At 66.7% G+C, this 57671-nt stretch carries 47 protein-coding genes; 17 read left to right on the forward strand and 30 right to left on the reverse strand.

Going from position 1 to position 57671, the window contains the following annotated elements; translation table 11 throughout:
- Positions 1-185: 185 nt before the first annotated feature.
- From BDI24065_RS10870 to BDI24065_RS10880, 3 genes are all read right to left on the reverse strand, one after another.
- On the reverse strand, positions 186-2303 hold the full coding sequence (locus BDI24065_RS10870; protein WP_175031237.1) for a hypothetical protein: 2118 nt from the start codon (positions 2301-2303) through the stop codon (positions 186-188).
- 160 nt (positions 2304-2463) lie between these two features.
- Positions 2464-3633 (reverse strand): class C beta-lactamase, encoded by a 1170-nt coding sequence (ampC, locus tag BDI24065_RS10875; protein ID WP_175031238.1) that lies wholly within the window; start codon positions 3631-3633, stop codon positions 2464-2466.
- A gap of 210 nt (positions 3634-3843) precedes the next feature.
- Positions 3844-4104: a hypothetical protein gene (locus tag BDI24065_RS10880; protein WP_175031239.1), complete on the reverse strand. Its 261-nt coding sequence runs from the start codon at positions 4102-4104 to the stop codon at positions 3844-3846.
- 141 nt (positions 4105-4245) lie between these two features.
- Between BDI24065_RS10880 and BDI24065_RS10885 the strand changes: the two genes are divergently transcribed.
- The 3 genes from BDI24065_RS10885 to BDI24065_RS10895 are packed head-to-tail and all read left to right on the forward strand — an operon-like array spanning position 4246 to position 8317.
- Positions 4246-5538, forward strand: coding sequence for a hypothetical protein (locus BDI24065_RS10885; RefSeq protein WP_175031240.1), 1293 nt, complete (start codon positions 4246-4248; stop codon positions 5536-5538).
- The gene (locus tag BDI24065_RS10890; protein WP_175031241.1) at positions 5532-6314 is read left to right on the forward strand and encodes a DUF1266 domain-containing protein; all 783 of its coding nucleotides are present in this window, start codon (positions 5532-5534) and stop codon (positions 6312-6314) included. Before BDI24065_RS10885 ends, BDI24065_RS10890 begins: the two co-directional genes overlap by 7 nt.
- Positions 6315-6328: 14 nt before the next feature.
- On the forward strand, positions 6329-8317 hold the full coding sequence (locus BDI24065_RS10895) for a DUF4034 domain-containing protein (protein WP_254609724.1): 1989 nt from the start codon (positions 6329-6331) through the stop codon (positions 8315-8317).
- Between the two features lie 90 nt (positions 8318-8407).
- Here the strand turns inward: BDI24065_RS10895 and BDI24065_RS10900 are convergent, their stop codons facing one another.
- The gene (locus tag BDI24065_RS10900) at positions 8408-9220 is read right to left on the reverse strand and encodes an alpha/beta fold hydrolase (RefSeq protein ID WP_175031243.1); all 813 of its coding nucleotides are present in this window, start codon (positions 9218-9220) and stop codon (positions 8408-8410) included.
- 70 nt (positions 9221-9290) lie between these two features.
- Complete coding sequence (locus BDI24065_RS10905; RefSeq protein WP_175031244.1) at positions 9291-9776, reverse strand: hypothetical protein; 486 nt, start codon at positions 9774-9776, stop codon at positions 9291-9293.
- Positions 9777-10177: 401 nt separating this feature from the next.
- On the opposite strand from BDI24065_RS10905, the gene BDI24065_RS41360 reads away from it, so the two are divergent.
- Positions 10178-10312 carry a hypothetical protein gene (locus BDI24065_RS41360; RefSeq protein ID WP_302479454.1) on the forward strand — a complete coding sequence of 45 codons (135 nt, stop codon included), beginning with the start codon at positions 10178-10180 and terminating at the stop codon, positions 10310-10312.
- 111 nt (positions 10313-10423) lie between these two features.
- A complete protein-coding gene (locus BDI24065_RS10910) occupies positions 10424-11200 on the forward strand; it encodes a class I SAM-dependent methyltransferase (protein WP_175031245.1) in 777 nt (258 codons plus the stop codon).
- A 99-nt stretch (positions 11201-11299) separates the two neighbouring features.
- Here the strand turns inward: BDI24065_RS10910 and BDI24065_RS10915 are convergent, their stop codons facing one another.
- From BDI24065_RS10915 to BDI24065_RS10945, 7 genes are all read right to left on the reverse strand, one after another.
- On the reverse strand, positions 11300-14188 hold the full coding sequence (locus BDI24065_RS10915) for a glycoside hydrolase family 2 protein (protein WP_175031246.1): 2889 nt from the start codon (positions 14186-14188) through the stop codon (positions 11300-11302).
- 73 nt (positions 14189-14261) lie between these two features.
- Positions 14262-16946, reverse strand: a complete 2685-nt coding sequence (locus tag BDI24065_RS10920; protein WP_254609725.1) for a GH92 family glycosyl hydrolase — start codon at positions 16944-16946, stop codon at positions 14262-14264.
- 448 nt (positions 16947-17394) lie between these two features.
- A complete protein-coding gene (locus tag BDI24065_RS10925; protein ID WP_175031247.1) occupies positions 17395-18582 on the reverse strand; it encodes a YncE family protein in 1188 nt (395 codons plus the stop codon).
- A 127-nt stretch (positions 18583-18709) separates the two neighbouring features.
- Positions 18710-20215, reverse strand: coding sequence for a M81 family metallopeptidase (locus tag BDI24065_RS10930; RefSeq protein WP_175031248.1), 1506 nt, complete (start codon positions 20213-20215; stop codon positions 18710-18712).
- 154 nt (positions 20216-20369) lie between these two features.
- Positions 20370-21794: an aldehyde dehydrogenase family protein gene (locus BDI24065_RS10935; protein WP_175031249.1), complete on the reverse strand. Its 1425-nt coding sequence runs from the start codon at positions 21792-21794 to the stop codon at positions 20370-20372.
- A gap of 30 nt (positions 21795-21824) precedes the next feature.
- Positions 21825-23222, reverse strand: coding sequence for an aspartate aminotransferase family protein (locus tag BDI24065_RS10940; protein WP_175031250.1), 1398 nt, complete (start codon positions 23220-23222; stop codon positions 21825-21827).
- A gap of 57 nt (positions 23223-23279) precedes the next feature.
- Entirely contained in the window at positions 23280-24671 is a 1392-nt protein-coding gene (locus BDI24065_RS10945; protein WP_175031251.1) for an APC family permease, read from the reverse strand.
- A 251-nt stretch (positions 24672-24922) separates the two neighbouring features.
- Here BDI24065_RS10945 and BDI24065_RS10950 point away from each other — a divergent pair, with 251 nt between their 5' ends.
- The 5 genes from BDI24065_RS10950 (at position 24923) to BDI24065_RS10970 (ending at position 30102) form a co-directional block, all read left to right on the forward strand.
- Entirely contained in the window at positions 24923-26017 is a 1095-nt protein-coding gene (locus BDI24065_RS10950) for an AraC family transcriptional regulator (protein WP_175031252.1), read from the forward strand.
- A 624-nt stretch (positions 26018-26641) separates the two neighbouring features.
- Complete coding sequence (locus tag BDI24065_RS10955) at positions 26642-27358, forward strand: ABC transporter permease (protein ID WP_175031253.1); 717 nt, start codon at positions 26642-26644, stop codon at positions 27356-27358.
- Entirely contained in the window at positions 27355-28266 is a 912-nt protein-coding gene (locus BDI24065_RS10960; RefSeq protein ID WP_175031254.1) for a glycine betaine ABC transporter substrate-binding protein, read from the forward strand. The genes BDI24065_RS10955 and BDI24065_RS10960 overlap by 4 nt, the downstream gene beginning before the upstream one ends.
- A gap of 10 nt (positions 28267-28276) precedes the next feature.
- Complete coding sequence (locus tag BDI24065_RS10965; protein ID WP_175031255.1) at positions 28277-28930, forward strand: ABC transporter permease; 654 nt, start codon at positions 28277-28279, stop codon at positions 28928-28930.
- Positions 28927-30102 (forward strand): ABC transporter ATP-binding protein, encoded by a 1176-nt coding sequence (locus BDI24065_RS10970; protein WP_175031256.1) that lies wholly within the window; start codon positions 28927-28929, stop codon positions 30100-30102. The genes BDI24065_RS10965 and BDI24065_RS10970 overlap by 4 nt, the downstream gene beginning before the upstream one ends.
- 161 nt (positions 30103-30263) lie before the next feature.
- Here the strand turns inward: BDI24065_RS10970 and BDI24065_RS10975 are convergent, their stop codons facing one another.
- Entirely contained in the window at positions 30264-30656 is a 393-nt protein-coding gene (locus BDI24065_RS10975) for a surface-adhesin E family protein (protein ID WP_175031257.1), read from the reverse strand.
- Between the two features lie 372 nt (positions 30657-31028).
- On the opposite strand from BDI24065_RS10975, the gene BDI24065_RS10980 reads away from it, so the two are divergent.
- A complete protein-coding gene (locus tag BDI24065_RS10980; protein ID WP_175031258.1) occupies positions 31029-33464 on the forward strand; it encodes a PEP-utilizing enzyme in 2436 nt (811 codons plus the stop codon).
- Positions 33465-33510: 46 nt separating this feature from the next.
- On the opposite strand, the gene BDI24065_RS10985 is transcribed toward BDI24065_RS10980, so the two are convergent.
- Entirely contained in the window at positions 33511-33891 is a 381-nt protein-coding gene (locus BDI24065_RS10985; RefSeq protein WP_175031259.1) for a sugar ABC transporter ATPase, read from the reverse strand.
- 267 nt (positions 33892-34158) lie between these two features.
- Here BDI24065_RS10985 and BDI24065_RS10990 point away from each other — a divergent pair, with 267 nt between their 5' ends.
- On the forward strand, positions 34159-35139 hold the full coding sequence (locus tag BDI24065_RS10990) for a bifunctional helix-turn-helix transcriptional regulator/GNAT family N-acetyltransferase (protein WP_175031260.1): 981 nt from the start codon (positions 34159-34161) through the stop codon (positions 35137-35139).
- Positions 35140-35626: 487 nt separating this feature from the next.
- On the opposite strand, the gene BDI24065_RS10995 is transcribed toward BDI24065_RS10990, so the two are convergent.
- The gene (locus tag BDI24065_RS10995) at positions 35627-36508 is read right to left on the reverse strand and encodes a hypothetical protein (protein ID WP_175031261.1); all 882 of its coding nucleotides are present in this window, start codon (positions 36506-36508) and stop codon (positions 35627-35629) included.
- A gap of 20 nt (positions 36509-36528) precedes the next feature.
- Between BDI24065_RS10995 and BDI24065_RS11000 the strand changes: the two genes are divergently transcribed.
- The 3 genes from BDI24065_RS11000 (at position 36529) to BDI24065_RS11005 (ending at position 38567) form a co-directional block, all read left to right on the forward strand.
- Positions 36529-37080, forward strand: coding sequence for a hypothetical protein (locus BDI24065_RS11000; RefSeq protein ID WP_175031262.1), 552 nt, complete (start codon positions 36529-36531; stop codon positions 37078-37080).
- Positions 36995-37216 carry a hypothetical protein gene (locus BDI24065_RS41025; RefSeq protein WP_254609726.1) on the forward strand — a complete coding sequence of 74 codons (222 nt, stop codon included), beginning with the start codon at positions 36995-36997 and terminating at the stop codon, positions 37214-37216. Before BDI24065_RS11000 ends, BDI24065_RS41025 begins: the two co-directional genes overlap by 86 nt.
- A 241-nt stretch (positions 37217-37457) precedes the next feature.
- Positions 37458-38567: a polyamine ABC transporter substrate-binding protein gene (locus BDI24065_RS11005; RefSeq protein WP_175031263.1), complete on the forward strand. Its 1110-nt coding sequence runs from the start codon at positions 37458-37460 to the stop codon at positions 38565-38567.
- A 105-nt stretch (positions 38568-38672) separates the two neighbouring features.
- On the opposite strand, the gene BDI24065_RS11010 is transcribed toward BDI24065_RS11005, so the two are convergent.
- The 6 genes from BDI24065_RS11010 to BDI24065_RS11035 all read right to left on the reverse strand — a co-directional run bounded on the left by BDI24065_RS11010 (position 38673) and on the right by BDI24065_RS11035 (position 44834).
- Complete coding sequence (locus BDI24065_RS11010; protein ID WP_175031264.1) at positions 38673-39224, reverse strand: DNA-binding protein; 552 nt, start codon at positions 39222-39224, stop codon at positions 38673-38675.
- Between the two features lie 44 nt (positions 39225-39268).
- Positions 39269-40516 (reverse strand): MFS transporter, encoded by a 1248-nt coding sequence (locus BDI24065_RS11015; protein ID WP_175031265.1) that lies wholly within the window; start codon positions 40514-40516, stop codon positions 39269-39271.
- 293 nt (positions 40517-40809) lie between these two features.
- Entirely contained in the window at positions 40810-41139 is a 330-nt protein-coding gene (locus BDI24065_RS11020; RefSeq protein WP_069750690.1) for an H-NS histone family protein, read from the reverse strand.
- A gap of 327 nt (positions 41140-41466) precedes the next feature.
- Positions 41467-42816: a reverse transcriptase family protein gene (locus tag BDI24065_RS11025; RefSeq protein WP_175031266.1), complete on the reverse strand. Its 1350-nt coding sequence runs from the start codon at positions 42814-42816 to the stop codon at positions 41467-41469.
- Between the two features lie 265 nt (positions 42817-43081).
- On the reverse strand, positions 43082-43654 hold the full coding sequence (locus tag BDI24065_RS11030; RefSeq protein WP_175031267.1) for a plasmid fertility inhibition factor family protein: 573 nt from the start codon (positions 43652-43654) through the stop codon (positions 43082-43084).
- Between the two features lie 172 nt (positions 43655-43826).
- Positions 43827-44834 (reverse strand): DMT family transporter, encoded by a 1008-nt coding sequence (locus BDI24065_RS11035; RefSeq protein WP_175031268.1) that lies wholly within the window; start codon positions 44832-44834, stop codon positions 43827-43829.
- A 567-nt stretch (positions 44835-45401) separates the two neighbouring features.
- On the opposite strand from BDI24065_RS11035, the gene BDI24065_RS11040 reads away from it, so the two are divergent.
- Positions 45402-45674, forward strand: a complete 273-nt coding sequence (locus tag BDI24065_RS11040) for a hypothetical protein (RefSeq protein ID WP_175010921.1) — start codon at positions 45402-45404, stop codon at positions 45672-45674.
- A 507-nt stretch (positions 45675-46181) separates the two neighbouring features.
- Here BDI24065_RS11040 and BDI24065_RS11045 read toward each other — a convergent pair.
- The 3 genes from BDI24065_RS11045 to BDI24065_RS11055 form a co-directional block, all read right to left on the reverse strand.
- Complete coding sequence (locus BDI24065_RS11045; RefSeq protein ID WP_175031269.1) at positions 46182-47744, reverse strand: class I adenylate-forming enzyme family protein; 1563 nt, start codon at positions 47742-47744, stop codon at positions 46182-46184.
- Between the two features lie 85 nt (positions 47745-47829).
- Positions 47830-48576, reverse strand: a complete 747-nt coding sequence (locus tag BDI24065_RS11050) for an SDR family NAD(P)-dependent oxidoreductase (RefSeq protein ID WP_175031270.1) — start codon at positions 48574-48576, stop codon at positions 47830-47832.
- Between the two features lie 41 nt (positions 48577-48617).
- Complete coding sequence (locus tag BDI24065_RS11055) at positions 48618-49406, reverse strand: enoyl-CoA hydratase/isomerase family protein (protein WP_175031271.1); 789 nt, start codon at positions 49404-49406, stop codon at positions 48618-48620.
- Positions 49407-49581: 175 nt separating this feature from the next.
- Here BDI24065_RS11055 and BDI24065_RS11060 point away from each other — a divergent pair, with 175 nt between their 5' ends.
- Positions 49582-50562, forward strand: a complete 981-nt coding sequence (locus BDI24065_RS11060; RefSeq protein WP_254609727.1) for an AraC family transcriptional regulator — start codon at positions 49582-49584, stop codon at positions 50560-50562.
- A 22-nt stretch (positions 50563-50584) separates the two neighbouring features.
- On the opposite strand, the gene BDI24065_RS11065 is transcribed toward BDI24065_RS11060, so the two are convergent.
- From BDI24065_RS11065 to BDI24065_RS11090, 6 genes are all read right to left on the reverse strand, one after another.
- Positions 50585-51823, reverse strand: a complete 1239-nt coding sequence (locus tag BDI24065_RS11065) for a thiolase family protein (RefSeq protein WP_175031273.1) — start codon at positions 51821-51823, stop codon at positions 50585-50587.
- A 162-nt stretch (positions 51824-51985) separates the two neighbouring features.
- Entirely contained in the window at positions 51986-52969 is a 984-nt protein-coding gene (locus tag BDI24065_RS11070) for an electron transfer flavoprotein subunit alpha/FixB family protein (RefSeq protein WP_175031274.1), read from the reverse strand.
- Between the two features lie 16 nt (positions 52970-52985).
- A complete protein-coding gene (locus tag BDI24065_RS11075; protein WP_175031275.1) occupies positions 52986-53735 on the reverse strand; it encodes an electron transfer flavoprotein subunit beta/FixA family protein in 750 nt (249 codons plus the stop codon).
- A 65-nt stretch (positions 53736-53800) separates the two neighbouring features.
- On the reverse strand, positions 53801-54901 hold the full coding sequence (locus BDI24065_RS11080) for a CaiB/BaiF CoA transferase family protein (protein ID WP_175031276.1): 1101 nt from the start codon (positions 54899-54901) through the stop codon (positions 53801-53803).
- 32 nt (positions 54902-54933) lie between these two features.
- The gene (locus tag BDI24065_RS11085) at positions 54934-56079 is read right to left on the reverse strand and encodes an acyl-CoA dehydrogenase family protein (protein WP_175031277.1); all 1146 of its coding nucleotides are present in this window, start codon (positions 56077-56079) and stop codon (positions 54934-54936) included.
- Positions 56080-56676: 597 nt separating this feature from the next.
- Positions 56677-57570 carry a LysR family transcriptional regulator gene (locus BDI24065_RS11090; RefSeq protein ID WP_175031278.1) on the reverse strand — a complete coding sequence of 298 codons (894 nt, stop codon included), beginning with the start codon at positions 57568-57570 and terminating at the stop codon, positions 56677-56679.
- Positions 57571-57671 lie beyond the last annotated feature (101 nt).

A 57671-nucleotide genomic window follows, 5' to 3' on the forward strand; every position in this document is an offset into this window, starting at 1 on the left:
ACGACGATCGGCACGGGCGCGCTCGCGCCGCCCGCACCAGCCGGCGCGGCATTCGCCTTCGCGGCGCTGGCGGCCGCGCCGCCCGAATCGTCGCCACCGCAACCGGCAACCAGCGCGCTCAGCACGCAGGCGGCGAGCGCGACGCGCACGCGGCGCAGGTTGGTCATGTTCATGTCCGCACTCCGTCAGTGAAGGATCGTCGACAGCGGCTTGCCCGAGCCCGCGACCGACTGCAGTTCGGTTTCGGTCACGACGCGGTTCCACATCGCGACGTCGGAGAAGCTTTCCACGTTCGGCTTGACCGTCGTGCACGCGTTGACCGTGTAGCCGCCGCTGTAGTGGCTCGCCGGGTAGCCGCACGCGAGCATGTGGTACTGGCCCGTGCCGTCCTCGTTCACGCCGAACGTCTTCGTGCCGAGGCCCGGCAGCGCGGCCACCGACACCGTGAGCGGCGTGCTCTGCTTCTGCTCGCCGAGCACCGGGTCGAACGTGTAGGCCGTCATCGTCTTGCCGACCGTGTCGATCACGAACGCCGCGTACACCCACTGGTTCGCGGTCACGCTCATCGTCTTCAGGTCGTTGCGGTTGGTGCCGTCGCCCGCGTTGTACTGGAGGTTGCAGGTGCCCGACGGCGCGCCCGACGCCTGCGGGAACAGCCCGATCGCGATGCCCGCGTTCTTGCCGCTCTGCCAGTTCTTGTTCGCGAACACCGGCGTGCCGAAACCGACCACGTCGGTACACGGCGTCTTCAGCCACATGCCGATCGTGAACTGCGCCTGCGTCGCGATATCCGCGTTCTGCACGAGCTTGTAGCCGTCGTAGCCGTTCGTGTCGACGGTCTGCGTCGTCACCTGCAGCGCCTGCCCGCCGAACGGATCGGCGGTCAGCGAGCCGCCGTTCGCGGCGGCCGAGAACGGGCCCATCGTGCTCGCGTTCAGCGCATCGACGGCCGGCAGCGCGCCGAACGGGTAGTACGACGCGAGGCCGTTCTTCAGCGTCGTCGCGAGCGGCGGCGGCGGGGGCGGCGGAGGCACGTACGCGATCCGCGCGATATTGCCGAGCGGCGCGCCGCCCGCCGTCACCACGTAGTCGAAGCTGTAGGTACCGGCCGCGGTCAGGCCGAGATTGCTGTCGGTATAGGTCGTCGTGCCGGCCGGCAGCGTCGCGATCTGCTGGCCCGCACGGTACACCGTGATCGCGCCGCTCGCGGGCGCCGCCCACGTCAGCACGACGCTGTGGCCATCGGTACTCGCCGCGCCGGCGAGCTGCGACACCGGTTGCGTGCCGATCAGTTCGCCGCCGTCCATTTCATACGCGGACGGCGCGGGCAGCGCGCCGAGCTGCGCGAGCACGGTCGGCGCGATATCGGCGATGCTGGCGCGCGTGTGCAGGTCGGCCAGCGATGCCGGCTGCGCGGCGCTGCCCAGCCGCCCGTTGTCGGCCTGGTTCATCGCGATGAAGGTCGTCGATTCGGACAGCAGCGGCAGGCCGTCGCTGCCGCCGGCCGCGTTCAGGCCGTGCCCGCCGGTCACGACAACCAGCCAGTTCTCCTTGTTGCGCTTCGCGGTTTCGGCGACGAGCGCGCCGACGGCCGCGTCGAGTTGCTGCAGCGTGTTCGCGTACGCCGACGCGCCGAGGCCGTAGTTCAGCGCCGCATCCTGCGCCGAGTGGTACTGCGCGACGACGAGCGAGTAGCCCTGCTGGATCATCGTGGCGCCTTGCTGCGTGACGCAGCTGTCGACTGCCGCGCAGTTCGCGAGCGTGTCGAGGCTGCCCGCGTTGCGCCCGGCGGTCAGCAGCGACGCGAGCGCCGGCGACCCGACGGCCGCGCCGAGCAGACCCGCGTTCGCGGTCTTCAGCGTGTCGAAGGTGGTGGGCGCCTGCAGCGCCTGGTTCGGTGCGTCGGACAGCACCTGGTGACGGTTGCCCCACGCGCCGGTGAGCAGCGTGGCCCAGCTCGGCGTGTCGAGATTCGGCTGCTGCGACAGCAGGCCGTTGACGCCGCCGCTGTACGCGGGCGCGACGTGCAGCTTCGCGAGGTTCGGCAGCGTGCCGCCCGCGATGCCGGCCTGCAGTGCCGCATAGGTGACGCCGTCGAGTTCGATCACGAGCGCGCGGTTCGTGACCTGCTGGCCCGGCGGGTTACCGCCGTTGCCCTTGCCGTTATCGGTGCCGCCGGACCCGCCGGCCGCGTTCGCCGCTGCGCCGGCCGCACCCGAGCCATCCATGTTGCCGCCGCACGCGCCGAGCGCGCCGACCAAGGTCAGCCCGCACAGCAGCCGCGCGAGAGTGGTCTTCCGCATGTTTCCCCCTGACTGGACTATCCGGACACGCCCGGAGATCTGCCCGGATTCTGCTCAGGGGATGCGATGCAGGTATTTCGTTTTGCAGAAGCGCGCCGATACAGGTATCAGCTTTTTTGGGGCGGGCCGGCCGTGTCGAATGACCGGCCCGCCGGAAACGTTACCGCCCGCCGTCGAGCGCCCCGAGGATCCCGTACGCGGCCTTCACGCGGTCTTCGTTCGGATAGCTGCGGTTCGCGAGCATCACGATCGCGATCCGCTTCGACGGGACGAACGCGACATAGGTACTGAAGCCGTTGGTCGAGCCCGTCTTGTTGATCCACGTATCGGCGCTCGGCGCGAGCGGCGGCTTGATCGCGGTGGCCGGCAAACCGTCGCGCAGCATCTTCATCGAGTTGCCGTCGAGCAGCGTCGGCAGCGCGACCGGATACGGATACTGTTCCCAGATCAGGTCCTGCGTCAGCGGCCCCGAGCGGAAATAGCCGGTGTGCGTGCGTTCGAGCGCACGCTGCAGCCGCGGCGCGGTTTCGATCAGCCCCATGTTCGCCTGCACGAAGCGCAGCAGGTCGGCCGCGGTGGTCCGCACGCCGTACGCCGGCTGCCACAGCATGCCGCCCGTCATCCGGATCGGCTTGCCGTCCTGCGTATAGCCCTGTGCGTAGTCGGCCGCGCGTGCTTCCGGCACGTTGATGTACGTGTGCGTCATGCCGAGCGCGGGAAAGAGCCGCTGCTCCATCAGCACCGCGAAATCCTTGTGCATCGCCTTCGCGGTGAGCCACCCGAGCATGCCGACCGACACGTTCGAATACGTCCGGTACGTACCCGGTGCATGCGCGGGCCGCCACGCGTCGAGATAGCGGATCAGGCCCGCGTCGTCGCGGATGCTGTCCGGCACCTGCACCGGCATGCCGCCGGACGTGTGCGTGCCGAGATCGCGCAGCGTCACGACACCGAACGGCTTGCCCTGCAGCGCGGGCAGGTACTTGCCCGCCGGGTCGGCCAGCGACAGTTCGCCGCCCTCCTGCGCGTCGGCCGCGAGCGTCGCGGTCAGCGTCTTGCTGACGGAGCCGATTTCGAACAGCGTATCGCCGGTGACGGGCTTGCCGGTTTGCGTCGACATCACGCCGTAGTCGAACACGTAGGGCTTGCCGTCGGCAACGATGCCGATCGCCATGCCGGGAATCGCGTGCTGCTTCATCAGCGGCGCAATGTAGCGGGTCACGGTGTCGCGGAGGTCGTCCTGCGTGGCGGCGGCCGCGCGGCCGGCCGTGGCGGTGACGCACGCGGCGACGAACAGGGTCGCGGCGAAGCGTGTCGCGTTGAATCGCATGGTTGCGGTTCCTTTGATTTCTGATGGTTGCGTGGACAACGGTTCCGGCCACGCCGCGCAAAGATCGCGGCGGCCGGCCTGTTGAAGCAGGACTATCCCCTGCCGGCCCGCCGCCAACAATCGACGATATGTTGCGCGAGCCGAAAGAAAAACTTATGAGATACGCGAAGCACTGCTTTGCCTCGACGCCACTCCCGCGCCGCTCGTCGTTTAGACGGAAAAACCTGTCGGTCTTAACAGCATGCAATCCGGCAGCCGAATCGCACCGCACCGAAAATCGGTGAAAAAGAGATAAGTCTTGTCAGATACCCATACGCGGGCACATCGCGCGATTGATTCACCCGCGCGGATCGCAGTAGACTCGCGGAAGCAAAAAATAAGACCCATCCTGAGAGAAACAATGAATCGCCATTCGCTGATCGCCCGCTCCCGCGTCATGGGCTGCTGCCCGGTCGCGTGATTTTCACGCATCGACCGCTCCGCAGCGGGAACACGCCACGCCGCCGCGCCCCGCTTGCGCGCCCGTTCGCCGCTTCCCCCGCCAGCCGAAAGAACCGCCAGGGTCCCGCGCGCACCACCCGCGCACGCCCTGCCTGACCGGAGAGTAACCCCGTGACCGAAACCGTGGCCGCGTCCGCCTATCGGCCGCGCGATGTCGTCAATGCGCCCGACATCAAGGCGGCCATCGCACGCCGCAGCACCGAGCGCGGCGATCCGGCCGACATCCGCGCGTGGCTCGGCAACCATTTCTTCCGCTGGGTCGTCGGCGCGTTCGAGCAGGCGCAGCCGCTCGATTCGCTCGCCGACTATCGCGCCCTCGCCGGCGCCGACCGGCCGGCGCCCGACTGGCTCGTGCGCCGGTTCCGGCCGCAACCGGCATCCGGCCCGGCGGCCGATCCGGCGCCGCTGCCGGCCGTCGAGCCGAAGCCGCTCTATTTCATCGATCCCGAGCACATGCTGCTGACCGAACGCGAGCGCGTGCTGGTCGAATTCCTGCGCTCGCGCGCCGGCACGCGGCTCGCGCAGAAACTGCAGCGCATCACGTGCACGATGGCGCTCGACATGTGGGAGCGCGAGCACCAGCGGATGCAGGCGCGCCGCGACAAGGGCTGGGTGCCGAGCAGCGGCCTCGCGCTGCGCGAGGTGCTGCGCACGTCGAACGGGATCGTGTTCGAATTCGCGGGTGACCACGCAGCGCTGCGCGAGGAACTCGCGTACGAGTCGTACTACATGCAGCATTGCCTCGGCCAGTTCGCCGATCGCCGCCGGCTGCGCGGCGGCTACGGCGAACAGTACGCGCAAGCCGCGCAGGAAGGACGACTGCGCCTGTTCACGCTGCGCGGCGCAGGCAACCAGCCGCACGTGACGATCAGCCTGCAGGTGACCGGCAACGGCCTGCGCATCGACCAGATCAAGGGCAAGCAGAACCGCCATCCGGTGCGCCGCTACGCGGACGACGTCCGCCAGTTCCTGCGCGCGCTCGCGCCGCGCGGCGAACGGCATCCCGATTGCGAGGGCATGGGGCTCGTGTTCGAGCCGGAGACGACCGGCGCGGCCGTCGGCGAATGGACGTTCGTCACCGACGTGCGTTCGCCCGACCATCTGCTGAGCGTGATGAGCGAGAACTTTCACCTGATCGAGCATTTCCCGCAACCGCCCGCCGTGCTGCAATGGCTGCTGCTGCGCAACGCGCCCTATGCGCTCGGCCAGCTCAGGCAGATCGACCCGGCCGTCGCGGCGGCCGCGCGGCATGGGTTGCCGGCCGATGCGCTGCCGGCCGCGCGCGACCCGGACGCGCCGCCGGCCGATACGGCGGCCTTCGCGATCGAAGGCATTCCGATCGATCCCGCGCTATGTGCCGCGCTCGTGTTTCCCGCGCCGGTGGACGGGAGCCCGTCATGCTGAAACTGCTGATCGGCCTCGCCGTGCTGTGGCTCGTGCGGTTCCTGTGGCGCTCGTTCCGTATCGCCCGGCGGATGGTGCACGAAGTCGACGCCGACCAGGCCGCGGGCGCCGACGCCGCGGTCACGGTCCGGCAGACCGCGGCCGTCAAGCTCGCCCATACGCTGGCCGACCAGGCGCCGCCGAACCGCCGCCGCTGGTCGCTCGCACTCGCCGACATCCTGCTGATCCGCAACGGGCTGCGCTGCGATTGCGACGACCTCGTGTACACGCTGCCCGACGCGCAGCGCGACAAGCTCGCCGCCCAGTTGCGGCGCGAACTCGACCTGCCGGCCGACCTGCCCGAGTGGCAGATCGTGCAGCGCGTGCCGGCCATCCTCGCCAGCTGGATACGCGGCGTCGGCCGCTCGCACGAAGGCTTCTACGAACAGCTCGCCGCTGAAGGGCGCGTGCGCGACGCGCTGGCGTTCGATTGCGCGCGCACCGCGTTCCTCGTGCGCTGCATCGCGCTGCTCGGCTGGGCATCCGAACAGCATGCGTGGGTCGTGCTGCTGCTCAATGCGCAGCGCGCGCAGGACAGCTTCGACAGCTGGGAAGACTTCGGGCTCGCGTATGCGCGGGCGCGCCAGCACTGGCTGCGCGGCAGCGGCCAGGACGGCCCCGCGTCGTCGCGCGCCACGCAGGAAGTGCGCGAGCACCTGCGCAATCCGTCCGGAAACTGGCTTTCGCTGCCGTGGAAGCGCTACCGCATCTTCGATCCCCAACCCGTTTCGTCATGACCGCCGACACCGACATGTCCTCCGTTCCCGCCGACCTGATTCCGCCCGCGAAATCCCGCTGGTTCATCTGCGACGTCGACGCGCTGCTGCGCGCAGGCGAATTTGCCGCGCTCGACGCGCAGCTCGACGCCGCGCTCGCGGCCAGCCTAACCGATCGCACCGCCGAAGCACTGTACGTCGACGCACTGCCGGCCGACGTGCAGCCCTGCCTCGACGCCGGCGCCGAAGGCCTCGCGCGCCTGCGCGCTTGGCAGGCCGCGAATCCGCGATCCGCACACGCCTGGCTGTGCGAAGCGCATTACTGGCACCACTGGGCGTACGAGTATCGCGGCAGCGGCTGGGCCGAGACGGTGACCGAAGCCGGCTGGATCTGCGCTCATGCGTGCGCGACGCTGACGATCGTCGCCGCGCTGCGCGCGCTGGTGCTCGCGCCGACGATGTGGAGCGCGCCGAAGGTGATCTTCACGAGCGTGTCGTCGTTCGGCGAGCCCGAGTGGCTCACGCAGCTCGTGCGCGAGCGCCGCTGGCCCGTCACCGAACTGCACCTGAACGCCGGCGCGGAAGACGAAGCCACGCGCGCCGAACTGCAGCGCATGCTCGCGCGCTCCGGATTGAATCCCGACGTGCCGGTCGCCTGCCCGGCGGAATTTCCCGACGCGCTGCCCGGCCCCGTCCAGGGCAAGAAGCTGCGCAAGGAAAAGTGGTACTGGATGGAGGCAACGCTGCACATCCATCCGACCCAGTACTTCTCGATGCGCACGTTCATCTGGTACATGCAGCCGCGCTGGGGCGGCTCGCACGACCACGTCCACGCATTCGTCGATTCCGACGCGTGCGCGCACCTCGATGCGGTCGAGAAGGACCGGCTGCGCCACGAGATCTGGCGCGACGAATACTACGGCAACACGCTGGATGCGGATGACGACGAAGACGATGCACGCCGCGCGATGGCCGCGACGCTCGCGCGCGCGAAAGCCGCGCTGCATCCGTATCACCGCTGGGAGACGCTGCACTGGCTCGCGCACAGCCATTTCATGCGCAGCGAATACGAGCAGGCCTATGCTCGGCTGCAGGAAGCCGAACGCAACGAGCCGATCAGCGACAACCATGCGTTGGCGATGGGCCTGCGCCTGATGCTCGACCTCGACCCGCAAGGCACCTGGCTGACCGGTGCGATCGAGCGTGCATCCGATGCGCGCGCGTGCACGTCGGCCCTGATTCTGCGCGGTTACGCCCACCGCACCGGCACGTTCGGTTTCGCAAAGGACGATGCGCGCGGCGCGGCGTGGCTCGAGGCCGCACGCGTGAACGAGCCCGGCTCGCTCGCATGGAACCAGCTCGCGTCCGCGATGCGCGACGAAGGCCGCCGCCCGGCCGATGCCGTCGCGCTGTGCGAGCTCGGCTACGCGGCCGGCGGCGATTCGTGCGACTACCTGCTCGGCTGCTTCTATGACGAGGGCATGCACGTCACCCGGGATCTGTACCGCGCCGCCCATTACTACCGCGAGTCGATGACCGACGACGGCAACATGGCTGCGTACAAGCTCGGGTATGCCTACTTCCACATCGCGGGGGCCAGCAAGGACGAAGCCGAACGGATGCGCATGCAGGTCGAGGCGGTCGAGGCCGCGCGCAAGGCGCACGAGATGGGCCATTCCCAGGGGCTCGAAACGATGCTGATGTTCATCGCCGACGTCGACGATCTCCCGTCGCGCCATCGGTACGTCGACGAACTGCGCCGTCATGCGGAAGCCGGCCACCCGTCGGCGATGGCTGCGCTGTCGTCGATCCTGGCCGACAGCCGCGACAAGTCGCTCTACAACTATCGCGAAAGCGTGCGCTGGATCATGGGCGCCCAGGCGATCGCGCCGGACGACGCATACGTGCGCAACATCACGCGCCTGCGCCACGAGGACGGCATGCTCGGCAAGCTGCTGTACAAGCTGCACCGCAAGCAGATCAAGGCCCACGAGGTTCCGGGCGCCGACAATGCGATGGTCTGAGCCCCGCACGGCGAACGCGCGTGCCCGTGGCCGTGCCGCGCGGGCCGCTCGCCTGTCAGTCCGAATGCCGGCCCGTGGTCGTGCCGTGTATCAGCGCGGCAGCCGGTCGAGAAACGCCAGCATCGCCGCGTTGAACCGCTCGGGCCGCTGCAGCGGCGCGAAATGGCTCACGCCGGGCAAGGTCGTCAGCGTCGCGCCCGGAATGGTGCGCGCCAGGTACGCCGCATGCTCGGGCCGGATGAATTCGTCGTGCTCGCCCAGCACGATCGTGACCGGCACGGCGATCGCCGCGAGATCCTGTGCGCGGTAATCCGGTTGCGTGCGCATCATGTCGCTGACCGCCGCGACAAACGCATCGAACTGGCCCGGCGTCGCGGACAGTGCCGCGTAGTCCTTGCGGTGCCGCGCGAAGCAGCGGTCGAGCAGCGGGCTCGGCTCGATCTCCTTCGTGCCGCTCGGGTCCATGTTGCACGCGAAGAAAAACACGCCGGCCGCCCGTTCCGGCGCGCGATCGGCCAGCACGAGCGCGATGCACGCGCCGTCGCTCCAGCCGACGAAGCGCGCACGGTCGACGCGCAGCGCGTCGAGGACCGCGAGCACGTCCGACGCCATGCGTTCGTAGGAATAGGGCTGATCGTCGCGCGTGCTGCGGCCGTGGCCGCGGCTGTCGATCACGATCGCGCGGTAGCCGGCCGCGAGCAGCGCCGGCACCTGGTTGCCCCAGTTGCCGCTGTGGCCGAGGCCGCCGTGCAGCAGCACGACCGGCGGGCCCTGGCCGAACGACGCGTGCCAGATGCGCGCGCCATCGTGTTCCAGCCACCCTTGCTCGTCGGCCGCCGGCAGCGGCGTGCCGCCTTGCGACTCGAAGCGGGCAAGGTCGTCGTCGTCGAGTTCCGCATTCATCGTTGAGCCGTCCTGTCGAGGGAGACGCGCTTGCGATTGTAATGCGGGCGGCCGATCCGGCCGCGACCGGTCAGGCCTGCGTCGACACCAGCCCGCCCGCCTGCGAGCCACCCGATTTCTCGATCGCCGCCGCGAGTTGCGAAATCGCGGTCGAAAGCGCCCCCGAGATCGCGCTGGCTTCCGCGCTCAGCGACTGCTGTTCGATCGCCGCCGCCGGGTCGTCCTTCGCGCGCTGGCCCGCACTGGCCATCTGCTGCTGCAGTGCCGCGAGTTGCTTCTGCAGCCGGTCGATCAGCGCCTTCAGTTGGCTGACCGCCGGGCTGTCCGACGACGCACCCGACGCGCCGAGCGTTTCGCCGGTGGCGCCGGTCGAATCCTTCGTGCCCTTGGTGCCGGTCGCGTCAGTCGTGCCGGTAGCGCCGGCGGTGCCGGTGGTGCCGGTGGTGCTCGTGGCATTCGTGGCGTCGCCGGTGGACGACGTCGCGGCGGGCTTGGTTGCGCTCGCGCTGCTGCCGGCCAGCGGGGATAGCGTCGTCGTGGAAAAGTCGATCTGCATGATGTCGGTCCGTGTATTGGGAGGCGTCATGACGGAGTAGGAAACGCCTTCCAGATTGTTTACGGCATTCGTCACACGAAACTTGAGTATCGGGGACGGACTGATTTAACCGAAGATCGCCGGGTTTTAGCAGCGAAAGGGCCAGATTGGCGGCACCGCGGCGCTGGTAAAATCGCGGCTTCGCCAGCGGGATTCGCGCGCCACCGCCCTCGGGCATGCGTGCGCAACGCCGCCGGTCTCGACTCCCGCCCTTCCGGGCGCGGCATGCAACGGGTGCCGGCGCCGCGGTTGCCGCTGCGCGGGTCGCCATTTCCGTCCGCATGGCGTGCCCCGCTCGCCGATTCGGGCGGCGCGCGCCATGCGGCGCGCACTCACTTCATCACGCATTCGAGGAACACACGATGGCCCGCATCGGCGCCTTCTGCATGACGACGTGGCTTGCCGCCGCGATTCTCTACTTCGGCCAGCACTCGGTCGCGATGATCGTATTGAGCGGTGTCGTCGTATTCGGCGGGTTCGACCTGCTGCGCCCGTAGGCGCGCGTGGCGACACCGCCGCGCACGGTCGCGACGGCCGATGCGACTGTGATAGCCTCTCCCGCACCATCCGTCACACGCACGCCTCGCCGGCGAACAGGAGAACGGGATTTGAATCACGACCTGAATCGCCACCCGGCGGCCATTGCCTGCAAAGTGTGTGCGGCCCACGCACCCATCTGCGGCCTGGTCGATTTCTCGCGCGGCGGCGCCGACTGCATGGCCGGGAAAAAAGTCGACCCGTATGCGGGGGTTCCGGTCTATTACCACGCTTGCGAGCAATGCGGCTTCACGTGGGCACCGATGTTCGACAGCTGGACCCACGACGATTTCGCGCGGCATGTCTATAACGACGACTATGCGCGCCACGACCCCGAGTATCTCGAGATCCGTCCGCAACAACAGGCCGACCTGATCTGCAGCAGCTTTCCGGACATGCGGGAAGACCGGGTGCTCGATTTCGGTTCGGGGCTGGGCTTGCTGGAACGGAAACTGTTGTCGCGCGGCTTCACGGACGTGACGTCGTACGATCCGTTCTCGCACCCTGTTCCACCGGAAGGCCAGTTCGATACGATCCTGTCGTTCGAAGTGTTCGAGCATCATCCGGCGCCGTTCGACCTCTTCGACCAGATCATGCGTTATCGGAAGCCCGACGGCGCGCTGCTGTTCCAGACGTCGCTGATCACCCAGGAGATCCTCGACCACGGCATCGATCAGTGGTGGTACTGCATGCCGCGCAACGGGCACATCTCGTTTTACACGCCCCGCTCCCTGACGCTGCTTGCCGAACGCCATGGGCTCGAATACGGCACGTTCAATCCGTCGCTGCACGTTGTCTTCGATCGCGCGGCGACACCGCGCTGGCTCGACACATTCCTCAAGCCGTAGCAGACTGCCGGCTATCCGGCAGGCAACGAACGCCGCGTGCATTCACACTGCGTTTCACCAGCTCGCCGCCGCTCGCGCGGCATCACGCGCACGCCGCCGTCAGCATGCGCCGAACGTCGGCACCGCCGGCGCGACCGCCAGCGCGCGCTCGTTGAACACGACCGGCACGCCGCCGAGCCCCAGCCGGCAGTTCGGGCGATCGAGCCGCCACCCGTCGACGCGCAGCGCGACGCGCGACACCGCCGCGCCGCCCGCATGCGGCAGGTCGATCGTGATCCGCCGTTTCGCGCCCGGCACCAGGTTCAGGTAGTTGTCGCTGTAGAACGCGGGCAAGATGCGCGCACCGGTAGACGGATCGAATACCTGCAGGTGCGTCATCAGCGCGACGGCGGCGCCGAGGTTGGCGACGTCGACCGTGATGCGCGTCGTCACGTCGTCGGCCTCGGCCGACGCTGCGCTGACGGACACGGCCGCGCCCGGCATCGTGTCGAGCGACGTGTACGACGCGTCACCGCCATCGCGCTGCCGCCAGTAGACGTTCTCGGCTAGCGGATTGCCGCCCGAATCGGTCAGCGCGAGCGCGACGATGCACACGTCCGACTTCGCGGCGGCCAGCGCCGACGCGAGGTTCGCCACCACGCGATACGACGCCTTCGCGACGCCGCCGACATCCGCGGTCGTCCGGCTGTTCAGCGTGCCGTCGAGGTTGTACACGCGCATCTCGACGCGGCCGGTGACGGCCGCCGCCGTGTGATTCGCGATCGTCACGTCGGCCGTGCTCGCATCGAGGATCGCATTGACGCGACGGCACCCGTGCTGCACCGCGAAGAACGACGCATGCGTGTCGAGATCGTGGCTGTACATCTGCCACACGAAGCTCGGCTGCGCGGGGTTCGTCATCCACATGATCACGCCGGTGGCCGGCGACGTGATCTTCCCCGCCACCGGGCCGATCATCACGGCCGCGTTCGCCTCGTAGATCGAGCGGATGCATTCGTAGTTCATCATCTGCGCCTTGCGTACGAAATCCGCGAGATTCCGGATCGCGCCGTAGCGCAGCGCCGTCATCGCGATGTAGCCGGCGCCGCCCTGCTTGCCGACCGCGGGGTAGTAGGCACCGTTGCCGTTCATGTCGCGGTCGGCCCAGAAGTCGTCGGGGCATTCGTACGAACCGGGCGGCAGCATCGATTCGACGCATTCGAGCGTCGGGATCGAATGCGAGCCGACTTCGTTGTGAAACGCGACCGACGTCGTGCCGTAGCCGCGGCCGAACGCGGCCTGCGGCGAGGCCCAGTTGTACGGGCCGCCGGACGAATAGCCGTTCACCGCGCCGGCGCCGGTATCGCCGGCCGAACTCGTCAGGCACAGGCGTTGCGGGTCCAGCTCGGCGACGAGCGCGTCGAGCCCCTTGACGAGTGCGGGCGGCGGCGAGCCTTCGTTGCCGCCGCACCAGAGCAGGATCGACGGACGATGACGGTTGCGTGCGATCACGTCGCGGATGTTGTCGAGATCGCGCGGCACGTTGGCCGGGCCCGACCCGTCTCCTTCGGTCGAGAAGAAGAAATCCTGCCAGACGAGGATCCCGTAGCGGTCGCATGCGTCGAAGAAATCGTCGCTCGTGCTCTGCCCGTTCCAGTTGCGGATCAGGTTGAGGTTCGCGTCGCGATGGAGCCGCACCTGGCTGAACAGCCGCGCGCGCGGAATGCGCTTCAGCGCTTCGTCGAGCCCCCAGTTGCCGCCCATCACGAGGATCGGCAGGCCGTTGACCGTGATGCTCAACTGCTTGCCCATGCCGATGTCGCGCGCGTATTCGATGCGACGCAGGCCGACGTTCAGCGTGCGCGCGTCCGACAGCAGGCGCCCCACCTTGACGCCGACCGTCACCGCATGGAGATGCGGCTCGCCATACCCGTTCGGCCACCACAGGCGCGGCTGCCTGATCGACAGCGCCGCGATATCCGACGACGTGAGCGACACCTTCGTCGTCGTGCTCGATGCCGGGATCCTGATGTCGTGGCTGAACGGCGTGCCGTTACCGATGGTGCCGACGACGGTCGCGACGAGATCGGCGCCCGAGCCGTTGTCCAGTTCGAGATCGAGCCGCAGCTCCGCGCGCGACAGATCGGCGGACAGCGTGTGTGCGACGTTGATCGACGCGATACGCACCGCGCCGGTCGTGAACCATGTCACGGGCTGCCAGATGCCGAGCTCACGATCGGGGATCGTCGGCAGCCAGTCCCAGCCCGCCGAGCAGAAGAACGTCGGCCCGTCCTTCAGCGTGACGCCGGTCGGGCCGCCGTTGCGCCCGCCGCGCGTGACACCGCTCTGGTAGCTCGGCAGCAGCGGGCCTTCGGAGAAATCCAGCTTGACCACGCGTACCGCGAGGTTGGCCGCGCCACCCGCCTGCGGCACCAGCCTCGAGATATCGAACGCGCCCTGCTTGAACGCGCCTTCCAGCCGGCCGACGAGCGCACCGTTCAGCCAGACCTCGGCGCAGTAATTGACGCCGCCGAAGCGCAGCCACAGCCGCTGCCCCGGCTGCCGTGCCGGCGCCGCGAAGGTCGTCCGGTACCAGTAGTCGGTGTCCTTCAGCGTATCGGGAATGGTGTCCGTGACGATGCGGCCGTAGAACGGATCGGGATACTTGCCGTTGACGATCATGCTGTTCAGCACGGTGCCGGGCACCGTCGCCGGCGCCATGCCCGTCACGCCGGCCGCGCCCGACAGTTGCGCCCCGCCGGCGCCGGGCAGGCTGCTCGCGGAGGCGAACGTCCAGTTCGTCGTGAGTTCCTGCGCGGCCAGCAGGCTGTGCTCCGGGTCGTTCGGCACGCCCGGCACGGTGGGCGAGACCGTCGCGGGGCCGTCGACGCCCGGCGTGCCGGCCGCACCCGACGCCGGATCGATATCGCCGTTGCAGCCCGCGAGCCAACCCGAGCCGGCGAGTGCTGCGCTGTAGGACAGGAATTTCCGGCGCGATTTCGATTGCATGGTGTCGTTCTCCCGGATGGCGTCGTCTCGACAGGCGCGCAGGGTGGCCCCTGCGCCTCGTGTCTGCCTGGGTTTATCGTGCGCCGGCCTGGCGCATGCGTGTCGCCGCCGACGACCCGCCGGCCGTCATCTGCGTGTAGTCCGCGTTCGGCCCGGACGGCGGCGTCAGGTTGTCGGCGGCCGCCCATTGCGTCGGCGTCGCGGACAGCGTGTAGTTCATCGTGCCGCCATTCGCGATCTTGCCCAGCGGCAGCCATGAACCCGCGTAATCCCCGCCATTGACCTTCAGCGACTGGATATACGCAAACGACGGGCGCCCCGCGCTGTCGATCGCAACCTGCTGGTCGCTTTCGAGCCGCAGCGTCTTGCCGTTGCCGAACCAGACGGTGATCCCGCTGAACTGCGGCGTGGACAGCGCGAGCCCCGCTTCCGACGGAATGACCGGGAACATCCCGAGCGCCGCCCACACGTACCAGCTCGACGTCGCGCCCATGTCGTCGTTGCCCGGCAGCCCGTCGCGGTCGGTCGTGAACGTCTTCGACATGATGATCGGGAGAACGTACTGTGCACCGCTCGGTTGCCCGGCCCAGTTGTACCCCCACGGCGACTGGAACGACGGCTCATTGCCGATGTACAGGTTGTTCGACGATTCGCCGCCGTTCAGGCTGCCGGAGGACGGCACGGTCGAAAACGGCGTCGTGATCGCAAACAGGTTGTTCAGCCGCGTGACGGCCGCCTGCTTGCCGCCGATCGCGTCGATCAGCGCGCTCCAGTCCTGCGCGAAGGTCCAGAAGTAGTTCGGTTCCGTCGATTCGTGGAACGCGCCCTGCACGAGCGTGCCCAGCGTGCCGGGTGCCGAGCCGGCCGGCGGTGCGTTGCGCGCGGCGATCACCTTGTTCGTGTAGTCGAAGATGTTGCGCCACCACCCGGCCCGCGTGTACAGCGTGCCGATGTTGTCCGGCGTGACACCGACCGACGGCGCGTTCAGCACGCTGGCGGGCAGCGCCTGCAGGAACGCGGCCGCCGAGCGGTCGCTCAGCACGCGCTCGATGGTCGCCGACGACGAGTGGCCGTCGTCGCTCTGCGACAGGTAGTGGGCCGTCAGGAAATTGGCGAGGCCCGCTGCGCTCGTGCGGTCGTTGCATGCGCTGGACGGATCGAACACGGACTGCTTCGTCAGGCGGGCGGCGGACACCAGGTCGAAATCGGTCGCGCCAAACTTGTATGCGCCGGCAATCACGTTCAGCGCGTTGTCACCCGCCATCGGCGTGGAGTCGTCGCTGCCGTCGACCCAGTGGGGGAACGCGCCGCACTGCAACCCGTCGACGACGAGCGACTGCATCATGTCGCTCGATTCCTTCGGTGCGAGCAGCGCCAGCAGCTGCGCCTGCGACCGGTACGTGTCCCACAGCGAGAAACCCGTGTAGTGGTTGCCCGCGCCGCCCTGCGATCCGTCGGCGCGCCGGAATGCATAGTCGCCGACCTTCGCCGTCGCGCGCGGCGGAATGGTGCCGGTCTGGTCGACCGACTTCGGATAGCTGCCGTCCGCGTTCCTCGGCTGGCGCATGCTGCGGAATTCGCCGTTCGTGTCGCTGTAGAGCGTCGGCGTGCCGAACACGCGGTAAAGCGCGGTGTAGAACTTCGTCAGGTTCGCCTTCTGCGTCGCGTTCAGCGCTGCGGGCGTCGCGGCCTGGTCGATCTGGATCGTGTTGAGCCGGTCGTTCCACAAGCCGGACGCGTTCTTGCGTGCGTCGTCGAACGCGAGCTTTTCACCTTCTGCTTTCAGGTTCGCCTGCGCATTCCGGATGCTGACGGACGAGACCCCGACTTTCACGGTGACGGTCCGGTCCGCGTCGGTCAGGTCGAACTGCAGCGTCGCCGCGCCGTTGCTGGCGGTATTCACCGCCGAAGTACCCGCCTGCTTGCGCAGCGGCTTGTCGAAGGTCGCATAGAAATACACGGGCGCATTCCACACCGTGCCGTACGGCGTGCAGAACGCCGGCGCCACCGCCTGCCCGCTCATCGACTTGCCGTCGCTCGCGAGCGCCAGCGCGACGTTGTTCGCGGTGACTTTCGTGGCACCGGAATCGCTGTTGCCGTTCAGCTTCGCGTCGATCGAGAAGAAGCCCTTGTCCTTGTTCGTGTACGTGAAGCGCGCGATGCCGGCACGCGCGGTCGCGCTCAGCTCCGTCACGATGCCGTTCGAGAGGCGCACCTTGTAGTACCCGGGCTCGGCCGTTTCATCCGCGTAGCTGTACCCGATGCCGATCGGCCGGCCGGCCGATGCCACGGCCGTCGCCGCATCGGTCGGCAGCATCGCGACCGTGCCCTGCCCCGGGCACCCGACACCGCTCAGGTGCGTCACGCTGAAGAAGTCGATCGTGCCGCCCGACCCGCCCGTCGACAGGTAGCCGCCCGAGCCGTTGAAGTTGTAGCGCGGCGTGTTCGGCCCGAAATTCACCATCCCGAACGGCACCATCGCGCCCGGGCTCACATTGCCCGCGTAGCCGGAATCGTCGTTGACCTGCGTGCCGATCAACGGGTTGACGAACTGCGTCAACGGCATGTTGATGCGCTTCGGCGGGGCCGGTTGATCCGGTTGCGATGGCTGGGACGGCCCCGAGGTCGGCGGCACGGTCGACGGTGTGTCTCCCGCGCCGTTGCTGGCCGTCTTCACACCGTTCACGTCATCGCCGCCACACGCGGCCAGCGCCGCGCAAGTCAGCGCGGCGACGAGCAAGAGTCGTGGATTATTCATTTTTCGTTTAGTACCGTTAATTAAAACGATTGATCCGGCGCCGACGATATTCCGGCGCGCCGCCTCGCGTGCGGCCCTGCGCGGCACATCGATGCCGCGCGGCGTGACGTCGACTGGTCCCCCCAAGCGACGCCACGCTGACTTTCACATGCGAACCGCCGGCGACGATCGTTGCCACCGCAACCGTCGCCTCCACCGCCCTGCCTCCGGGAACGTCACATGCTTCCCAGGGGCTTACAGTGCCGCAACGACTGTTTATTCACTACAAGAAGTTTCCCGAATTTTCAGTTTGTTTAACTAAACAATCCGGCGTTAAGTGGCTTTGGGTACAAATTTCCGCCATTTGTTGCGTTGCAACGGCGGCGCACGGGGGTGTGCATTGACAGGCGCCCGGCGAACCCGGGCGCCGCATGGACTGGCGGAACGGTACGAACGGATGCCGTGCGCGTCAGCGCGGCAACGTCCTCAACGACGACGGCCCGCCGGTCAGCGCGATCCGCTTGCCCGTATCGCGCAGCTTGCCGCCTTCGACCGAATAGAGCGCCAGTTGCCGTTCGACGTTGAACTGCACGATCACGTGCCGGCTGTCGGCGGTGAACACGATACCCTGCGCGGCTTCGCCGCCGGGCAACTCGCTCACCTTCACGGCCTGCCCGTTGCGGATCTCGAACAGCAGCACCTTGCCGATCTTGTGGCGGCCCGGGTTGTCGGGCGTCAGGTTCGAACCGTCCATCGCCTGCACGGCGATCCACTTGCCGTTCGGCGAGATCGCGACGCCTTCCGGCAGCGACGGCACCGGCAGGTACTGGACCGTGCGGAACGGCACGCGCGACACGTCGATCAGCGCGATCGAATCGGCATCACCCGCCAGCGTGCCCGTATAGCCCGGCAGCCCCGCGAGTCCGACATTGCTGACGACGGCCCAGCGGTTGTCGCTCGACACGTCGATCGTGTACGGCGCGACGCCCGTGCTCAGGCGCGACCCGCTGTCGGTCACCTTGCCGTCGTCGACGTTCAGCACCGCGACGCCCTGCTCGTCGCGCAGCGACACGAGCGCATGCTTGCCGTCGTGCGTGAAGCTGATGCCGGCCAGCCGCTTCTTGCCGATCTTCAGGTTGCCGTCGAGCGTCACCTGCGTGCCGTCGATGCGCAGGATCGACACGCTGCCGTCGACATTCGCGACCAGCGCGAGCTTGCCCGAGCGGTCGATCGCAATGCCCTGCGGATGCGCACCGAGCTCGATGCGCGTGACCGCGGGCGGCGCGGCGTCGAGCGTCACGACCTGGAGGAACGTGTCGTACACGAGCTGCTTCGCGGCCGTGTCGTAGCGCGTCGGCGCGCCGACGAGCGCGAGCTTCGCGTCGGGCGTGATCGCGACGGCCTGCGGCGGCCCCTGGATGCCGTTCTCGACGTCGACCTGCAGCGCGACCTTCGGCGGGAACGTGCTGGCGTCGAGCAGTGTCAGCGTGTCGGCGGGCGGGGAAGCCAGATAGGTGTCGCGGCCCTCGACGCGCTGGTACTTGCCGTCGTTGCCGGACACGATCCAGTCGGCGGCATGTACGGCAACGGCCGTCGTGGCGAGGGTCAGCGCGGCGAGCAGGCGCGCGCTGCGCGGGCGAAAAGCATTCGAATGCATGGCGGTCGGTTCTCCGGATCGGTTGCGGACGCAATGGATGGCTCGACCCTGCTGCTCGACGGGTCGATGCCACCGCATGATGCCCGAAAGCCGGCGAATCCGGCGTCTCGCGCCCGGTCCGCTTCCGTCAATTCGCCCGTCGCGCGCCGGACGACGACCACTCGCCGACGTCGTCGAGCGGATACACGGGCCGCACGAGCCGCTCGTAGCGGAACAGCCCGTAGTCCGAACCCGTCACGCCGCGGCTGTCGCACTCGACCAGCGCGGCCGCGATCGGCACGAACACCGGCCGGCAATACATCCGCGACTTCAGCAGCAGGAAACGCGCGCGGCGCGGATCGACGCCGACGCTCTCGAACACGCCGAGATCCCACGGCTCCTGCGTGCGCTCGGTGATGACGAGCGTGGCCGCGCCGATATCGAGCACGGCCGTGCGGCCCATGTATGCACGCTGGCCCGTGTAAGTCGGCCCCGTGATCACGTATTCGCCGTCGGTGAGCGCACGCACGATGCCGGTCGCGCGAAACGGCTCGCGCCGCACCCCGCCGTGCGACGGCAGGCGGTTGCCGACCGGTACCGTGACCGTCGCGCCGACACCGGCGTCGATCAGCGCCGCGACGGCTTGCGGGTCGCACAGCGGCCCGCTGACGATGCCGTCCAGCCCGTGCTCGAGCGCGGCCTCGAGCAGGTCCATCGTGTCGCACGGGCCGCCCGACATGCAGTTGTCGCCATGATCGAGCATCAGCACGGGGCGATCCGCGCCGTGCGCGAGCGTTGCAGCTTGCTCAATTGAATCAGTGAGCGTTGCGCTACGGTAAACGAAGTCGTCGCGCTCGTCCCAGATCTGCCGTGCAATGCGCTCGGCCACCGCATCGGCCGCGGCCCGGTCGCCATCGGCCACCACGACGACGCTGATGCATGGCGCGGGAATGTCCGCGAGCGAGAAGCCGGGCAGCACCGAGACCGCGAGCATCCCGTCGGCCTCGGCCGCGCGCGCGGCCTCCACCGCGCGCCGCATCGCGCCTTCCGCGCTCGCGCTGCGCAACGTCGACGTCATCAGCGGCGGCTGCCGCCACGCGAGTACCGGCCGCGCGCGACCGTGCAGCCGGTCGAGCAGCACGCGCGCCGCATGCTCGCCGGTCTCGTACATGTCGACGTGCGGGTAAGTCTTGAAGCTGACGATCACGTCCGCGTGATCGACCATCTTCTGCGTGACGTTCGCGTGCAGGTCGAGCGCGACCGCGATCGGCGCGCCGGGCAGCGCCGCGCGCACGCGTTCGAGCAGGTCGCCCTCGCCGTCCGCGCTCTGCTCGGCGACCATCGCGCCATGCAGGTCGAGCATCACTGCGTCGCAGCCCGGTGCGGCCGCAACGATCGCGTTGCAGATCGCCGCATACGCGTCGGCCGCGACCGGCCCGCTCGGGTTCGCGGCCGCCGATACGGGCGTCACGATCTCGGCGCCGTCACGCTCGGCCGCGTCGAGGAACGCGGCCATCGCGGTGCGCATCCCGCGATTCGCGCGATACGCGTCGCCGCCCCAGTCGGGGCCGTTGCGGCCGAACGCGGCGAGCGGCGTCGGCACCGGCGAGAACGTATTGGTCTCGTGGTTCATCCGCGCGATCAGGATCTTCATCGCGCGCGGCCCTCCGCGAGCGCAAACGCGCCGCGCATGCCTTCGGTCGTCTCCATCGTCTCCATGCTCCGCATCGTCGAATTCCTCGCCATCGATGAAAAGGGTACGGCGTCCCGCAGGACGCCGCACCCCGCTCAGCGCATCCGCGCGTCGCTCAAGCGTACCCCGTCGTGCCCTTCGTCTCCAGATACTCGACGAGGCCGAACTCCGCGTACTCGCGGCCGTTGCCCGAGCGCTTGTAGCCGCCGAACGGCGCGGCCGGATTCCACGGCGGGTAGTTGATGTGGACGTTGCCGACCCGCAACCGTGCCGCCACCCGGCGCGCACGCTCGGGATCCTTCGACTGCACGTAAGCCGCGAGCCCGTAGACCGAATCGTTCGCGAGCGCGACGGCCTCGTCCTCGGTGCGGTAGGTCATGATCGCGAGCACCGGCCCGAAGATCTCCTCACGCGCGATCGTCATGTCCGGCGTGACGTTCGAGAATACCGTCGGCCGCACGTAGAACCCGTCGCCGAGCCCGTCCGGCCGCTCCGGGCCGCCGGCGACGAGCGTCGCGCCTTCTTCGATCCCGAGCCGGATGAAGTGCTGGATGCGATCGAACTGCGTGCGGCTGACCACCGGCCCGATGCCGGTTTCCGTCGACCGCGGATCGCCGACGACCGTGCGCTCCGCCTCCCGCCGCGCGGCCTGTTCCGCCAGCGCGAGATGGTCGGCATGCACGAGCATGCGCGTCGGCGCATTGCACGACTGGCCGCTGTTGCTGAAGCAGCTGCGCACGCCGCGCGTGACCGCATCCTCGATGTCCGCGTCGGGCAGGATCAGGTTCGGGCTCTTGCTGCCGAGCTCCTGGTGCACGCGCTTCACGGTGTCGGCAGCCGCCTTCGCGACCTCGACGCCCGCGCGCGTCGAACCGGTGAACGACACCATGTCGACATCCGGATGCCGCGACAGCGCGTCGCCCACTTCATGCCCGTAGCCGTGTACGAGATTGAATACGCCGGGCGGCACGCCGGCCTCATCCAGGATCTCCGCGAACAGGATCGCGCTGAACGGCGCGATCTCGCTCGGCTTGAGCACCATCGTGCAGCCGGCCGCGAGCGCCGGCGCGACCTTGCACACGATCTGGTTGATCGGCCAGTTCCACGGCGTGATCAGCGCGCATACGCCGATCGGCTCGTGCGACACCAGCAGCGAATCGGTCTGCGTGCTGAAGCGGAACGACTGCAGCGCGCGGATCGTCTGTTCGAGGTGCGCGGTGCCGACCGCGGCCTGCGCCGCGCGCGCGAAGGCGATCGGCGCACCCATCTCCTGGCTGATCGTCTGCGCGACCTCCTCGTAGCGGCGCTGGTAGATCTCGAGCACGCGCCGCAGCAACGCGACGCGCTCGTCCACCGGCCAGCGCGAATACGTGTCGAAGGCCTGCTTCGCCGCGCCGACCGCGCGGTCGACGTCGGCCGCACCGCCGATCCTGAGCTGCGCATACGGCCGCGCCGTGCTCGGGTCGATCACGTCGATCGACTTCGCATCGGCCGGATCGAGCCACTGGCCGTCGATATAGGACTGTTGTGACGTTCGCATCGAATGCTCCTGAAATGAAGGACGCCGCGCTCAGCGCGTCGCCCGTGCATAGGTGTCGACGAGGATGTCGCGGATCTTCGCGACGAACCACACGATCTCGTCGCGCGACATCACGAGCGGCGGCGAGAACTGCACGATCGGCGTGCCTTCGTGATCGACGCCGGCACGGCACAGCAGCCCCGCGTCGAAGATCGCGGGCGCGAGCAGCGTCGACACGAACGCCTGCGCACTGATGCCGGCCGCCCAGCGGCGCGCGGCCTTGTCGGTCACGAGTTCGAGCGAGTAGTGGTAGCAGTCGCCGCGCACATCGCCGACGCACGGCAGTTCGAGCAGGCCGTCGAGCGTCTGCCGGAACACCGCTTCGTTGCTGCGGACATTCTCGAGCACGCCTTCTCGCTCCATGATCGCGAGGTTCGCGAGCGCGGCCGTGCACGCGACCGGGTGCCCGCCGTAGGTCGCGCCGTGCAGGAACATCTGCTGCGGGCCGTCGAGCACCGTGTCGACCACCGCGTCGCTCGCGATCACGCCGCCGAGCGGCACGTAGCCCGACGCGATGCCTTTCGCGAACGTGATGATGTCCGGCTTCAGCCCGTAGCGCGCGGAGCCGAAATATTCGCCGAGCCGGCCGAACCCGCAGATCACTTCGTCCGCGACGAGCAGCACGCCGTGCCGGTCGCAGATGTCGCGCAGCCCGGCCGCGTAGCCGGCCGGCGGCGTCAGGCTGCCGCCCGCATTCTGCAGCGGCTCGACAACGATCGCGGCAACGGTATCCGGCCCTTCCTGCACGATCAGCGATTCGATCTCGTCGAGCAGGTGGCGCGTGAACTGCGCTTCCGTCTCGCCCACCGGGCGGCCGTAGCGCTTCGTGTTGCCCACATGCCGCACGCCCGACATCAGCGGCTCGAAATGCTTGCGGAAGTTCGTCATCCCGTTCAGCGCGAGCGCGCCGAACGACGTGCCGTGATACGCGACGCGCCGCGCGATGAACTTGCGCCGCTGCGGCTCGCCGCGCGACTGGTGATACTGGCGCACCAGCTTGATCGCCGATTCGTTCGACTCCGATCCGCTCGACGTGAAGAACACGCGGTTCAGGCCCTCCGGTGCGAGCGCCGCGAGCTTGTGCGCGAGCTTGATCGCCGGCTCATGGCCCACCCCCCAGTTGGTCGCGAACGGCAGCCGCACCATCTGCTCGCGGATCGCGTCGCCGATTTCCGCGCCGTGGCTGTAGCCGACCTGCACGCAGTACAGCCCGGCCAGGCCGTCGAAGTAGCGCTTGCCGTTGCGGTCGACGAGCCAGCAGCCTTCGCCGCGGTCGAACACGGTCAGCGCCTTGTCGCGATACGCATCGGCGTGCGTGAAATGCATCAGCAGGTGGCGCTTGCCGATGGCCTGCAGGTCCGCATCGAGATTGACGTCAACAGCGTTCATGGATGATTCCTCCTTCAGGGTTTCAGGGCCGGCGGCCGGCAGTCGGCCACCGGTCATTCAATTCATCGACAGCGTCGGCGCCGGGCGCGTGAAGCCGCGCGTCAGCCACACGAGCTGGCAGAGCCCGAGCACGAGCCAGCCGATGCCGACGTAGAACGTCTGGCGCGACAGGCCCGACCACAGCCACACGTTCATCGCAAAGCCGATCGCCGGCATCGCGCCGAACGTGATCCAGCCCGCGAAGCGGCGATGCTCGGGGCGGCACAGATAGCTGCGCATCACGCACAGGTTCACGACCGCGAACGCGACGAGCGCGCCGAAGCTGATCATCGTCGACGCGAGATCGAGCGTGATGAACAGCGCGGACAGCGACACGATGCCGACCGCGAGCGTCGCGCGCACCGGCGTGCGCAGCCGCGCATGCAGGTGGCCGAATACGCGTTCGGGCAGCACCCGGTCGCGGCCCATCGCGAACAGCACGCGCGTCACGCTCGCCTGCCCGGCCATCGCACTCGCGAAACAGCCGGCCACGTACACCGCGACGAAGAACGCCGACAGCGTGCCGCCGCCGATGCGCCGCATCAGTTCGAGGCTGGCCGAATCGAGATCCTTGAATGCATGCCAGTCGGGAAACACCACCTGCCCGACGTACGCGACCAGCATGAACAGCATGCCGCTCGCCAGCGTGCAGAGCAGGATCGCGCGCGGCACCGTGCGCTTCGGCTCGCGGGTTTCCTCCGACAGCGTGGTGACCGCGTCGAAGCCGAGGAACGACAGGCACAGGATCGCGGAACCGGCGAAGATCGCACGCGCATCGCCCGACGACGGCAGCGCGACGGCCATCGACAACCCTTCGCCCGACGCGACCCGCGCGGATGCGATGAAGAAGATCGCGATGAACACGAGCTGGCTTGCGATCAGGATCAGGTTCACGCGATTGACGAGCCGGATGCCGACGATGTTCAGCCCGGTGATCAGCACGATGCTCCCGACGATCCACACGCTGGCCGGCACACCGGGGAAAATCTGCTTCATGTAGATCCCGATCGCGAGGTAGCTGATCATCGGGATGAACAGGTAGTCCATCAGCAATGCCCAGCCGACCATGAAGCCGGCCGACGTGCCGAAGTTGCGGCTCGCGAACGTATAGGCCGACCCGGCGCTCGGCATCAGCTTCGCCATGTGGCCATAGCTGCGCGCGGTGAACAGCATCGCGACCAGCGTGACCGCATACGCGGCCGTCAGGTGCCCGTTGGTCTCGCTCGTGACGATCCCGTAGGTCGTGAACACCGTCATCGGCAGCATGTAAGCAAGGCCGAAGATCACCAGCGTTGCGAGCCCGAGCAGATGCGGCTTGCGGCGTTCGTCCGCGTCGCCTCGCAGCGCGTGTGCGCCGAAGTCATGCGTCGCGGCGGCCGATGCGTATCGACCTGGGCTGTCGTTGTCCATGCTGTCCTCACGTGGGTGGCGTTCACGGCTTCAACACTCGTTCGCCCGGCACGGCCGGCGGCGCACGACTGGAGCAAAGTGTGGTGCGCCAAAAAATCGGCCACGAATGAGAAAAGCGGACGTAATCAGGGGATATTTCCGGACACGCTGCCGCCTGTCGCGCCGGCGAGTCATGCATGCTGCTGTGCCGCACTGGCGTTTTGCGGACATTCCGGCTATGTTCTACGCGACCCCGTCGCCCCGTCAGCACCATGAACAGCCGCTCCCATCCAAACCAGAGCCGGGCCGAGCGTAGCCTGCGCTCGTCGCTCGGTCTCGCGCGTCCGGCAGGGCGCCAGGAGGACATTCCCGCCACCGTCCATGCGATTGCGGTCGCGCTGGACGAGTGCCGCGTGCGGCATATCGACGGTGCCGCGCTGCTCGAAGGCACCGGGCTCGGCGCGGACGAAGTCGCGTCGCCGAACCTGCACGTGAATCGCGGCCAGGAGCAGCGCTGCTTCCACAACCTGCTGCAGCGCAGCGGCGTGCCGTCGATCGGGTTGTCGATCGGTGCGCGGCTGCACGTGTCGACGCTCGGCCTCGCCGGCTACGCGATGCTGATCAGCGGCTCCGTGATGCAGGCATTCCGGTGCATGAGCCAGTTTCCGCTGTTCATGGGACTGTATTTCGACGTGCGTATCGATGCGCACGCGGACGGCATGAGCGTGACGATCAGCCGCTACAACGGCGAGCCCGATCTCGAGGTGTTCCAGGTCGACATGTGCCTGTCGAGCCTGCGCCTGATCGTGTCCGATCTCGTCGGCAAACCCGTCTGGCCGGAGCAGGTGCAACTCGCGCGCCGCACGCCACGCAATGCGGCCGACTACACACGCCACTTCGGCTGCAAGATCGCGTTCAATGCGGGCGACAACCGCCTCGTGTTCACGTCGGTGAACGGCACGGAAATGCCGCTGCTCGCGAACGAAGTCAGCTTCAACGCGCTGCACGGCCAGTGCGAGGCGCTCGAACGGCAGTGGGCCGCGTCGGTCGGCACGCGCTTTGCCGATCGCGCGAAGGAGCTGATGGCGCGCGACCTCGCGCGCTTCAAGTCGATGACGTCGCTCGCGAACGCGCTGCACCTGACGGAACGCACGCTGCGCCGGCGGCTCGACAAGGACGGCCTCACGTTCCAGGCGCTGCTCGACGACGTGCGCCGCGACGAGGCGCAGCGGATGCTCGACGACCCTGAGCTGACGGTCGCGGCCATCGCGGAACGTCTCGGCTACAGCGAGCCGCGCAGTTTCCGTCATGCGTATCGGCGCTGGACCGGCAGGACGCCGCGCGCCGATCCGGACGTCAACGCGTAAGTCGGCCCCTGCCGGGACTTCGTGCGGACACGCGGTAGTGCGTGATCGTGGAGCACGACGCGGGGCCGCTCGCGACATTCATTTCGAGACGATAGCCTCGCCAACCGATTCGGAATTCGAATCATTTGCCGCACACCCGATCCTGCGCTGCTTCATCGCCACCGCACGATAGACGGCGCGCAGTCGCGATCGCCCACAAGGTAGACGCAATCATTCGATTACTCTATACTCGCCCCAACTTCATCACAAAATGCATGATCTCGTGTGCAACGTGATGCCAATTCGCAATTCGTTGCGCATGCATCCGTTCCGCCACATCAAGGGGGCCTCCGGCTCCAGCGGTCGGCTTCACGCCCACCGCATCCATGCCGTCTTCACGAGACGGTGCCCTGCCCGAACGCGTCTCGCCGTTACGGCGCCGCCGGGCTGAACATGACAATCAGACGAACGCAGCGTTGCGTTCACTCGACCGCCAGTCGCACCTCGTTGCGGCCGGCATGACTGTTTCCGTCAGTTCAAATCGCGGCCATGCCGGGATCACGAACTTCCATCGCGGCGCCATCCGGCGTCAACGCGGCGCGTGCCTGCGCGTGTGCCGCACCGAGATTGAGGGGGTGTATCTTCATGACTCGACGCACTGTCCAGCTGTTGGGCAGCCTGATAGCCATCGTCGCCATCGCCTGGGCGCTCGCCCGCGGCATCGGCGCCGACACGTTCAGCCAGCGCGCGGACGATCTCGCGTACTACGCGGGCCAGCACATGCTGCTGGTCGTCTATTCGATGACGCTCGCGATCGCCGTGGGCGTGCCGGCCGGCGTGCTGCTGAGCCGGCCGCGCTTCCAGCATCAGGCCGAGCGCTTCATGCAGGTCTTCAACATCGGCAACACGATTCCGTCGCTCGCCGTGCTCGCCATCGCGCTCGGCATCTTCGGCATCGGCAACGTGCCCGCGATCGTCGCGCTGTTCCTCGCGTCGCTGCTGCCCATCACGCGCAACGCCTACGAAGGCATGAAGAACGTGCCGGCCGCGCTGCGCGAAGCCGCCAAGGGCATCGGCATGACGGGCTGGCAATCGCTCGTGCGCGTCGAGTTGCCCGATGCACTGCCGATCATCGTCGGCGGCGTGCGCACCGCGCTGGCGATCAACGTCGGGACGGCCCCGCTCGCGTACCTGATCGGCGCGGACAGTCTCGGCTCGCTGATTTTCCCCGGCATCTATCTCGACAACCAGCCGCTGCTGTTGCTCGGCGCGTCGCTCACCGCGATCCTCGCGCTCGTGCTGGACGGCATCGTCGCGGCCGGCAGCCGCCATTGGCTCGCACGCCACGGAGGTGCGGCATGACGCTCCACCGCACCATTCGATCGATCGCGCGCCTGTGCGCCGCAGCCGCGTTGTGCGTGGCGGCGAGCGCACCGGCATGCGCGGCGAAGCTCGTGCTGGGCGCGAAGAACTTCACCGAGCAATACGTGCTGGCGGAAGTCACCGCGCAATACCTGCGCTCGCGCGGCTACGACGTGGAAGTCCGATCGGGCCTCGGCAGCACGCTCGCGCGCAGCGCGCTGGAAAACGGCCAGTTCGATCTGATGTGGGATTACACGGGCACTGCCGCGCTCGTCTACAACAAGATCAACGACAAGCTGTCGCCCGACGAAATGTACCGGCGCGTCAAGGCGCTCGACGTGCCGCGCGGGCTCGTCTGGCTCGACGCATCACCGCTCAACGACACCTACGCGATCGGCCTGCCCAGCCCGCTCGTGCAGGCCACCGGCATTCGAACCGTCTCGCAGCTCGCCGAGCACCTGAAGACCGATCCGGCCGCGAAGCACTACGTGTTCGGGATGGATGCCGAATTCGCGAATCGCCCCGACGGGCTGAAGCCGCTGCTCGCCGCCTACGGCATGCAGTTCAGCCGCGCGCAGCTCAAGCAGATGGATCCGGGGCTCGTCTACACGGCGCTGCACAACAACCAGCTGAAGATCGGCCTCGTCTACACGACCGACGGGCGCGTGAAGGGCTTCGGCATCGTGCCGCTCGAGGACGACAAGCACTTCTTCCCGCCGTACAACGCGACGCCCGTGGTACGCAAGGACACGCTCGATCGCAATCCGAAGCTCGCGACGCAGCTCAACGCGCTGTCAGCCGTGCTCGACAACGACGTGATGCAGGCGATGGCCAAGGAGGTCGATCTCGACGGCAAGTCGCCGCGCGACGTCGCCGACGCGTTCCTGCGCACGCACAAGCTGCCTTGAAGGAGAACCGATGAGCGTATTCGACTATCTCGCGTCGAGCTGGCCCGAACTGCTGCAACTCACGTTGCAGCACATCTGGCTGGTCGGCATCGCCGTAGGCTGCGCGATCGTGGCCGGCGTGCCGCTCGGCATCCTCATCAACCGCCACGACTGGCTCGCCGGGCCGCTGCTCGGTGTCGCGACCATCGTGCTCACGCTGCCGTCCATCGCGCTGTTCGGCCTGATGATCCCGTTCTTCTCGCGCTTCGGCCACGGAATCGGTGCCGCCCCCGCGATCACGGCCGTATTCCTGTACTCGCTGCTGCCGATCATGCGCAACACCTACCTGGCGCTGCACAACGTGGATGCGGGCATCAAGGAAGCCGGCACCGGCATCGGCATGACCTCGTGGCAGCGCCTGCGGCTCGTCGACCTGCCGCTGGCGGTGCCCGTGATTCTCGCGGGCGTGCGCACCGCGGTCGTGATGAACATCGGCGTGATGACGATTGCCGCCGTGGTCGGCGCAGGCGGGCTCGGCACGCTGATCCTGCGCGCCATCGGCCAGAGCAGCATGATGAAACTGCTGGTGGGCGCGGTGCTCGTGAGCCTGCTCGCGATCGTCGCCGACCGGCTGCTGCAGATGCTGCAGCGGGCATTGACACCGAAGGGAGTGCAGAAGACATGATCGAACTCGACAAACTGACCAAGACCTTCACGCGCAAGGACGGCCAGGCCGTGCGCGCCGTCGACGCCGTGAGCCTGTCGGTGGCCGAGGGGGAAATCTGCGTGTTCCTCGGCCCGTCGGGCTGCGGCAAGACCACCACGCTCAAGATGATCAACCGGCTGATCGCCCCCACGTCCGGCCGCGTGCTGATCAACGGCGAGGATACGGCGCAACTGAACGAGGTCGACCTGCGGCGCCACATCGGCTACGTGATCCAGCAGATCGGGCTGTTCCCGAACATGACGATCGAGGAAAACATCACCGTCGTGCCGCGCCTGCTGGGCTGGGACAAGAAGCGCTGCGCCGAGCGCGCGCGCGACCTGATGGCGATGGTCGCGCTCGATCCGAAGCTGTACCTGAAACGCTATCCGCGCGAGCTGTCGGGCGGGCAGCAGCAGCGTATCGGCGTGATTCGCGCGCTGGCCGCCGATCCGCCCGTGCTGCTGATGGACGAGCCGTTCGGCGCGGTCGATCCGATCAATCGCGAATCGATCCAGAACGAGTTCTTCCAGATGCAGCGGCAACTGAACAAGACCGTGATCATGGTGAGCCACGATATCGACGAAGCGATCAAGCTCGGCGATCGCATCGCCGTGTTCCGGCGCGGCCAGCTCGTGCAATACGACCACCCCGACACGCTGCTCGCACGCCCGCGCGACGAATTCGTCGCGCAGTTCGTGGGCCAGGACAGCACGCTCAAGCGCCTGCTGCTCGTGAAGGCCGGCGACGCCGCCACGCAGCCCGAAACGGCGCGGGTCGATACGCCGCTCGCGCACGCGCTCGCCGTGATGGACGAAACCGACTGCCGCTACCTGACCGTGCTGGACGATGCGGGCCGCGCGCTCGGCTACGTGACGCGCCGCGCGGCGCGCACCGACGGCGGCGTGTGCGGCGAGCGCGTGACGCCGTTCCCCGCCGGTGTCGCGGCGGACGACAACCTGCGCATCGTGCTGTCGAAGATGTACCAGTACAGCGCGTCGTGGATGCCGGTGCTCGACCCCGACGGCGCCTGGCTCGGCGAGATCACGCAGGACTCGATCGCCGCGTACCTCAGCTCGGGCCGCTCGCGCCGGCAGACGGGCCAGCCGCCCGGCAGCCCTGCCGATGCGATCGCTGCAACCGCCATGCATTGATTCGTCGCCGGGCCGGTGCGCCACCGCACCGGCCCGGGCAAGCGAATCGATGCCGTGCTCGATGGCGAAAACGTGCGGCCAGGTCCGGCGATTAAACGCCGCTTGACCCGCCGTCAACCGAACCTCGTCAAACCGGAACCGGCGAACCGACGCCATTTCCGTCATCCGGATTTCCCGCAGACGTAATCCATGACCAGCGTCTGAATCGAGTCGCGCTCGACATAGCGGTAATCATCCGCATCTTCGCGAGAAACGTAGACCTGGCCCGGTTGCGTTCCGACCATGCTCGTCTTGCCCATCGCCCAGGCCTTGTTCCCGCAGGAGAACGACCAGTCGGAAACGATCTGCTTCACCGGAAACGGTGCCGAGTAACGGCGCGGCTCGGCATAGACGATCTTGACCGTCACCCACGAATTGATCTCGTGACGCTCCACGGAAGCGGGATCCACATAGAGCGCGACAGCCGGGCCGGGGCCAAGCGTGATCCAGCTCCCGGCCCAGGCTCCGCTGGCGACGAGCGCAAGCCATGCCCCCGCGATCCAGTGTCTTTTCATTTGCATTCCTCGAATCCGGCCCGGTGAATTCCGGCGGCCCGATTCTACTTTCCCGGTTCGCGCGAAGTGTGCGATTCGATCCGGATCATTCACCGGCTTCGACTCATTTCGTTCAATCGACATCCGGTCATGTATATCGAGCGCGTATCGAAACATCCGACGCGCGGAATGAATCGCGAATTAAATGAAATCGACTCGCGTAGAATGCCCGCAACAATCCAGCATCAAGCCGAGCGGGCCGCCCCTCCATTCCACTCGCACCGGCGCAACGCGAACAAGACAACACGGACAAGACCCGTGGCATCCGCAAACGGCGCCGCGCCGCCTCGACCGCGCGCGCCACCGCGACGATCGCCCGCCGACGACGCCTCCATGAGCAAACCGATCCTGTACCTCCTCGCCGGCAACGGCAGCGCGGCCGACTGGTGGGACGATGCACTGCCCCACTTCCGGCATTACCGGCCCGTGCCGCTGGAACTGCCGGGCTTCGGCGACAACCCCGCGCCGCCTTGCGAAGATCTCGCCGCGTATGCGCAAGCGCTGCTGGACACGACCGAACCGGGCCACGCGATCATGGCGGTCGGCGTGAATGCGCTGCTGGTACTGCACGCCTTGCAGCGACGCCCCGGCCACTTCGGCCGCAGCGTGCTGCTCGCGCCCGTCGGCGCATTTCTGTGGGAACGGCGCCTGCCGAAACTGATGGCGCCGAAACCGCTGCGCAAGTCCATCCACTGGCTGCTCGCACATTACCCGACGCTGTTCGCCCGCAAGTTCTCGAACCTGACCTGGCCCCCTGCGCAATACCGCCGCATGGGCGCCGGCTATGCGCGCTGCCGCGCGTTCCTGCCGCATTGGGATCTCGTGCGCGCCGATACCGCGCTGCCGCTGCTCGAGTGGGTCACCGATCGCATCGAACTCGTGTGGGGCGACCAGGACAACGTGCTCGGCGTGCGCCAGGCCGCCGCGTGGTCGGCCATCCTCGCGCGCGCCGACCTCACCGTCACGCTGCAGGCCGGCTGGGGACACTATCCGTGGATCGATGCACCGGCGGCGTTCGTACAGTGGCTCGAAGCGGGCGACGCCGGTTTCGTTGCGCACACCAAGGGCGGGCGCCTGGCGCTCGCCACGATGGCCGGCCTGCCCGTGCCGCCCGCGCTGTCGCTGACTCGCGCCGACGATCCGCGCCTGCCCGGCTTTCTCGCGAGCCAGCCCGACGCCGAGTGGGCGGTCCGCTCGTCGAGCCACGGAGAAGACCAGGCCGATGCGGCCAACGCCGGCCTGCACACCACGTTCCTGCGCGTACCGGCCACGCAGGCGGCCGCGCGCGTGGCCGAGCTGCTCGACGGCGGCCTCGAGGAAACGGTCGTGCAGCGCTTCATCACGCCCGTGCTGTCGGGCATCGCGTTCGTGCGCCATCTCGCGGTCGAAGTCGAATGGGTGGAAGGCCACCTCGAAACGCTCGCCGACGGGCAGGCCAGCCCGCAACGCGCGATCCTGTCGCGACTCGGCGAGCCCTGGCAGCGCGGCACGTTCCCGACCGCGCACGGCCTGCGCGCGTCGCAGCTGTGGGATTTCCTGCAGTGCGTGCTGCGCGCGTTCCACTACGTGCCGGGCGATGTCGAATGGGCGTGGGACGGCCGGCAGCTGTGGCTGCTGCAATACCGCCCGATCAGCAGCTACGGCTGGCACCGGCACCTGACCGCCGCGAACATCGCCGAGATCCTGCCGCCGCAGCCGAGCCGGCTGGTCGAGTATGCGCAACGGCGCGCGGCCGGCAGCATCCCGGCCATCATGGCACGCTGGGATGCACGCGTACTGCAGGACAACGAACCATTCACCGCGCTCTACGGCGGCGCATCGTACATCAACAACGACCTGTTCCTCGCCCGCCTCGCCGACTGGGGCGTGTCGGCCGGCAACTACAGCGGCGAGATCGGCGGCGCGACGCCGCCGCTGCGCTGGCGCCCGCTGCGGCTGTTGCGCTCGCTGCCGGTGTTCTGGCGCATGCTGCGCGTCGCGCGCGGACACCTGCCGACGCTCGAGCGCGGCTTGCAGCGCTTCGACCGGGAACTCGCGACGCTCGTCGAGCAACGCGCCGACGGCCAGCAACTGGCCGACTGGTTCACGCGCTTCTACGTGTTCGTCGTGCAGGGCAACCTGTGCATCGCGTCATCGCTGGCAAGCAGCGGCGGCGCACTGTGGGGCCGTCCGCCGACCGCCTACGGCCAGCTCGACGACAGCCCGCATCGCCTGCCGTGGGAAACCGATCCGGGCACCGCGCGGCCCGCGCCCGCCAGCCTGCCGCTGCAGGCGTTTCCCGACTGGCCGCTGCCGGTTCGCGTGCTCCACGCGCTCGGTTCACCCGGCATGCGCGGCTGGTATCTGCAGGTGCGCGAGTGGTATCGCGACAACCTGATGCGCGTGTTCTTCCGCCTGCATCACGCGATGCCGGCCGCCGACCGCGACATGTGGTTCGCGCCGCATCCCGAGCGCCGCGAACGCAACGGCAGCTTCTGGCAGGACGGCAGCGAAGGCACCGACGAGGCGGCCGGCTTCATGATCTATCCGGGCCACACGCAGGGCGTGCTCGGCCACGACATCCTGCTGGAAGACTCGCTCGACCCGGGCCGGCACGCGCAGTACCAGGCCGCGCGCGCCGTGATCGCACGCATGGGCGGCCGGCTGTCGCACGGCGCGACGCTGCTGCGCGAACTGCGCAAGCCGTCGGCCGTGCTGCCGCGCGTCGATGCGGCGTGGATCGGGCGCGAGGTGCGGCTCAGCGACGGCCGGCTGACACTGGTCGAATGAGCGCGGCGCGGTTGCCGCGCGCCCGGGTTTCGGCCCCGGCCGGCACTCAGCGCACCGGCGTGCGAATTGCCCCGTCGACCTTCAACGTGCGCCCGCCAGGCGCGGCCACGTATTCGACCGTCTGCGCGGGCGTGACGGCGCCGTACGAACGGCCGTTCACATAGACGGTGCCGTCGCGCACCTCGATGTGATCGCCGTTGACCATCGCGGTCGCCCGGTCGCCCTGCAGCACCGCGCTCGAACACCCGCCGAGCGAAAAACCGCGGACCGACGTGCCGCCCGGCGTCGCGGCACCGCCGTCCTGATCCGCCAATTGCCCCACGCTGCAGGGCGGCGGCGCATCCGTGCCGCCGGCAGCGTGGACCGCGCCGGCGCTGATGCCGCATCCGGCAAGCAACGCAATCGTCATCGGCTTCAGATGGTTCATGGTGAGCTCCGTTGTCCGCGGCCGCGGATCGATGACCGGCGACGACCGTGCTCGCATGGCAGGCAGGCCGGATGCACCCAGTATGCGTCCGGTTCGTGGCACTCCGCCAGCCGCGCCAGTACCACGCGCCGCCCGCGCCTGGATTCACTCCGACGCCGGCGATCGGAAGCGCCCCTCGGCACAACCCGTCCCCATGAAAATCCGCCTTGATCAAGTTGCGACTCGCAACTATTATTGATTGCGATCCGCAACCTTTTCGGGCCAACCATGGACCTCATCGACGCTCCCGCCAAGCCTCGCGAAGCCACCATCCTCGAGCTGCGCGACTTCTCCCGCAAACTGGTTCGCGAGCTCGGCTTCATGCGCGCGACGCTGGCCGACAGCGACTGGGCGCCTTCCGCCGTTCACGCGATCCTCGAGATCGGGATGGCGCCCGGCATCAACGCCCGCGATCTGGGCAACATCCTGCGGCTGGACAAATCGAACACGAGCCGGCAACTCGCGCGGCTCGAGGCGGCCGGTGTCGTGGAACGGCGCGTATCGAGCGACGATGCGCGCGCGATCGAGCTTTACCTGACCGCCGAAGGGAAAAAGCTCCAGAAGAGAATCGACACCTTCGCGACCGACCAGGTGTCGAATGCGCTGCGCCGCATGGTGCCCGCCGACCAGCAGGCGCTGCTGCGCTCGCTGGCGCTGTATGCCGATGCGCTCGCCCAGGACAATGCCGCGAAGGTGCCCGCCGCGGCACTCGATGCGCCAACGATCCGCGAAGGCTACCAACCGGGCTGCATCGGCGATATCGCCGGTCTTCACGCGCGCTTTTATTCGGAACACTGGGGCTTCGGCGCCTTTTTCGAAAAGCGCGTGGCGACCGAGCTGGCCGAGTTCGCCGGTGCGCTGCCGGCCGACGGCAAGGCGCTTTGGCTGTGCCAGGAAGACGGACGGACGCTCGCGTCGCTCGCGATCGATGGCAACCCGGCAACGGGCGTTGCGCACCTGCGCTGGTTCATCGTGAACGACGCGCTGCGCGGGTCGGGCATCGGGCGTCGGCTCATGACGGAAGCCATGCGCTTCGTCGACGCGCAGCGGTTTCGCGAAACCTATCTGTGGACGTTCAAGGGGCTGGACTCGGCGCGCCATCTGTACGAATCGTTCGGCTTCACGCTGACCGACGAATCCGCGGGCACGCAATGGGGCACCGAGGTGGTCGAGCAACGCTTCAGCCGCGCGGGGCCATCGGGCGCTTGAAGGTCGGCGGGACGCCTCCGTCTTCACTGCGCATACCTTTATAGTCTGTCGAAACGACCTTCCCGCGCCGCCAGCAATTTGCCACGATGTTCAAGAGGCGCGGCGAAACGTGTATGGGCCCGATGGTCTGCCGCAACCCGCCCACACGCTTGTCGCACTACCCCATCCCGAAGAGCGAATCGAAGACGTTCTTGATCCACGTCTTGACGTCACCCCAGGTGATTTCCTTCTTCCTGAACATGCTTGTCAGAAAGACGATCGACCACCCGACGGCAAAGGCGATGGCGACACACAGGCTCAAAAATGAAAATGGACTCATCAAAATCGTACGAGCAGATCGGCTGCAATCAGCACGTCATTCCAGGAATGCATCGGGAGTTGCGGCAGACCACGTCGTCGGAACAGGATGAACGCGTCGTTATCGATGTAAAAAACGGACGCGCAGGATAACGGCACTCGAGCGTCCACGCGACGCGTGGCCGACGCATCACTTGATGCGCTGCACGCGCACGATGCCCCAGACGAGTATCGCGGTGACGACGGCGGTCACCCCGATCGCGAGCCAGATCGATTTCGTCATGATCCACGTCCCGATGAACGCGGCAGCAAAGATGCAGGCCGCGCCCCATTCGAGCACGTTGTCCAGCCGGTTTCTCGGCCGATAGCGCGGCTTGTCGGCCGTGTCGCGCGGCGTCGGCGCCGCCTGCGTTGCGCGCGGCGCGCAAGCGGGAAACGCTTCGGCCAGCGCACGGCTCGGCCACGGGTGCGCATCGGCATGCGCGTCGCCCGACCCCGACACTCGCCATACGGCGTCGGCATCCGGCGCACGACGCAGTTCCTGGATCTCGCGGGCGAGGCCAGCGTCCGGTTCCCTCTGCCGCTCCAGCAATGCGACCTGAGCGAGTTCGGTCGCGAACGCGTTCGTGTCGTCGTGCGCGATCGGCAATCCGCTCGTGCGAACCAGCACGAATTCCCCGAACGCAGCGGCGACGTAGTCGACGAATGCATCGTAGATCGAACGGTAGCGCTCGCCGAGCAGATCGACGAGGTTGTCGCGGCGTGCGGCCGCACGCGCCAGCGCGCTCGCCTTCGTCGTGACCAGGTACGGATAGCGCGTGTCACGTTCCTCGGGCGTCGCGCCTTCCAGATATTCATCGAGTTCGTCGGCCTGGTCTTCCGGATCGAAATCGTCGATGCGATACGCGAAGCGCACATCGTCGGGCCCGAACAGCACGCGCCAGAACAGCGGGACGAACGCGTTCGCTTCGAGCGACGGGCCGCCCGCCGCGAAATAGGCGTTCAGTTCGCCTTTGCGGCCTTCAGGCATGCGCGCCCACGGCGGGCTCTCCAGAAACACGGGATGGGACATATCGCAGGCCCCCAGTCGGGATGATCGGATGGTTGTCTTTTTCGGAACGACTTTCGCCAACGCACGACAGGCCGACGCATTCTGTCCGACTTTACAAACCTTGTCATCAGGGTCTTTCGACTGCCTTTCCGGCCATCATCGGAGGGCGATCCGGGCTGCCAGCCGTCGAATATTCTCATCACTTCGAGCGTGTCCCGACCGGCAAATACAGCGTTGCTTGCGCGATTTTCCCGTCATCGCCATCGCTCCGAATGCGTTCATCGGCCGGCGAATGCCTAGGGAAAATCCGGAGACATCCTTACAGCGATTTACCTGATGATTCATGGAAGCGTCATGTTTCAACGATCCAGCTGTCCGCCAAGCTTTCAATTCGCGTCACGAAGCCGATGCCGCCGCGCGGCAAACGCAATGACCGGAACCTGAAACGGCAGCCGCTGGCGAATCGTCAGGTGTTAAATACTTTCAACAACCCGGTCGAGAGTAATCGTGAGATTCCGTGGCCCGCTGGTGCGGTGGAGACGAGGCGATGCGCGAAACCTGCGCGCCGCGATCGCGTCCTCCGGCGACAGTGACGGCTGGCAAAGCCCTCGCCTGCCTCTGTCGATCTACACCATCCTGTCCCGCCGCTCCGTTCGCCGCCACAACGCCGTCGCCGCGCGTGCGTACGTCGCGATCCATACCGACGACGTGGCATCGCTGCTGCCTTAGCGCCCCGCCCCTTTCCGTGACTCCGTTCGACCTGCCCACCATGTCGCCCGACCGGTGACGGGATCGGCTCGCGCGTCGTCTCCACGCGATCCGGCCTGCATTCAAACGGACTCCTGATCGATGTGCACCACGCTCGCTCACCGCGAACGGCGGTCGCGCACGCCCGCTTCATCCGATGAACCGTCGCGCAACGACCCGCATCTCGCGGCTCGCCACGCGCACCGAAATGGAAAACTTCGTCATGCGAATCCGCACGCTTCGCCGCGCCCTTGCCACCGCCGCCATCCTGTCGGCCGCCGCGGCCGCCGGCACGACCGCCCACGCGGCCGGCGAACTGAACATCTACAACTGGTCCGACTACATCGCACCGGACACGATCCCGAACTTCCAGAAGCAAACGGGCCTCCACGTCCGCTACGACAACTACGACAGCGACGACACGCTGCAGGCGAAACTGCTGTCGGGGAATTCCGGCTACGACATCGTCGTGCCGACGTCGAACTACATGGCCAAGCAGATCCAGGCGAGTGTCTACCAGCCGCTCGACAAGTCGAAACTGCCGAACCTGTCGAACCTCGATCCGCTGCTGATGAAGATGGTCGCCGATGCCGATCCGGGTAACCAGTACGGCGTGCCGTGGGCGTATGGCACCGACGGCATCGGCTACAACGTGCAGGCCGTGAAGAAGGCACTCGGCGACAAGGCGCCGGTCGACAGCTGGGCGCTGGTGTTCGATCCGGCCAACATGGCGAAGCTGAAGGGCTGCGGCGTGTCGTTCCTCGACCAGGCGGTCGACGTGTTCGCGGCCACGCTGCAGTACATGGGCAAGGATCCGAACAGCACGAACCCGGCCGACTACCGCGCCGCATACGAGGTGCTGAAGAAGGTGCGCCCGTACATCACGCAGTTCAATTCGTCGGGCTACATCAACGATCTCGCGAACAACGACCTGTGCGTGGCGTTCGGCTATTCGGGTGACGTCGGCATCGCGCACCGCCGCGCCGCCGAAGCGAAGCGCCCGTACGAGATCGGCTTCGCGAACCCGAAGGAAGGCGGGCTGCTGTGGTTCGACATGATGGTGATCCCGAAGGACGCGCCGAACCGCGACGCCGCGCTGAAGTGGATCAATTACGTACAGGATCCGAAGGTCAACGCCGGCATCACCAACGCGGTGTTCTATCCGACCGCGAACAAGGCCGCGCGCCAGTACGTGAAGCCTGCGATCGCGCGCGACCCGTCGGTGTATCCGGCCGACGAGGTGCTGAGCAAGATGACGCTGCTCAAGCCGATGCCGCCCGAGATCCGCCGGCTGCAGAACCGGCTGTGGGCGCAGTTGAAGACGGGCCGCTGAGCCACGCGCCGAAGTAACGGGTCGTGCCGGCGGTGGCTTGCTCGCGCCGGCGGCACGGCAACTTCATGAGCGGTGATGGCGCGCGACCGGCAGCTGCCGCGTGAACTATCGCAGCGCCTGCTCCGCCGAAAACGCATGTTCCACGAAGCGGATCACCTCGTCGAGCGACGACGTGCACGTCGCCCCCGCCGCGAGTTCGCGAAACGCACCGTCCGGCCCGAAGCAGACGAGCGGCTTGCGCCAGCGTTGCGCGAGCGCGATCTCCTGGGCCGTGCCGTGCCCGCCCGGCAGCGCGACGATCAGGTCGCTGCTCAGCACGTTCACGTAGTTGCGGTTGATCGTATCGGGGGCGGCGTCCGGCTCGCGGCGCGGCAGCGGCGTGAGGATCGGGATGTCCACGAACGGATGCGGATAGCCGTCGAGCGGCACGAAGCCCGCGAGCGGATCGGCCTGCGTCGGCACGATGCCGATCGACCGGCCGGCCCGCTCCGGCACGCCGGCGAACGCGCGCGCGACCGCCAGCATCACGCCCTGCCCGCCGCCCGTCAGCAGGTTGAAGCCGGCCTGCGCGAGCCAGGCGCCCAGCGGCTCCGAAAACGCGAGCCACGGCGCCTTGCCCGAGCCCATCACGCCGATCGTCCTGTTCTTCTGTTGCATCGTGGTTTTTAGTGAAGTCGTTGTGTTGCGCGCGATCGGCGCGCTCATTCGAGCTCGACGCCCTTCAACTCGGGAATCAGGAACAGCGTCGCGACCATGTCGAGCACATAGAGGCCGGCGAGCAGCGCGATGGCCGTCTGGAACGAGTAGTGCGCGGCCAGCGCGCCGACCGCGACCGGCCCGAAGCCGCCGACCGCACGGCCGATATTCCACAGCACGTTCTGCGCGGTAGCGCGTGCGGCCGTCGGATAGCCTTCCGACATCAGCGTCCCGTAGCCGCCGACCATCCCGTTGACGAACATGCCCATCAGCGCACCGGCCCACAACATCGCCGTCGGGTCCGACAGCCGCGCATACGCGAGCACCGTCACGACCGAGCCGAGCTGGTACAGCAGGAACGTCGGCTTGCGCCCGATGCGGTCGGCCATCTGCCCGAACACCCAGACGCCGATCATCATCCCGACGACCGTCGCCGCCGTCCACAACCCCGACTTCGTCAGCGAAAAGCCCATCTGCTTCGACAGGAAGGTCGGCAACCAGATCATGATCCCGTAGTAGCCGAAGTTCTGGACCGAACACAGGATCACGATGCCGAGGCTCGTGCGCGCGGTGCGGCCGTCCGCGACGAGCAGGCGGAACGCGTTGGCCTGCGGCTGTGCCGCGCGCTGCACGAACGCTTCCGGTTCGTGCAGCTTGTTGCGCATCGCCCAGGCGAGCACCGCGGGCAGCACGCCGACCAGGAACATCCCGCGCCAGCCGATGTGCATCAGCAGGAACGGGGTGAGCAGTGCGGCCAGCAGCACGCCGGCCTGCCAGCCGAGCGCGACGTAGCACGACACGCGTGCGCGTTTGCTGGCCGGCCACGCTTCGGCCGCGAGCGCCATGCCGATCCCGAACTCGCCGCCCAGCCCGATGCCCGCGATGGTGCGGTACACGAGCAGATCCTGGAAGCCCTGCGCGAACGCGCACAGCCCGGTGAAGATCGCGAACAGCAGGATCGTCCAGGTCAGCACGCGCACGCGCCCGTAACGGTCGCTCAGCGCACCGAACAGGATGCCGCCCGCGACGGCACCGATCAGCGTCCACGTGACCAGCGCGCCGCCCTGCCCGGAGGTCAGATGCAGCGCCGCCGTGATCGCCGGCAGCATGAAGCCGAGGATCAGCAGGTCGAAGCCGTCCATCGCATAGCCGATCGCCGATCCGGCCAGCGCTTTCCACGCGTACGCGCCGACCTGCTCCACGCGCGGGGCCGACGGGCCGCCGAGCGACGAAGATTTCATGTTTGCTGCCATGGTGTCCTGCCACGATTGTCCGGCGACATTCTAAGGCCTGGGCCCGCGAGCGGCGCCCCGGCGCGCGGGCCGGCGGCGGCGGTCCGCACATGCGTCGGCGCCTGCTTGCGGAGCGGCAGGCGGGAATCGGCGGGCAATGAACGGGGAAACGGTGGGCCGGTGTCGGCGGCGAACCCGGCGATGTCGCGGTCAGGCCGGACACCGGATGAAAAGCCGCATGCCGGCGGCGTGTTGCCGGCCGGCCCGCTAGCGCGAACCGGACGGCGCCGGGTGGCCTGGCGGCCGGGCCGGCTTCAGCCCTGATCGTCTCCGGGCCACCAGGCCTTGGCCTCGCGGTCAACGACGAGCGTGTCGAGATCCTTGCCTTCGAGCCATTTCGGTCGCGGGCCGCGACCCGACCATGAGCGGCCGGTCGTCGGATCGTAGTACTTGGCAGGGGCCTTGCGTTTGCGCTGGACGATATAGCCAAGCGCGCTCAGCACTTCCTGCTGCGAAATTCCCAAAAGCTCGACCTGTTCCTTGAATGCCGCGAGCGCGGCTTGCTTCTCCTTCTGCTTCGCATCCGACAGCTTGATGTTCAGGTCCCGAAGTTGTGCTTCGAGTTCCTGCAGGGCCTGGGTCATGTATTCATCCTCTTTGGGCATGTTTTCGCAAAAAGCTCCGATGGCGGAACCTACCACGAAGTTCCGCCGATGGGGGCTGTCGCATGTGTGAATCGTTTGCCTGAGCCGGCATGGCTTGCGCAATACGCACTAAACGACGTCGCGCGTCAATCAATGACAGACAGGACCGGGCCGGCAACGCGCAGCCCGCCGCGTACGAAGGTACGGCGAACGGCTGCGGCAAGTAAGCGCCGCACCATGGCACTGGCGCGGCATGGCGCGAATGATAGCAGTGCTCGGCGTCGTATTGCAGAAGTCGTCGGCCGGCGTCGATGCGAAACGGGCCGCTTACCGGCCGACGTCGCAGGCTTCCCACGCGATCCGGTCGAACAACGCGCGCAGCTTCGCGCCGCGCGCCGCGTTCAGCGCGGCCGCATGCGCGACGCGTCCGGCGAGATGCGCGCGGAAGTCCGGATGTGCATCGCGATTCTGCGATGCCGGGCCGCTCCGGATGCAGTTGGTCAGGATGGCCTTCAGGAGATCGAACTCATCGCGCGCCAGGTTCGGATGACGATTGACGACCACGCCGGCCAGGTGCTGGCGCATGCCGCGCCGCATGACACGCGTCTTGCGCAGTTGCAGCGCAAAGCCCTCTTCGAGCGCGATCGCGGCGACCCGGACCTGCAGCCGCTCGACGTCGCGCGCCAGCGTGCCGTCGCCGGAAAAGGCGAGATCGTCGGCATAGCGCGTGTAGGTCGCACCGAGCGAACGCGCGAGCGCGGCGAGCCGCAGGTCGAACCGGAACGCGCTCAGGTTCGCCAGCGCCGGCGACGTCGGCGCCCCCTGCGGCAGATGCCGCTCGCGATAGCGCTGGCGGCCGATCCAGTCGAACCGGTCGCGCAGGTCCGGCGCGAGCAGCCGCGCGGACGGCACGCGGTTGGTGCACAGCCCGGTGAGCGTGCGCGCGACTTCGGCCGGATACCCGAGCGTCACGAACAGCGCGTGCACACGTGCGGCGCGTACCGATACGAAGAAATCCGCGAGATCGAAACGAACGACGACATCGCGATCCGCGTGCGGCGACGCGAACGACACGATCCCGTGCCCCTTGCGAAAGCCGTGTACCGCACCGTGCGGCGCGATGCGATCGAGCAGCCCGTGCAGGATGCGACGCTGCGCTTCGCGCAGCCGGCCTTTCGGGATTTCGACGAGGCGGCTGCCGCCGCTGCGCTTGTCGTGCGCGACGTACGTGTAGTGATGCAGCGGCGTGGCGCTGCTGCGCGCGTCGACGCGCCGGTGGTCGGACAGCCAGTCGAGTTCCGCCACGCTCACGCCGAGCCAGCCGGCAAGATCGCCGGGCGTCGCCCATTGCGGCACGTCGCAGCCGGCGAGCGGCGCCGGCAACGCCCGCTGGACGAGCGGCCGCCGCACGACGCGGATCGCGGCAGGCCGATCGCTGCCATACCAGGCGAGCACGAAAGCCGGTGCATCGGCGAGGTCCGCCGCAAGCGCATCGATGTCGACGTCGGCCCAGCGCGCACCGAAGCGTGCGAGCGCGGCATCCGCGACTTCGTGCGTCCACGGCGGCGCGCCGCCGAGCACGGCCGCCATCCGGGACAGGACGCCGGCGCGTTCGGGCGCACCGGCCAGCATCGCTTCGGCAATCGTGCGGGTGGTGTCGAACAGGGAACCGGACATGGGAATCGATGGGCGGGACGATGAGCCAACGTGACTGGTGCTGCGAGGAGTGGCGTTGCGCAACGCGCAACGTTCCTCCTTGCGACGCATCGGGGTGTCGATCTGATCCACGGGGTAGCCCCGTAGTCCTGGAACATCGGCTGCCTGTTCCGGGCGTGTGCTTGACCCACCGGCCCGCGATGCGACTTTAATGGCCGCGAACGCGGCGTGTCAAACCCGCTGGCGATCCGGCGCCGCAGCGGCGCGCCGGATCGCGGCGAACGACCTACGCGTGCCGGGAAAACAGTTCGCGGTACGCGATCGGCGCGACGCCGACACCGGTCATGTTGTTCAGCATCGTGGCCCAGGTCGCGTTGTCGACGCTGACCGGAAACGACCGCACGCGGTTGGCGAGCAGCCAGAAGGTGCGCGTCATGCCGTTGCTCATCGCGACTTCATACCCGCTTCCCTCGAGCCAGTAGCCGACCGGCGGCAGCGCCACCGGTTCGAGGCGGCCGGCCCGGAACGCGGCGGCGGCCGACGCGAACTTGCTGTCGAGCGGCATGACGCGGCGCGGCACGCAGTCCTGCGAGTTCAGTTGCGGAAACGTCGGGCTCGTGCCGAGCCACAGGCCGTAGAACTTCTGGGCGTCGAGATGTACGACGAAGCGCTCCGTTTCGGCGGGCGTCGCCGCCATATAGCAGTCGGCCTGGCCCGGAACGGCAACGCGCCACATCGCGCGTTTCGCGCTCAGGTCGACCAGCTCGCTCGGCTGCGGCCGCGGCTGGATGGGAGACGGTCGTCCCGCTTCGCGCAGGTCGCGCGCGCGATCGAGTCCGATACGAAGACGTGTCAGCATGGGCCCTCTCTTTCTCTCGTGATTTGTTCGAATGCGTCAGGGCGCGGGCGATTACATCGCCACGTGTTTGCAATACGCGGGCCCGGTGTCCTGATGCGCCCGGTGTGCCCGGGAACTCGCGCAGTGTAGCGCTTTTCCATTGACGTCAAGATGAACGCGGCCGGGCGCCGCGTCACGATCGATCGCCGTGCCCGGCGCTGCTCGGCACGATTGCGCGGCCGGCCGTGCCGGCGTGCGTCAGCGCAATCCCGATCACGACCAGCACGAGCGCCGGCACCACGTACCACCGCAAGGGCTCCCCCAGCAGCGCAGACGACAACAGGACGCCGAAGATCGGCACGAGGAACAGGTAGATCGATACCGCGCCCGCCTTGTTGTAGGACATCAGGCTGTTCCACAACAGGAAGCTGGCGGCGGATACGAACGCCAGATACGCCAGCACGAGCACCGACCCGGGCGAGAAGTCGAACGGCGCGACGCCCGCTTTCGCGCCGCCGACCGCGATCAGGGCAACACCGCCGAGCAGCATCTGCATCGCGGTGAGCGGCAGGACGGGCAGGATCGCGGGAGCCGCCTGCTTGCTCAGCATGTTGCCCAACGCGGCAAAAAACATCGCCGACAACATCAGTGCCTCGCCGCTTCCGATCGTGAATGCGTAGCCATTGGCCATCACGTGGTAGAAGACGATGCCGGCAAAACCCAGAACGGCGGCAACGACCTTGGTCGCGGTCATGCGGTCGTCGGCATGCATCGCGTGCGCGAGGCCCAGTTGAAAGAACGTGAGGGTGCCGGCAATGATCGAGCCTTCCATGCCGCTGCTGAGCGCAATCCCCGCGTAGAAGAACACGTATTGCAGGAAGGTCTGTACGACGCCCACCCGCACGATCGCCACGACCGTAGTCCGGCTCAACGGTGGCCGAGGAACGCGTGCGACGGCCATCAACGCGAACAGCAGCAGTGCCGCCAGGACGAAGCGATAGCCCGCGAATTCGATCTGCCGGAATGTGTCGTCGCGCCGTATGCCCAGCATCCCGTATCCGACCTTCACGACCGGAAACGCGCTGCCCCACAGGCAAGTCGCGGTCAGTGCCGTCACGAAGCGACCGGCGGGTGCCGCGAGGAAGCCCGTCACGCCGGACCGTGCCGGCCCGAACGCGTGATCGACCGGTTCATTTCGCAACCCAGCCTCCATCGACCAGAAGGTCCGCCCCGGCAATGAGGGAGGCGGCCTGCGACGCGAGAAAGCACACGGCCGCTGCGGCGGGACTCGGCAGCATGCGTTGCCGGTTCCTGACACGTGTGCACGATGTCCTGACGCTCCCGATGCGCTCGGGAACCCGCGCAGTGTAGCGTCTTTCCGGACGGCCACGAATCAACATTCATCGCCGATCATCTAAATATCGAAACAATCAAAAAACAAAAATAACCACGCGCAGAATTCAATGAAATCACATTCAAACAAAAAATTATCGAATTTGATTAACGATAAATTAATTCGATTGGCGCCATCAAAATCAAATAAATAGTCTGTGTTGTGCGCCGCAACACCGCGAATCAAAGATCAACGAAATACGGAGGCGCAGCACGAATCATTTCATTCGTGCCTTGTCGCAAAGTTTCCGCCTTATCAGGTCACCGTTGGTTTCCACGCATTTGTGAATCAGCAATCCGGAAAGACAGACACGTCTTCCCGGGCGTGACCGACGTCGTCAAATCGCATTCACTCATTCAATACCAAAGGAAAGTCATGAAGAAGATTGCAACCGTGCTGTTTTCAGCACTGATGCTCGCCTCCACGTGCGCGTCCGCACAGGCGCTTTGCAAAGCCGGCAAGATCGACAAGATCGAAACCGACACCACCGGCAACCTGCTGGTGACCATTAACGACGGGGTCTACTCGTTCAGCGCCAAGGAAGTTTATCCAATTATTTACCAGGTATATTCGGAAAACAGGAATCTGTTTATCTATGGAAATAATTGTGCGAACGGCTCGCCGGCGACCCGCTTTGCCGTTCGCTAATCATCCTTAGAACGCTCGACGATTAACCGTGCGTCGAGCTCGGAGCTGGATTGACATCCTGAATCCGGCGCCATCGCGGGCTGCGGTGTCGACACCGAGCAACATGACACCTGCATGCCCGCTACACGATCCCCCAACCCTCCCGCCGCGGCACCCATGGCGATCGCCTCAAGCCTCAAGCCTCACGCCCCGCGCCACGAGCGGGATGGGCCGCGAAATCTGCGGTTGGCGTAGCGGTCGAGGTGGCGGCGGTTCGTTGCGCCGTGCACGTGCCTCGTTGCATGCACGGATCATGAACGCGTTTGCAAGGTCGCAGCGCCAGACAGTCCGGGTTCGGCCATGGGGAGACTCTCGGCGCTGCGCGTTGCGAGACATTCAAACGCCAGGCATGCGCTGGACAACCATCATGGCGCCTCGGCCACCGATTGCGAATCCGGGCCATGGGCGCGGACCCGATTCTCCGAGCGTCAGAATGCGTGCCGGGCATCCGTTCAATGACGCGACACCTCAAACCGATCGCCACCGCCCCTCCCAGAAGCGTGCACGAATCTCGCGTTTGAGCACTTTCCCGACGGCACTGCGCGGCAGATCACCCCAGAATTCCACCGACTTCGGCGCTTTCACGCTTCCCAGCGTCTGCTTGCACAGATCGACAAGCTCCGCTTCCGAGACATGCTGGCCCGGCTTGAGCTGGACGATGGCCTTGACCGCCTCGCCCCACTTCTCGTCGGGAACACCGAACACCGCGCAGTCCAGCACAGCCGGATGCGCATTGATCGCGGCTTCGATCTCCGCCGGGAATATGTTGAAGCCACCACTGACGATCATGTCCTTCTTGCGATCCACGATGGTAATGAAGCCACGTGCGTCGCGAATGCCGATGTCGGTGGTATGGTGCCAGCCGAACGCAGAGATCGCCGCCGTATCGTCCGGCCGCTTGTAGTAGCCGGACATCACCATGGCCGAGCGCACGACAATCTCTCCGCGTTCGCCGGAGCCGACGCAATTGCCCGCGTCATCCATGATTTCCACCCGCGCGAACGGCACGGGGCGACCGGCCGAGCGCAACACATCGTCATCGAACTCGCCTGACGGGAGCAGATAGTCGCACGGTCGCTTGGCCACCACCGGAAAGAGACATTCGCTTTGCCCGTAGACTTCATGGATCAGCGGACCGAAACGGCGTACCGCTTCCTTCAGTTTCTCGGGTGCGATCGGCGCTGCGCCGACGGCGATGCAACGAAGCGACGAGACATCCGTCCGGTCGAGCGCCGTTGCGCTCAACAATGCGTAAACAATCGTCGGTGGCAGGAACAGATGCGTGATGCGTTCGCGCGCGATGGTCTCCAGCACCTGGTCGACATCGAAGCTCGGCAAGACGACCGTGGCGCCGCCTCGTACGGTGGCGGCAAGCGTCACGTAGCAGGCTGCGTGAGTGAGCGGCGCCACGGCCAGAACCCGCGTCGTGTGGTCCATCCCCAGCGCGTCGAATACCGAGATCAAGCTCATTTCAAGCGACCGGTTGGTATGCAGTGCCCCTTTCGACGGGCCCGTCGTGCCTCCCGTCGGCTGAAGCACCGCCGGACGATCCTGATCCGGAGCGGGCTCGGGCTTGACCACGTCGCGACGAGCGTCGATCCAGTCGACCAGGCATTCGCCATGATCGGACGCACGATCGATGCAGACAAACTTCTTCACGCGCGGCAGGCCGGCTTGCAGCGCGGGAACCAGCGACTCGTAGCTGCTGTGGAAAAAAACCAGGTCGCAATCCGCATAGTCGAGCACCGCAATATTGGTTTCGACGGCATTGCGCGTATGCACGGAAACCCAGACCATGCCTGCCCGGTTCACGGCAATCTGCAGCACACTGATGCGGTAATCGTTCGGCGCATAGATCGCGATGTGCGCGCCGGCGCGCAACGCATCGTCTGCGTTCAACGCGTGCGCAACCGCATGAACGAGCCGTTGCGCTTCCGTGAAGTTGATGCGCACGGTGCCGTCGCCATCGACGAACGCCTCACCGGTCGGGCTGCGCGACACTGCCGCGTCGAAATAGTCGGACAACTGCATGTCTGTCTCCTCTTGTTGCCGTAGCGTCTGCGCTACGGATTCTGCTCACTGACCGGCGCGTGACGAACCGGACGTCGATGCCCGGTCAGCGCGTACCGCAGTCGATGTCGAGCGTCTGCGCATTCAGATAGCCGTTCTCGATCACGTGACGCACCAGGCCGGCGAATTCGGCTGCGTGACCCATGCGACGCGGAAACAGCATCTTGCCGACAAGTCCCTCCGACACCTTTTCAGGCATGCCGGCCGACATGCCCGACTCGAACAGCCCCGGCGAAATGGCCATGACGCGAATGCCGTGTTCCGCCAGATCGCGCGCGATCGGCAGCGTCATCCCGATCACGCCGGCCTTGCTGGCGCTGTATGCCGCTTGCCCCATCTGTCCCGCCTTCGCCGCACCCGACGCCGTATTGACGATCACGCCGCGTTCGCCGCTTTCATCGGGCGTATTGGCGGTCATCGCCAGAGCGGCATGCCGGATCACGTTGAATGTGCCGGTCAGGTTGACGGCAAGCACACGGCTCCACAGCGTGGTCGGGAAGAGCTCACCTTTGGAAATCGTCTTACAGGGGCCGAGGATGCCGGCACAATTGATCGCGATGTGCACGGCGCCATGGGTGCGGACAACCTCGTCGATCGCTGCCTTGACGCTTGGCTCGTCGGCGACATCCACGGCGAGGCTCGTCACCGCGGCAACCGGGGCGTTATCGGGTGTGCGTCCGTCGAGGTCGAATCCCACCACGGTCGCGCCGGCCGCGGCCAGCGCCTTGCTCGTTGCCAACCCAAGGCCGGATGCCGCACCGGTCACAATGGCGACTTTGTCTTTCAGGTTCATATCGTCTCTCCTGGGCGGCCGGGTTGTGACCGGCCGTTCCGTCAATGCCCCGCAAACCGCGGAATGCGTTTTTCTGCGAAGGCCGCCAGACCTTCGCGCATGTCGTGGCTGTGTTCATGCAGTGCGCTCATCAGCAACTCCTGCCGCAACGCCACCTCCATCGGCTGCTGCAGCCCGTCGTTCACGAGCGCTTTCATTCGGGCAAGACCAATCGGGCTCTTTGCGGCAATGGCCGCCACGATCCGGCCGACGGCCTGCGACAGCTCCGCTTCGTCGGTCACCTCGTTGACGAGCCCGGCCGACTGCATGTACTCGGCGGACACGAATTCGCCGGTGAACATGAGGTACTTCGTGCGCGTTGGCCCTATCTTGCGCGGCAGCCGCACCGATCCGCCTCCCCCCGGCAACAGGCCGTAGTTGGCGTGTGCGTCGCCAAAAGTCGCGGAGCGCGCAGCCACGACGAGATCGCAGCACAAAATCAATTCCAGGCCGCCCGCCAATGCGGTCCCGTTGATGGCGCCGATCACCGGCTTCGGAAATGTTTCCAGCCGGTTCAGCAACACCAGAAGATCCGCCAGGAAACGCCCTGCGCCATCTGCATCGGCCGTGCCGCGCACAAATTTCAGATCGGCTCCGGCGCAGAACGCTCGCCCCGTGCCCGTCAGCACGACGGCGTGCACGTCACTCGCGGTTTCAGCGAGATCGAGTCCTCGCATGAGTCGCTGGATGATCTCCGGCGAAATGGCGTTCATCGCCTCGGGGCGATTCAATGTCATCCAGATCGCGCCACTGCGATGTGCCGTGAGTACGGCTGGTACTTGCGTGTTCATGGTCTCCGTCCGCTGTTCGAGTGCTCATGAAAAATCTTATGGCAGCGGCGGCGTCCAGCGGTGGCGCTTCAATTCATCTTCTTTGCAGATCCGGTCAATCCGACTGTCCATTTCCAGAAAAACCGGTTAAATTGCGTGGATGCCTACCGATTCACATACTATTCCGGTCAGCCTCTTGCTCGGTACGCTGGCGGGCGCCAGGGAGCAGGGGAAGCTGTCGGACACGATGCTCGCCGCCGTGCTGGAAGCCAGCGGCATCGACAACGCTCTGCTGGCCGATCCCGGAGCGAGGATCACCGCAAAGCAATACGGGCTGCTGTTGAGGCAATCGATCGAGGCACTGAATGACGAGTGCATCGGGTTCCTGTCCCATCCGATGCGCCCCGGCAGCTTTGCATTGGTCATCCGCTCGGCACTCGGTGCGCCCACCCTCGAGATCGCGATGCGCCGCGCCGCCCACACGTTCAGGCTGCTGCAGCACGACGTCGCACTTCACTGCGCGCGCGAAGGCGCACTTGCGGGCTTCACGCTCCAGTTCGCCCGCGACGACGTAGCCCGCCGGCATATCGCTCACGACATGTTGATGCGGGTGTTCTGGCACATGCTCGCGTGGCTCACCGGAAAGCGGTTGCCACCGCAGCGCGCCGATTTCAGCTATGCGTCGTCACCGTGGGACGCTTTCCACACCATCATGTTTCCTTGCCGGGTGCAGTTCGACCGGCCCCGCTCCGCGGTCTGGTTCGACGCCGCCGCGCTCGATGCACCGGTGCGGCGCGACGAAGCGGCACTTCGCACGCTGATCCGCCACGCGCCGGAAAATTTCGTTCTGCCGCAGCCGAGCGACTACGCCACGCGCGCGCACGTGCGCGCGGTGCTGTTGCAAAGCGAACCGGAGTGGCCCGACATGGACGCCGTGGCTCGTCGCCTCTGCATGTCGATCAGTACGCTGCAACGGCGGCTGGCCGTGGAGGGCATCACCTTCCAGACACTGAAAGATCAATTGCGACGCGACCTGGCCATCGAGCGGCTGAGCTCAGGCTCGACGCCGATAGCCGAGCTGGCTGCCCAGCTCGGCTTCGCGGATACGACGGCCTTCAATCGCGCCTTCAAGGTATGGACCGGCGGCACCCCAGGCTCGTATCGTCGCCGCGAATAGAACACACGGGGGCGCTCTGCGATCAGCGCCCGAGGATGGTCACGCAGGCCACCGCCTCTTCCACGCCGTACAGTCCCCCGCCATTCTCGGCCACCGCGATTCGCGCACCGTCGACCTGACGCGGCCCGGCTTCGCCACGCAACTGCGTGACCAGTTCGTGCAGCTGCGCGATCCCCGTGGCGCCAACCGGATGTCCCTTGGACTCCAGCCCGCCGGACGGATTGACGGGGAGACGACCGCCAAGGGCCGTCTCGCCACGCTCGGAGATCGGGCCGCCTTCGCCGAATTCGCAGAAGCCGAGGTTTTCGATCTGGATGATTTCGCCCATGGCAGTCGCATCGTGCACTTCCGCGACCGACACGTCTCGCGGCCCGATTCCAGCCGCCTCGTACGCCCGTCTGGCCGCATGCACGGTGAGATGGTTCTCGATGTCCGTATGGTCGCGATCGCTACCGGTCTGAATGACCGACGACAGCACACGCACGGCACGATTCGCATCGAGACCCAGTCGACGCAGCGCGGCGCCGGTGCACACAATGGCGGCGGCGGCACCATCCGACACCGGCGAGCACATCGGCAACGTCAACGGGTAGGTGATGGGCGGTGCGGCCAGTACCTCCTCGATGGTGTATGCCATCCGGTATTGCGACAGCGGGTTGTGCACGGAATGCCGGTGATTCTTGGCCGATACCGCGGCAACCTGGCGCTGTGTGGTGCCGAAGCGCTTCATGTGAGCGCGGGCGAAGGCTGCATAGACGTCCATGAACACGCTGTAGGGCTTGGGCGAAGTCGAGCCGGCCGGCACGTCGACACCGTCGCCCATGCGGAGCAAGTCGGCATGCACTTCAGCCGCGCGCGATACGTCCAGCGCGCTGTCGAAGACGGAAAACATGCGGTCGCGATCCGTCGAGAACATCTTCTCGGCGCCTACCGCCAGCGCCAAATCGCCGGCGCCGGCGCGCAGGTGATTGACCGCCAGCGTGAACGCGCTGCTCCCGCTGGCGCAGGCGTTTTCGATATTGACCACCGGAATGCGGCCGATACCCATCTCACGCAAAGCAATCTCGCCACGGATCATCTGCTGGCCTTCCATGTGACCTTGCGATGCGTTGCCGAAGAACGCCGCTTCGATCGCGCCCTTCTGGAGGCCCGCGTCGTTCAGCGCGGCCTCGGTCGCCTGACGCACCATATCCTTCACGCTCAGTTCCACCAGGCGTCCGAACCGGGTCATGCCCACGCCCACGATATAAATGTCAGTCATTGCCTTCCTCCTGCGTCGAGACGTTCCTGAGTCGGCCAGCCGCCGAATCGGCATTTCTATACTGCCCGACCATTATTAAAAGGATTCCGAATTAACCAGAATGGAAATTCGGCTAACCTTCGATACATCGCGATGCCATTCCAATGCATCGCGCTTCCGGATTCAGTCCGTCTTGCCCAGCTCGCTCACCAGTTCGGGCACCTTCTCGAACAAATCGCCTACCAGGCCGTAGTCCGCGACGCCGAAGATCGGTGCTTCCGGGTCCTTGTTGATCGCGACGATCACCTTCGAATCCTTCATGCCGGCCAGATGTTGAATTGCCCCCGAGATGCCGACCGCGATGTACAGCTGCGGCGCGACGATCTTGCCGGTCTGGCCGACCTGGTAGTCGTTCGGCACGTAGCCGGCGTCGACTGCCGCGCGCGATGCGCCCAGCGCTGCGTTCAGCTTGTCGGCCAGCGGCTCCAGCACCTTCGTGTAGTTCTCGCCGCTGCCCAGACCGCGGCCACCCGACACGATGATGTTCGCGCTGGTGAGCTCAGGACGGTCCAGCTTCGTCACTTCACGGCTCACGAACTGCGACTTGCCGGCGTCGGCTGCCGCTTCGATTTTCTCGACAACTGCATTGCCGCCTTCCGCTGCCACCGGATCAAAGCCCGTCGCACGCACCGTGACGACCTTGATCGAATCGCCCGACTGCACCGTCGCGATCGCGTTGCCCGCATAGATCGGGCGCTCGAACGTATCGGCCGACACCACCGCCGTGATCTCAGAGATTTGTGCGACGTCCAGCTTCGCGGCGATGCGCGGCGCGATGTTCTTGCCGTAGGCGGTCGCCGGCGCGAGGATGTGCGAGTAATCCTTCGCGATGTTCAGCACGGTCGCTTCGACGTTTTCCGCGAGGCCGGCTTCGAGTTGCGGCGCGTCGGCCAGGAGGACCTTCGACACACCTGCGATCTTCGCTGCCGCATCGGCTGCCGCTTGCGCGTTGTGGCCCGCGACCAGCACGTGAATATCGCCGCCGACGAGTTTGCCAACTTCGGCTGCCGCCGCCACCGTGTTCAGCGTCGCGGCCTTGATCGACGCGTTGCCCCCCAAGGGGGCTTCCTTCGGGGCGTCGTACTCGGCAATCACCAGAATCGTCATTTCTTTCCGCTCCCTCTTACAGCACCTTGGCTTCGGTCTTCAGCTTCTCGACCAGCGTCTTCACGTCCGGCACCTTCACGCCGGCTGCGCGCTTCGGCGGCTCGACCACCTTCAGCGTCTTCAGACGCGGCGCGACGTCGACACCCAGGTCTTCCGGCTTCACGGTTTCCAGCGGCTTCTTCTTCGCCTTCATGATGTTCGGCAGCGTCACGTAACGCGGCTCGTTCAGGCGCAGGTCGGTCGTGATCACGGCCGGCAGCGTCAGCGACAGCGTTTCCGCGCCGCCGTCGACTTCGCGCGCAACGGTTGCCTTGCCGTCGGCGATCGTCACCTTCGATGCGAACGTCGCTTGCGGCAGGCCTGCCAGCGCAGCCAGCATCTGGCCCGTCTGGTTCGAATCGTCGTCGATGGCCTGCTTGCCGAGGATCACCAGTTGCGGCTGCTCCTTGTCGACCAGCGCCTTCAGGATCTTCGCGACGGCCAGCGGCTCGACGCTGTCGTTCGACTCGACGAGGATCGCGCGATCCGCGCCGATCGCCAGCGCCGTACGCAGCGTTTCCTGCGCTTGCGCGACGCCTACCGACACGGCGATCACTTCGGTCGCCACGCCCGCTTCCTTCAGGCGCACCGCTTCTTCCACCGCGATTTCGTCGAACGGGTTCATCGACATCTTCACGTTCGCGATGTCGACACCCGACTGATCCGACTTCGCGCCAACCTTCACATTCGAATCGACAACGCGCTTTACAGCTACCAGTACTTTCAAGACGACTCTCCTCCTTGTTCCCTGAAAAAAACTACTTGCGCACCGGCGCAGACGTCGCAGCACAGCTATTGCGGCGGCAACAAGACCTCATCGTCCTCACCGACGACCGGCACACCGCTGACCGGGCCCGGACGCACGCCGTCGAACATCAACGGCTGCGCCACATGCCAGCGTTGTCGGCCATCGCGATCGGCAGCGTGCGCAAACAAGCCGCGTGCCTTGAAGTGCGGATCGGCCACCACCTCGTCGAGCGTGTTGACCGGCCCCCACGGAATGCCGGCGCCGTCCAGCAACGCCGCCCATTCGTCACGCGAGCGCCGCGAAATAGCGTCGCCGATCCGGCCGCGCAACGGGATTTCGTGTTGCACCCGCTCGCTGTGCACGGCATCGGCGACATCCGGCATCTCGAGCAACCCACACAGCGGTTTCCAGAACCAGTCTTCATAAGCGATCGACAGCGAGAGCAAACGGTTGTCCGCGCAACGATAGATGCCGTATGCGGGTTCCGCGTTGATTTCGGCAAGACCAGGCCGGCCGCCGTTCATCAACGGCCCGAGCGACGCCGCCATCCACGACACCAGCCCGTCGGTCATCGACACGTCCACGTAGCACCCCCTTCCCGTCCCGGCACGCTGATATAGCGCCGCGAGGCATCCCGCCACGGCAAACATCGCGGCCGTCAGGTCACCGATGGCCAGTTCCGGCAACGGCTCGGGATTGCCGGTTGCAGCCTGGCGAAAGAGCAGGCCGCAAATCGCCTGGTACGACAGGTCATGTGCCGGCCTGTTTCGATAGGGGCCATGCTGACCAAAACCGGATATCGAAACGTACACACAACGCGGGTTGATCGCGGCGACGTCGTCGTAGCCGAAGCCGAGGCGCGCCATGACGCCGGGACGAAACCCCTCGAACAGCACGTCTGCGCCAGGGATCAAGCCGCGTAGCGCCGCCTTGCCTGCCTCGGTCTTCAGGTCGACGGCAACGGCGCGCTTGTTGCGGTTCAGCGCCGCATGGAAATTCGGCTGCGCGCGTGCCGGGTCGCCCGCGGGCGGACGTTCGACCAGGACGACTTCCGCGCCCAGATCCGCGAGGATGAGCGTTGCAAACGGGCCGGGATACTGTTCCGCGAGCGAAAGAATGCGGATACCTTCAAGCGGCAATGGCATGTCCCCTCCGGAAACGTGCGCGTTATCGGCGTTCAGGCGAGCGCACGGGCGATGATCAGTTTCTGGATGTGGCTGGTGCCTTCGTAGATCTTCGTGACGCGCACGTCGCGGTAATAGCGCTCCACCGGGAAATCCGTGAGGTAGCCGTAGCCGCCGAAAATCTGCAGTGCCTGCGAGCAGACTTGCTCCGCGATCTCGCTGGCGAACAGTTTCGCGATGGACGCTTCCTTGCCGCATTCCAGCCCGGCTTCGCATAGGCGCGCGGCGTGCAGGCAATACTGAAACGCCACCTCGACCTGCGTGGCCATGTCGGCCAGATCGAACGCGACGCCCTGCAGCTCGATAATCGGTCTGCCGGCAACTTCGCGCTCGCGTGCATAGCGGAGCGCGGCTTCAAGCGCGCCTCGCGCGGCGCCTGCCGCAATGAAGGCGATCCCGATGCGGCCGTCCGACAGGCTTCCGAGAATGGTGCCGTAGCCGCTACCCTCTTCGCCCAGCAAGCTGCTTGCCGGCGCACGATAGTGGTCGAGCACGATCTGCGCCGTATGCGCCGTGTGCTGACCGAGTTTGGTTTCGATGCGGCTGACTTCATAGCCTGGCTGGCCGGGATCGACGACAAACGCGCTCCAGCCTTTCTTGCCCATCGCCTTGTCGGTCTGCGCCAGCACGACGGCGACGCCTGCTTCGCTACCGTTGGAAATGAACTGCTTCGTGCCGTTCAGCACGAAGACATCGCCGTCCCGCTGTGCCGTGGCACGCAGCGCCGCCGTATCGGAGCCGGCTTGCGGTTCGGTGATCAGCGTCGCGCCAATCGCCTTGCCGCCTGCCATTGCCGGCAGCAGGTCGCGCTTTTGCGCTTCCGTGCCGTGGGTGGCAATGCACATCGCGGTGATGTTGTGAACATGAACAATGGTGGCGAGCCCCGCATCGACTGCCGCAAACTCCTGTTGCGCCACGCAGAATTCGAGAATTCCCGCGCCGACGCCGCCATATTGTTCAGGGATGAGCATGCCGAGAAAGCCGCCTTCCGCCAGCGTCTGCAGTTCGGCGTGCGGCCACGCGGCGGTGCGGTCACGCTCGGCGGCCGTCGGTTCTACGACTTCAACGGCCAGGCGACGCGCGGCGTCGCGGATCATGATCTGCTGCTCGCTCAGGAATGCGGTCAACAAGTCTGCCATGGTGTACCTCTGCTGTTGCGGCGTTGCGGGATGCCGATATCGGAAGGGATTCGGCGCACGCCACGTCACGCATCGGCTCGTCGGCGGCACCTCGATTTGCCTGCATCTTAGGCCGCCGGCGCACCCACGAGCGAGTGCAGATTCGTGCAATTTGAGTGCAGATTCGGTCTGATGTGCAAGCCGCGTCAGCAGGATGGCCACGCTATCCCGGGCCGGTTCCGATAAAGCGGAGCGAGCAACGCGACGGGTACCGGACGGCCGCTACACCAGCGATAGCGGCTTCGGTCCGGATATCGTACGAATGACCCCGATAGCTCGGCATCGGCCGTCAGCATGGGTGAACTCGAACGATGCAGCGCGCCTTTCGTCGTCGGTCAGGGTACGGCCCGGAAGCCATCGTCCGCCATCGGTGTCACGCGATCATTCGAGTGGCTGCTCCGCATCGAACGGCAGACCTTCATGCGCGGGCCGTGCGGAACTGATCATCGGCCCTGGCTGACGGTCACGCACCAGCGTTTCCGAGGCCGCTACCGGGCAGTGCCTTTCCAGGCTCGCCCTAGCCGACCAGCAGCTGAAACGCCACGACGCTCACGGCGTTCAGCGCCGCGTGCGACGTGCCTGCGGTGCCTCTTCGAAAACCTGCACGATGTGATCGATCATCGCACTGACACGTGCGGTATGCCGCAGATCCTTGTGCGTCACCATCCACACTTCATATGTCACGGCACTGACGCGGTCCGGCCAGATGCGCACGAGACCGTCGCGCTCCGCGATCGGCACCGCCAGCTCACCGATGCCGAGCCCGGCACGCACTGCAGCCCGAAGCATCAGGCTCGAATTCAGCCCGGATACGATCCGCCCCGCGTGAATCGGCTCTCCAACCAGCGTGAGCAGCCGGGGCGTTTGCATGTGCGGCAGGTAGAACACGAGGTCGTGCCCGTCAAAGCCGGTGCCGGGAACAGGTTCGCCATGCCGCTCGAGATACTCGGCCGATGCGAACAGCCCCATGTGCCACGCGGCAAGGCGCCGCGTGAGCAGGTCGGGGTTGTCGGGCTTGATCGTGCGCACCGAAATGTCGGCTTCGCGCTTTGCCAGGTTATGCACCTGCGTGGACGTGTCGAGCAGCACGCGTACGTCAGGGTGCTCGTCATGCAGGTTGCGCATCGCCGTCATCACGAATTCGACCCCGATCGAATCGGTCGTCGTCACGCGAACTTCGCCCGCGAGGCGCTTGTCCACGCCCTGCACCTGCCGCGCGAGATCGATGGCGGACTGCTCCATCTTTTCCACCGCACGTAGTGCGACTTCGCCCGCCGAAGTCAGCACATACCCGTTCGAGGTACGCAAAAAGAGCGTCGCGCCGAGTGCACGCTCGAGCGTCGCGAGGCGCCGGCCGACAGTCGCCTGGTCGAGACCGACGATCCGCGCCGCACCGCGCTGGCTGCGTTCCCGGTAGATGGCAAGAAAGATTCGTGCGTCATCCCAGTTCAAGAATGGGCTCCCGATGTGATGCAAATTTGCATATGTTGTTGTGAAAATCGCTGCACCAGAGCTTCACGGGCCAAGCATATACTGAATTCAACTAAACGACG

The organism is Burkholderia lata, from assembly GCF_902499025.1.
Lineage (GTDB): Bacteria > Pseudomonadota > Gammaproteobacteria > Burkholderiales > Burkholderiaceae > Burkholderia > Burkholderia lata_C.

Coding starts and splice junctions, on each gene's coding strand:
- BDI24065_RS10870 (WP_175031237.1), bottom strand. CDS start 2,303: ATGCGGAAGACCACTCTCGCGCGGCTGCTGTGCGGGCTGACCTTGGTC.
- ampC (WP_175031238.1), bottom strand. CDS start 3,633: ATGCGATTCAACGCGACACGCTTCGCCGCGACCCTGTTCGTCGCCGCG.
- BDI24065_RS10880 (WP_175031239.1), bottom strand. CDS start 4,104: ATGCGTGAAAATCACGCGACCGGGCAGCAGCCCATGACGCGGGAGCGG.
- BDI24065_RS10890 (WP_175031241.1), top strand. CDS start 5,532: ATGCTGAAACTGCTGATCGGCCTCGCCGTGCTGTGGCTCGTGCGGTTC.
- BDI24065_RS10895 (WP_254609724.1), top strand. CDS start 6,329: ATGTCCTCCGTTCCCGCCGACCTGATTCCGCCCGCGAAATCCCGCTGG.
- BDI24065_RS10900 (WP_175031243.1), bottom strand. CDS start 9,220: ATGAATGCGGAACTCGACGACGACGACCTTGCCCGCTTCGAGTCGCAA.
- BDI24065_RS10905 (WP_175031244.1), bottom strand. CDS start 9,776: ATGCAGATCGACTTTTCCACGACGACGCTATCCCCGCTGGCCGGCAGC.
- BDI24065_RS41360 (WP_302479454.1), top strand. CDS start 10,178: ATGGCCCGCATCGGCGCCTTCTGCATGACGACGTGGCTTGCCGCCGCG.
- BDI24065_RS10915 (WP_175031246.1), bottom strand. CDS start 14,188: ATGCAATCGAAATCGCGCCGGAAATTCCTGTCCTACAGCGCAGCACTC.
- BDI24065_RS10920 (WP_254609725.1), bottom strand. CDS start 16,946: ATGAATAATCCACGACTCTTGCTCGTCGCCGCGCTGACTTGCGCGGCG.
- BDI24065_RS10925 (WP_175031247.1), bottom strand. CDS start 18,582: ATGCATTCGAATGCTTTTCGCCCGCGCAGCGCGCGCCTGCTCGCCGCG.
- BDI24065_RS10930 (WP_175031248.1), bottom strand. CDS start 20,215: ATGAAGATCCTGATCGCGCGGATGAACCACGAGACCAATACGTTCTCG.
- BDI24065_RS10935 (WP_175031249.1), bottom strand. CDS start 21,794: ATGCGAACGTCACAACAGTCCTATATCGACGGCCAGTGGCTCGATCCG.
- BDI24065_RS10940 (WP_175031250.1), bottom strand. CDS start 23,222: ATGAACGCTGTTGACGTCAATCTCGATGCGGACCTGCAGGCCATCGGC.
- BDI24065_RS10945 (WP_175031251.1), bottom strand. CDS start 24,671: ATGGACAACGACAGCCCAGGTCGATACGCATCGGCCGCCGCGACGCAT.
- BDI24065_RS10950 (WP_175031252.1), top strand. CDS start 24,923: ATGAACAGCCGCTCCCATCCAAACCAGAGCCGGGCCGAGCGTAGCCTG.
- BDI24065_RS10955 (WP_175031253.1), top strand. CDS start 26,642: ATGACTCGACGCACTGTCCAGCTGTTGGGCAGCCTGATAGCCATCGTC.
- BDI24065_RS10960 (WP_175031254.1), top strand. CDS start 27,355: ATGACGCTCCACCGCACCATTCGATCGATCGCGCGCCTGTGCGCCGCA.
- BDI24065_RS10965 (WP_175031255.1), top strand. CDS start 28,277: ATGAGCGTATTCGACTATCTCGCGTCGAGCTGGCCCGAACTGCTGCAA.
- BDI24065_RS10970 (WP_175031256.1), top strand. CDS start 28,927: ATGATCGAACTCGACAAACTGACCAAGACCTTCACGCGCAAGGACGGC.
- BDI24065_RS10975 (WP_175031257.1), bottom strand. CDS start 30,656: ATGAAAAGACACTGGATCGCGGGGGCATGGCTTGCGCTCGTCGCCAGC.
- BDI24065_RS10980 (WP_175031258.1), top strand. CDS start 31,029: ATGAGCAAACCGATCCTGTACCTCCTCGCCGGCAACGGCAGCGCGGCC.
- BDI24065_RS10985 (WP_175031259.1), bottom strand. CDS start 33,891: ATGAACCATCTGAAGCCGATGACGATTGCGTTGCTTGCCGGATGCGGC.
- BDI24065_RS10990 (WP_175031260.1), top strand. CDS start 34,159: ATGGACCTCATCGACGCTCCCGCCAAGCCTCGCGAAGCCACCATCCTC.
- BDI24065_RS10995 (WP_175031261.1), bottom strand. CDS start 36,508: ATGTCCCATCCCGTGTTTCTGGAGAGCCCGCCGTGGGCGCGCATGCCT.
- BDI24065_RS11000 (WP_175031262.1), top strand. CDS start 36,529: ATGATCGGATGGTTGTCTTTTTCGGAACGACTTTCGCCAACGCACGAC.
- BDI24065_RS11005 (WP_175031263.1), top strand. CDS start 37,458: ATGCGAATCCGCACGCTTCGCCGCGCCCTTGCCACCGCCGCCATCCTG.
- BDI24065_RS11010 (WP_175031264.1), bottom strand. CDS start 39,224: ATGCAACAGAAGAACAGGACGATCGGCGTGATGGGCTCGGGCAAGGCG.
- BDI24065_RS11015 (WP_175031265.1), bottom strand. CDS start 40,516: ATGGCAGCAAACATGAAATCTTCGTCGCTCGGCGGCCCGTCGGCCCCG.
- BDI24065_RS11020 (WP_069750690.1), bottom strand. CDS start 41,139: ATGACCCAGGCCCTGCAGGAACTCGAAGCACAACTTCGGGACCTGAAC.
- BDI24065_RS11025 (WP_175031266.1), bottom strand. CDS start 42,816: ATGTCCGGTTCCCTGTTCGACACCACCCGCACGATTGCCGAAGCGATG.
- BDI24065_RS11030 (WP_175031267.1), bottom strand. CDS start 43,654: ATGCTGACACGTCTTCGTATCGGACTCGATCGCGCGCGCGACCTGCGC.
- BDI24065_RS11040 (WP_175010921.1), top strand. CDS start 45,402: ATGAAGAAGATTGCAACCGTGCTGTTTTCAGCACTGATGCTCGCCTCC.
- BDI24065_RS11045 (WP_175031269.1), bottom strand. CDS start 47,744: ATGCAGTTGTCCGACTATTTCGACGCGGCAGTGTCGCGCAGCCCGACC.
- BDI24065_RS11050 (WP_175031270.1), bottom strand. CDS start 48,576: ATGAACCTGAAAGACAAAGTCGCCATTGTGACCGGTGCGGCATCCGGC.
- BDI24065_RS11055 (WP_175031271.1), bottom strand. CDS start 49,406: ATGAACACGCAAGTACCAGCCGTACTCACGGCACATCGCAGTGGCGCG.
- BDI24065_RS11065 (WP_175031273.1), bottom strand. CDS start 51,823: ATGACTGACATTTATATCGTGGGCGTGGGCATGACCCGGTTCGGACGC.
- BDI24065_RS11070 (WP_175031274.1), bottom strand. CDS start 52,969: ATGACGATTCTGGTGATTGCCGAGTACGACGCCCCGAAGGAAGCCCCC.
- BDI24065_RS11080 (WP_175031276.1), bottom strand. CDS start 54,901: ATGCCATTGCCGCTTGAAGGTATCCGCATTCTTTCGCTCGCGGAACAG.
- BDI24065_RS11085 (WP_175031277.1), bottom strand. CDS start 56,079: ATGGCAGACTTGTTGACCGCATTCCTGAGCGAGCAGCAGATCATGATC.